The organism is Nocardia sp. NPDC051463 (assembly GCF_040681975.1).
In the GTDB taxonomy this organism is placed as follows: domain Bacteria; phylum Actinomycetota; class Actinomycetes; order Mycobacteriales; family Mycobacteriaceae; genus Nocardia.
Genome location: NZ_JBFBAB010000005.1, coordinates 173,015 through 230,685, shown reverse-complemented (window position 1 = coordinate 230,685; position 57,671 = coordinate 173,015). Strand labels below are relative to the sequence as shown.

At 66.0% G+C, this 57,671-nt stretch carries 43 protein-coding genes (2 of these 43 running past the window's edge); 21 read left to right on the top strand and 22 right to left on the bottom strand.

Features of this window, described 5'->3' with window-relative positions:
• On the bottom strand, positions 1-255 hold the 5' end (the start) of the coding sequence (locus AB0M74_RS10880; protein WP_364904607.1) for a tRNA (adenine-N1)-methyltransferase. Its footprint begins 579 nt before the window's first position; the window shows 255 of its 834 coding nt (coding positions 1-255); the start codon lies at positions 253-255; its stop codon lies off the left edge, out of view.
• A 139-nt stretch (positions 256-394) separates the two neighbouring features.
• Here AB0M74_RS10880 and AB0M74_RS10875 point away from each other — a divergent pair, with 139 nt between their 5' ends.
• Positions 395-1,246 carry a RecB family exonuclease gene (locus tag AB0M74_RS10875; protein ID WP_364904834.1) on the top strand — a complete coding sequence of 284 codons (852 nt, stop codon included), beginning with the start codon at positions 395-397 and terminating at the stop codon, positions 1,244-1,246.
• A gap of 4 nt (positions 1,247-1,250) precedes the next feature.
• Here AB0M74_RS10875 and AB0M74_RS10870 read toward each other — a convergent pair whose 3' ends face one another.
• From AB0M74_RS10870 to AB0M74_RS10825, 10 genes are all read right to left on the bottom strand, one after another.
• On the bottom strand, positions 1,251-1,412 hold the full coding sequence (locus tag AB0M74_RS10870; protein WP_364904605.1) for a hypothetical protein: 162 nt from the start codon (positions 1,410-1,412) through the stop codon (positions 1,251-1,253).
• 157 nt (positions 1,413-1,569) lie between these two features.
• The gene (locus AB0M74_RS10865; protein ID WP_364904602.1) at positions 1,570-2,796 is read right to left on the bottom strand and encodes a putative sulfate exporter family transporter; all 1,227 of its coding nucleotides are present in this window, start codon (positions 2,794-2,796) and stop codon (positions 1,570-1,572) included.
• Entirely contained in the window at positions 2,796-2,930 is a 135-nt protein-coding gene (locus AB0M74_RS10860) for a hypothetical protein (protein WP_364904599.1), read from the bottom strand. The genes AB0M74_RS10865 and AB0M74_RS10860 overlap by 1 nt, the downstream gene beginning before the upstream one ends.
• Before the next feature lie 263 nt (positions 2,931-3,193).
• Positions 3,194-4,045, bottom strand: a complete 852-nt coding sequence (hisG, locus tag AB0M74_RS10855; RefSeq protein ID WP_364904596.1) for an ATP phosphoribosyltransferase — start codon at positions 4,043-4,045, stop codon at positions 3,194-3,196.
• Positions 4,046-4,093: 48 nt separating this feature from the next.
• Positions 4,094-4,357, bottom strand: a complete 264-nt coding sequence (locus tag AB0M74_RS10850; RefSeq protein WP_040735712.1) for a phosphoribosyl-ATP diphosphatase — start codon at positions 4,355-4,357, stop codon at positions 4,094-4,096.
• Positions 4,358-4,576: 219 nt separating this feature from the next.
• Complete coding sequence (locus tag AB0M74_RS10845; RefSeq protein WP_364904594.1) at positions 4,577-6,391, bottom strand: choline/carnitine O-acyltransferase; 1,815 nt, start codon at positions 6,389-6,391, stop codon at positions 4,577-4,579.
• Positions 6,388-7,221: a class I SAM-dependent methyltransferase gene (locus tag AB0M74_RS10840; RefSeq protein WP_364904591.1), complete on the bottom strand. Its 834-nt coding sequence runs from the start codon at positions 7,219-7,221 to the stop codon at positions 6,388-6,390. Before AB0M74_RS10840 ends, AB0M74_RS10845 begins: the two co-directional genes overlap by 4 nt.
• Before the next feature lie 53 nt (positions 7,222-7,274).
• Positions 7,275-8,138, bottom strand: coding sequence for an arpA protein (locus AB0M74_RS10835; protein ID WP_364904589.1), 864 nt, complete (start codon positions 8,136-8,138; stop codon positions 7,275-7,277).
• A 140-nt stretch (positions 8,139-8,278) separates the two neighbouring features.
• Positions 8,279-9,034, bottom strand: a complete 756-nt coding sequence (locus AB0M74_RS10830; RefSeq protein WP_364904586.1) for an HAD family phosphatase — start codon at positions 9,032-9,034, stop codon at positions 8,279-8,281.
• 416 nt (positions 9,035-9,450) lie between these two features.
• Entirely contained in the window at positions 9,451-11,148 is a 1,698-nt protein-coding gene (locus AB0M74_RS10825) for a protein kinase (RefSeq protein WP_364904583.1), read from the bottom strand.
• Between the two features lie 970 nt (positions 11,149-12,118).
• Between AB0M74_RS10825 and AB0M74_RS10820 the strand changes: the two genes are divergently transcribed.
• On the top strand, positions 12,119-13,057 hold the full coding sequence (locus tag AB0M74_RS10820) for a formylglycine-generating enzyme family protein (protein ID WP_364904580.1): 939 nt from the start codon (positions 12,119-12,121) through the stop codon (positions 13,055-13,057).
• Positions 13,058-13,135: 78 nt separating this feature from the next.
• Here AB0M74_RS10820 and AB0M74_RS10815 read toward each other — a convergent pair whose 3' ends face one another.
• Together AB0M74_RS10815 and metH are read right to left on the bottom strand one after the other, a co-directional pair.
• The gene (locus AB0M74_RS10815; protein ID WP_364904577.1) at positions 13,136-15,493 is read right to left on the bottom strand and encodes an arylsulfatase; all 2,358 of its coding nucleotides are present in this window, start codon (positions 15,491-15,493) and stop codon (positions 13,136-13,138) included.
• 272 nt (positions 15,494-15,765) lie between these two features.
• Complete coding sequence (gene metH / locus AB0M74_RS10810; RefSeq protein ID WP_364904575.1) at positions 15,766-19,362, bottom strand: methionine synthase; 3,597 nt, start codon at positions 19,360-19,362, stop codon at positions 15,766-15,768.
• A gap of 157 nt (positions 19,363-19,519) precedes the next feature.
• On the opposite strand from metH, the gene AB0M74_RS10805 reads away from it, so the two are divergent.
• The 6 genes from AB0M74_RS10805 (at position 19,520) to AB0M74_RS10780 (ending at position 32,543) form a co-directional block, all read left to right on the top strand.
• Positions 19,520-20,413, top strand: a complete 894-nt coding sequence (locus AB0M74_RS10805; protein WP_364904572.1) for a PAC2 family protein — start codon at positions 19,520-19,522, stop codon at positions 20,411-20,413.
• Positions 20,414-20,499: 86 nt separating this feature from the next.
• Positions 20,500-23,133, top strand: coding sequence for an AMP-binding protein (locus AB0M74_RS10800; RefSeq protein WP_364904569.1), 2,634 nt, complete (start codon positions 20,500-20,502; stop codon positions 23,131-23,133).
• Positions 23,134-23,621: 488 nt separating this feature from the next.
• The gene (locus AB0M74_RS10795; RefSeq protein WP_364904566.1) at positions 23,622-24,761 is read left to right on the top strand and encodes an XRE family transcriptional regulator; all 1,140 of its coding nucleotides are present in this window, start codon (positions 23,622-23,624) and stop codon (positions 24,759-24,761) included.
• A gap of 568 nt (positions 24,762-25,329) precedes the next feature.
• Positions 25,330-26,886 carry a TIGR02677 family protein gene (locus AB0M74_RS10790; protein ID WP_364904831.1) on the top strand — a complete coding sequence of 519 codons (1,557 nt, stop codon included), beginning with the start codon at positions 25,330-25,332 and terminating at the stop codon, positions 26,884-26,886.
• Complete coding sequence (locus AB0M74_RS10785) at positions 26,886-28,298, top strand: TIGR02678 family protein (protein WP_364904829.1); 1,413 nt, start codon at positions 26,886-26,888, stop codon at positions 28,296-28,298. Before AB0M74_RS10790 ends, AB0M74_RS10785 begins: the two co-directional genes overlap by 1 nt.
• Positions 28,299-28,301: 3 nt before the next feature.
• Positions 28,302-32,543, top strand: coding sequence for a TIGR02680 family protein (locus AB0M74_RS10780; RefSeq protein WP_364904563.1), 4,242 nt, complete (start codon positions 28,302-28,304; stop codon positions 32,541-32,543).
• Positions 32,544-32,611: 68 nt separating this feature from the next.
• Here AB0M74_RS10780 and AB0M74_RS10775 read toward each other — a convergent pair whose 3' ends face one another.
• On the bottom strand, positions 32,612-33,808 hold the full coding sequence (locus tag AB0M74_RS10775) for a serine hydrolase domain-containing protein (protein ID WP_364904560.1): 1,197 nt from the start codon (positions 33,806-33,808) through the stop codon (positions 32,612-32,614).
• Between the two features lie 407 nt (positions 33,809-34,215).
• Here AB0M74_RS10775 and AB0M74_RS10770 point away from each other — a divergent pair, with 407 nt between their 5' ends.
• Positions 34,216-34,680: an NUDIX domain-containing protein gene (locus AB0M74_RS10770; RefSeq protein ID WP_364904557.1), complete on the top strand. Its 465-nt coding sequence runs from the start codon at positions 34,216-34,218 to the stop codon at positions 34,678-34,680.
• A 358-nt stretch (positions 34,681-35,038) separates the two neighbouring features.
• A complete protein-coding gene (locus AB0M74_RS10765; protein WP_364904554.1) occupies positions 35,039-35,572 on the top strand; it encodes a DUF4288 domain-containing protein in 534 nt (177 codons plus the stop codon).
• Positions 35,573-35,580: 8 nt separating this feature from the next.
• Here AB0M74_RS10765 and AB0M74_RS10760 read toward each other — a convergent pair whose 3' ends face one another.
• The 3 genes from AB0M74_RS10760 to AB0M74_RS10750 form a co-directional block, all read right to left on the bottom strand.
• Positions 35,581-36,105 (bottom strand): M15 family metallopeptidase, encoded by a 525-nt coding sequence (locus AB0M74_RS10760; protein ID WP_364904551.1) that lies wholly within the window; start codon positions 36,103-36,105, stop codon positions 35,581-35,583.
• A 634-nt stretch (positions 36,106-36,739) separates the two neighbouring features.
• The gene (locus tag AB0M74_RS10755; protein WP_364904548.1) at positions 36,740-37,108 is read right to left on the bottom strand and encodes a hypothetical protein; all 369 of its coding nucleotides are present in this window, start codon (positions 37,106-37,108) and stop codon (positions 36,740-36,742) included.
• Positions 37,109-37,295: 187 nt separating this feature from the next.
• Positions 37,296-38,972, bottom strand: a complete 1,677-nt coding sequence (locus tag AB0M74_RS10750; RefSeq protein WP_364904545.1) for a fumarate hydratase — start codon at positions 38,970-38,972, stop codon at positions 37,296-37,298.
• 303 nt (positions 38,973-39,275) lie between these two features.
• Here AB0M74_RS10750 and AB0M74_RS10745 point away from each other — a divergent pair, with 303 nt between their 5' ends.
• Positions 39,276-39,746 carry a MarR family winged helix-turn-helix transcriptional regulator gene (locus tag AB0M74_RS10745; protein WP_364904542.1) on the top strand — a complete coding sequence of 157 codons (471 nt, stop codon included), beginning with the start codon at positions 39,276-39,278 and terminating at the stop codon, positions 39,744-39,746.
• A 67-nt stretch (positions 39,747-39,813) separates the two neighbouring features.
• Here the strand turns inward: AB0M74_RS10745 and mftD are convergent, their stop codons facing one another.
• Positions 39,814-41,040, bottom strand: a complete 1,227-nt coding sequence (gene mftD / locus AB0M74_RS10740) for a pre-mycofactocin synthase MftD (RefSeq protein ID WP_364904539.1) — start codon at positions 41,038-41,040, stop codon at positions 39,814-39,816.
• Complete coding sequence (gene mftE / locus AB0M74_RS10735) at positions 41,037-41,753, bottom strand: mycofactocin biosynthesis peptidyl-dipeptidase MftE (protein WP_364904536.1); 717 nt, start codon at positions 41,751-41,753, stop codon at positions 41,037-41,039. The genes mftD and mftE overlap by 4 nt, the downstream gene beginning before the upstream one ends.
• A gap of 40 nt (positions 41,754-41,793) precedes the next feature.
• Here mftE and mftR point away from each other — a divergent pair, with 40 nt between their 5' ends.
• The 6 genes from mftR to AB0M74_RS10705 all read left to right on the top strand — a co-directional run bounded on the left by mftR (position 41,794) and on the right by AB0M74_RS10705 (position 47,234).
• Positions 41,794-42,438, top strand: a complete 645-nt coding sequence (mftR, locus tag AB0M74_RS10730) for a mycofactocin system transcriptional regulator (RefSeq protein WP_364904534.1) — start codon at positions 41,794-41,796, stop codon at positions 42,436-42,438.
• A gap of 67 nt (positions 42,439-42,505) precedes the next feature.
• Positions 42,506-43,411 carry an STAS domain-containing protein gene (locus tag AB0M74_RS10725; protein ID WP_328400289.1) on the top strand — a complete coding sequence of 302 codons (906 nt, stop codon included), beginning with the start codon at positions 42,506-42,508 and terminating at the stop codon, positions 43,409-43,411.
• A 12-nt stretch (positions 43,412-43,423) separates the two neighbouring features.
• Positions 43,424-43,813, top strand: coding sequence for an STAS domain-containing protein (locus AB0M74_RS10720; protein WP_328400287.1), 390 nt, complete (start codon positions 43,424-43,426; stop codon positions 43,811-43,813).
• Positions 43,791-44,216, top strand: a complete 426-nt coding sequence (locus tag AB0M74_RS10715) for an ATP-binding protein (protein WP_328400284.1) — start codon at positions 43,791-43,793, stop codon at positions 44,214-44,216. The genes AB0M74_RS10720 and AB0M74_RS10715 overlap by 23 nt, the downstream gene beginning before the upstream one ends.
• Positions 44,209-44,844 carry a SpoIIE family protein phosphatase gene (locus tag AB0M74_RS10710; protein ID WP_364904528.1) on the top strand — a complete coding sequence of 212 codons (636 nt, stop codon included), beginning with the start codon at positions 44,209-44,211 and terminating at the stop codon, positions 44,842-44,844. The genes AB0M74_RS10715 and AB0M74_RS10710 overlap by 8 nt, the downstream gene beginning before the upstream one ends.
• Positions 44,841-47,234, top strand: coding sequence for a SpoIIE family protein phosphatase (locus AB0M74_RS10705; RefSeq protein WP_364904525.1), 2,394 nt, complete (start codon positions 44,841-44,843; stop codon positions 47,232-47,234). The genes AB0M74_RS10710 and AB0M74_RS10705 overlap by 4 nt, the downstream gene beginning before the upstream one ends.
• Positions 47,235-48,413: 1,179 nt before the next feature.
• Here the strand turns inward: AB0M74_RS10705 and ilvD are convergent.
• Together ilvD and car are read right to left on the bottom strand one after the other, a co-directional pair.
• A complete protein-coding gene (ilvD, locus tag AB0M74_RS10700) occupies positions 48,414-50,129 on the bottom strand; it encodes a dihydroxy-acid dehydratase (protein WP_364904826.1) in 1,716 nt (571 codons plus the stop codon).
• A 125-nt stretch (positions 50,130-50,254) separates the two neighbouring features.
• Positions 50,255-53,749 (bottom strand): carboxylic acid reductase, encoded by a 3,495-nt coding sequence (gene car / locus AB0M74_RS10695; protein WP_364904523.1) that lies wholly within the window; start codon positions 53,747-53,749, stop codon positions 50,255-50,257.
• A gap of 450 nt (positions 53,750-54,199) precedes the next feature.
• On the opposite strand from car, the gene AB0M74_RS10690 reads away from it, so the two are divergent.
• Positions 54,200-54,532 carry an STAS domain-containing protein gene (locus tag AB0M74_RS10690; protein ID WP_364904823.1) on the top strand — a complete coding sequence of 111 codons (333 nt, stop codon included), beginning with the start codon at positions 54,200-54,202 and terminating at the stop codon, positions 54,530-54,532.
• 42 nt (positions 54,533-54,574) lie between these two features.
• Complete coding sequence (locus AB0M74_RS10685; protein WP_364904519.1) at positions 54,575-55,282, top strand: class I SAM-dependent methyltransferase; 708 nt, start codon at positions 54,575-54,577, stop codon at positions 55,280-55,282.
• On the opposite strand, the gene AB0M74_RS10680 is transcribed toward AB0M74_RS10685, so the two are convergent.
• Positions 55,248-56,285, bottom strand: coding sequence for an LLM class F420-dependent oxidoreductase (locus tag AB0M74_RS10680; RefSeq protein ID WP_364904516.1), 1,038 nt, complete (start codon positions 56,283-56,285; stop codon positions 55,248-55,250). The genes AB0M74_RS10685 and AB0M74_RS10680 overlap by 35 nt on opposite strands.
• Before the next feature lie 117 nt (positions 56,286-56,402).
• On the opposite strand from AB0M74_RS10680, the gene AB0M74_RS10675 reads away from it, so the two are divergent.
• Positions 56,403-57,065, top strand: coding sequence for a cyclodeaminase/cyclohydrolase family protein (locus AB0M74_RS10675; RefSeq protein WP_364904513.1), 663 nt, complete (start codon positions 56,403-56,405; stop codon positions 57,063-57,065).
• Positions 57,066-57,510: 445 nt separating this feature from the next.
• Positions 57,511-57,671, top strand: the start of a protein-coding gene (locus tag AB0M74_RS10670; protein WP_364904511.1) for a L,D-transpeptidase. It continues 592 nt past the right edge of the window; the window shows 161 of its 753 coding nt (coding positions 1-161); it begins with the start codon at positions 57,511-57,513; its stop codon lies off the right edge, out of view.

Below are 57,671 nucleotides of genomic sequence, written 5' to 3'. Positions count from 1 at the left end.
GATCACGGCGGCGCCGCGCGGCATCGACAGCACATAATCGACCAGCAATGGGCGCAGCGCCAGATAGGGCGTGCCGTTCGTCGAGTTCACCACCGTGCCCTCGTCGGCGCCGATCAGGCTGTCGTGCTTGATCCCGCCGCGATGCGTGTGGAACTCCTTGCCGGGTTCCAGCACCACTGTGTAGAGGCGCCCTTTGGCATCGGTCAGCTGTACCCGGTCACCGGTGGTGAATGGCCCGGTCCGTCTGGCCGTCATGAATCTCCGTTTCGATCGGTCGATGCGGTCCTACAGTGTTGGCACCGGCGTGTCGGTACCGCCGGATAGCCTGCCAGGTATGCCAGTGCCCGTGACCACGCCCCCCGCCGACGCCGACCCGGCGCCCGTGCCCGGAGCGATGTCGGATCGCTCCCGGCCGGCATTGTCCCCTTCGCGCGCAATGGATTTCAAGCAGTGTCCACTGAAATACCGCTTCCGCGCCATCGATCGGATCCCGGAGCCGCCGTCGCGCACTGCCGTGCGCGGCACGGTGGTGCATGCGGTGCTGGAGGACCTGTACGGGCTTCCGGCCGCCGAGCGCGGGCCCGAGCGCGCCGCGCTGCTCGCCGAACCGGCCTGGGCCCGCGTGCTCGCCGAACAACCCGAAATCGCAGAACTCGTGGCCGACGCGGGTCTTGACGAATTCCTCGGCGAGGTGCGCGCACTGGTCGAAACGTACTACCGGCTCGAAGACCCGACCCGGTTCGACCCGGAATCCTGCGAGTCGAGAGTCGAGGTCGAACTCGACGACGGAGTACTGTTGCGCGGCTTCGTCGACCGCATCGATGTCGCGCCCACCGGTCAGCTCCGCGTGGTCGACTACAAGACCGGTCGCGCGCCGGGAGTGACGCAGGAGGCCAAGGCGCTGTTCCAGCTGAAGTTCTACGCGCTGGTCGTGCTGCGCACCCGCGGCATCCTGCCCACCCAACTACGACTGATCTACCTGGCCGACGAACAGCTGCTCACCTACGCCCCCGACGAGGACGAGTTGCTGCGCTTCGAACGCACCCTCTCCGCGCTGTGGCAGGCGATTCTCGAGGCGGGCCGCACCGGTGACTTCCGCCCGAGCACCAGCTGGCTCTGCGGCTACTGTGCCTACAAAAACCTGTGCCCCGAATTCGGCGGCACACCCCCGCCATACCCCGGTTGGCCGGATGGCGGAACCCGCGAATCAGTGGTCGAGACGCTGGCCGACGCGGTCTCCGAATGAGCGCCTACTTCGTGCGGAACGACAGCAGTGCAACTAGCGCGCCGCCAGGGGATCCGAGCACATAGACTGCCCCACTCAACACCAGCACGCCCACCATGTCTCCCGCGGCGGCCAGCAGATTTCGAATTCTCCACCAGGAGCGGCCCGTTTCGACGCCGACGTCCATCACTGTCCTCCGATATTCACCTGACACCGCAGTGCCCCAGACATCTTCCGATACTGTCGGCATCCAGTGTCGGGAATGAATCATGAACATTTCGTGAGCAATCGACCGCTGGTCACCGCGGCCGCACCCACCGACAAATGGCTGCGGCACGCGCCGGTCACACCGTGAAATTGTGGAACAGCAGCACCGAAAGAACGAGGCCGACAAGAAGATTCACCACAACAGCCGAACCGAAGACCGCAATCGGGCGCCAACCCGCTTCGCGCAGGCCGCGCAGCGAGAACTCCAGGCCGATAGATACGAACGCGAAGATCAGAAACCAGGTGCGCAGGTCGTTGATGATCATGATGTGGGCCGCACCGGTCTTCTTGTCCACCGACTGCAGGTAGAGGGTGCCGATAACGGAGGTGGCCACGAAGCCGATCACGAACTTCGGAAACCGCCCCCAGAACTGCCCGAGCGACGGCCGCGCCGCGCCCGCGCCCCGCTCCACCCGCAGGGTGAAGTAGGCAGTCAGCGCGATCGCGACAACGCCGATCAGTGCGTTCTGGGTGGTCTTCACGATGGTGGCGATCTGTAGCGCCTTCTCCCCCGCGATGGCGCCGGAGGCGGCGACGGCAGCCGTGGTGTCGATATTGCCGCCGATCCATGCTCCTGCCACGGCGTCCGACAGTCCGAAAACATCAGCGAGCCACGGCAATACGAAGATCGAAGGCAGCGCGAAAATGATCACCAGCGACGCGGCATAGGCGATCTGCTCACGTCGGGCCTGCACCGCGCCCGCGGCCGCGATTGCCGCGCTCACGCCGCAGATCGACACCGCGGACGACAGTAGGGCACGCAGTTTGTCGTCGAGCCCGAGCCGACCGCCCAGCCACCAGGTGAAGGCGAACACCGAGGTGATCAGCAGCAGCGCCTGCAGGATCGATGGACCCGCGGCGGTCATCAGAATCTTCAGGTTGATCGATGCGCCGAGCAGCACCACACCGGTCTTGATGAAGAACTCGGTGCGGAAGCCGGCCGAAATCCGTTCGCGCAGGTCGAGTTTGGCGAGTATCCCATTACCGAGCAGGCCGATGGCGATCGCGTAGACCGGGAACTCGATAGACCTGGCAACCCGCTGGAGCGGAGTGTCGAGGGCCCAGCGCGGCACATGGGTGTCGACGTAGCGGGTGAGCGCACCGAGCAGGACGACGACGGCAATGCCTGCCACCACCTCCGTCACCGTCGGGCGGGCGATCGCCTGCAGCGCAGCGGTTTCCGACCGCAGCGGGGCACCGGTGTCCGGCTGCGCAGGGGCGTCGTTTGTCGCCGCAGGCTGCTCGGTGTCGATCGTGGTGTCATCTTCGGCTGCCGCAGGTACATCGGCATCGACCTCCGACATCACGGCACCAGCCAATCCGGGATGACGCCGCGGAGAACCAGCGCAATGAGGGCCAGTCCGACAATTGCCGCCAACCAGTCCTCACTCCACGCGAATGTGCTGCCCGAACGTTCCTCAGGCGGTGTCTGTGACACGGTGTGCTCCTTGCGTTCCTCATCGAAAGGCCGCACGATAGCAACGTTCGAAGAGGCAACACACCGGTTGCGTTCACCGTGAATTAATCACCCGGACAAGACAAAACGACCGCGTGTGTCCGCAAGACACCCGCTCACGGCCCCGAACGCTCGGCAACTCGGACGCACCGAACGGCCGATGCGATGGCGACGAAATCGCGCGCATCGGCCATTCTCGGGCAGCAAACACGACCCAGACCGCACCCACGCCCGATCGAGGCGCCTCAGAAGGCGCGGCAGGACCGGATATCGGTGGCGAGAATCGCCTTGGCACCCAACTCGGCCAGCTGATCCATGACCTCGTTGCCCTGCTTACGCGGCACCAGGGCACGAACAGCGACCCACCCGGGATCGGTCAGCGGCGAGACCGTCGGTGACTCCAGACCCGGCGTGATTTGTACCGCGGCGTCCAGGAGCTCCTTCGGGCAGTCGTAATCCAGCATCAGGTACTGCTGTGCGAACACCACGCCCTGAACGCGCGCGATGAGCTGGTTGCGCGCGCGGTCCTTCTGATCGGAGCCGGTGCGTTCGATCAGCACGCCCTCGGAATCGCACAGCGTCTCACCGAAGGCAACCAGATTGTGCTGACGCAGCGTGCGCCCGGAGCCGACCACATCGGCAATGGCGTCGGCGACGCCGAGCTGGATGGAGATCTCGACCGCGCCGTCGAGGCGGATCACCTCGGCCTCGATGCCGCGGGCACGCAGATCGCTGAGTACCAGGTTCGGGTAGGAGGTAGCGATGCGCTTGTCGTAGAGTTCCTCGACCTTCCATTCGCGACCGGCCGGGGCCGCGTAGCGGAAGGTGGAGCGGCCGAAGCCGAGCGAGAGCCGTTCCTGGACGGTGGCACCGGAATCCAGCGCGAGATCGCGACCGGTGATGCCGAGGTCGAGCTCGCCCGACCCGACGTAGATGGCGATGTCCTTGGGCCGCAGAAAGAAGAACTCCACCTGGTTGGCCGGATCGAGGACGGTCAGGTCGCGGGAGTCGGTGCGCTTGCGGTAACCGGCCTCCGACAGGATCGAGGTGGCGGATTCGGACAGGGCGCCTTTATTGGGGACTGCGACGCGCAGCATGGGGAGGGTGTCCTTTCGGAAGGGAGAAACTACGGAATCCGGCGACCGTCACAGATGTCGGTACACGTCTTCGAGCTTCAATCCGCGGCCGACCATCAGCACCTGGACCCAATAGAGCAGTTGCGAGATCTCCTCCGCGAGCGACTCGTCGCTCTCGTGCTCGGCGGCGAGCCACACTTCACCGGCTTCCTCGAGCACCTTCTTACCCTGGCTATGTACGCCTGCGTCCAGCGCAGCGACAGTCCCCGACCCCTCGGGGCGGGTAACTGCACGGTCCTGGAGCTCGGCGAACAGGGTTTCGAAGTTCTTCACGAGAGGTCATTCTTTCAGACCCGCACGCGGGCCCGTTGCCGTGGTCCGCGCGCACCGCTACGCCACCCGTGATCTCCGCCGACCGCCAGCTGCCCGGCAGGGCACCGGCGGCGACAGCCGACCGGACCCGTCATCCGCGTGTGCGCGTCACCGCACAGGTCACCGATGAGGTCCGGCCGCCGCCACACCACGACGGCCGGAGCATCGGAACCGGCCTGATCACGCGCCCGCGAGCAGCGCCTCCAGATCAGCGACAGCCGTGCGCAGATGGTCGGCGAAGGCATGCATCTCGTTAGCTACCGCGCGCGGCGTCGCGAGGTACAGATTCCACCGGTCCGGCAGCAGCACGTACGCGACGCCGATGCACTTGGGACTGGTGGACCCGAAACCGAAGTAGCGGATGTTGACCGACGGCGCCGAGCTGGTGCTCAGATAGTCGTCGCGCATGATCGTCCAGCCGGGACTGTCGTAGAGCGCGATCGGCGCCTCGACGCCGAGTTCGACGCCGCGGCGGCGTTGAATCCACTGCAGCTCCCAGAGGTGCTGTTCGGGGGCGTCTCCCGCCTGGCACTGTTTGGCCCGCTCGACGTGTGCGGCCGCCGCGGCCCGTGCTGCGGTCACCCGGTCGGCGGCAGCGGTCGCGGGATCCTGCATAGCGTCGACGAAGGCCACCAGCTGCGGGGTCACCACCCGCATCGCCTCGGTGCGGCCGTTGCGGTATTGGCGTGTCGCGATGGATTCGTAGGTGGCGCCGGTGAGACCTTTGCTGCGGCGATGGGCCAGCTGATAGCTCAACTGCGCGAAGGCATCCGGCGAGATGCCGAGCTGCTTGGCCCGCGCGGTGCCGAAGTTCTCGAAAGTGACTGTGGTGGTGGCATTCTCGGCGGCATACCGAGAAAAGGCCGCACCCGCCGCCGCGATATCGCCACGCTGGGCGGCGTCGAGCACGAACTCGATCGGTTCGACCGGGGGCAGCCCCTGTGGCTGTGCGCCGGACCGGTCGGCATGCTCTTGCGCGGGCTTTTCCAGCAGCGTGTCGACGAACGACAGGATGGTGGTGCCGTCCAACCCGCAGTGCTCGATATTGATGCCGGCCTGTCCGTCGCCGAAGACGATGAACGACACGGCCTTGTCGAACCACCTGTTGGCGCTGTCGCCGTGCAGCAGCTGATCGCAGGCCTGCAAGTCGTCGCGCGGGGTGAAGTCCTCCAGACACAGGCAGAACAAAGCGGTCTCGATGGTGTCCAGCGCCGCGATGTTGACCGGGTCGGCGCGCAACCCTTGTCTGCTCGCCGCCCATTCGGCGCGCGCCTTGGTGGTGAGATGCCCGACCGCGGTGTCGGTGCGGGCCGAGCGCGCGCCCGCCTTCAACACCTCGCGCAGACCGTCGGCGAGGTCGTCGAGCGAGTACGGTGCGCCGTCGGGCCCGATCACATCCATCCGGAACATGCTCCCGCGGAAGAACACGACGATGTGCCCGGCCTGCGAGGGCCCCGGCCATTCCGCGCTGTAGGGCACCCGTACGGAATCCTGTTCCGCGCCGGGAATCCGCGTTTCGGAGAACAGGTATTTGTGCTGCCACATCGTCAGCATCTGCCCGCGCTGGGTGGCGGGCGGGACGTCCTCGACGTCCAGCGCCAGCTTGTAGTCGACGGCGGCCGCGACGATCCCCGCCGCACGCTCCACCTGACCGGAAGCGGTCGAGGTGGCCAACGGTGTGTCGTCACGGAAGAGGAAGAAGAAGTTGGCGTTCAAGGCGATTCGATCGCGCCTGCCGAGGTAGCGCGACGGCCAGAACAGGTCCAGCCAGCTCCCGACGCCCGGGGTCGCGTCGTATTCCGCCAGCGCGGCGTGCAGAGTCCGGCCGGGGCCGTCCGCGCGGAGCAGGTCGGCGACAGCCGCCTCGGTCGTGGCGATTTCATCGGCGGTCAGCAGCGGTGCGCACCATGCCAGGAATCGGGCGCAGCTGTCCTCCAGCGTCGGCAGCGGCACCCGGGGCAGGTGTTCGTCGGCGGCGAAGGTGCGTTGACTCAATGCAGTTCCTCGGGGTCGGCGGGTTCGGTTAGTGGGCGGGAGAGGTACAGGTTGGCGTAGAGCCAGCCTTCGGCTTCGTGATCGGTGGTGTCGATGCCATTGTCGGACAGGGTATTCAGCACCTGCGTGCGTTCGGCGTCGGAGGCGAACCTGCGTTGCTCGAAGATGCCGGGCGCCTGCTCGGTGCGGTAGCCGAGCGCAGCAAGCTCCGCGGCCATCGGCTCGAAGCTGAACATGCGCAAGACGAAGTGTGCCATCCACGGCCGCCGGTGTGGGTGCGCGAGCACAACCCGGGACAAAGTCTTTTCGGTGACGTAACCGATACAGCCGGTGGACACGACGATATCCGCGGTCGCCAGGATGGCACGCTGCTGCTCGGTCGGGTCTGCGGCCTCCAGGTCGGCGTGCACGGTGTCATGCAGGAATCCGGCGGCGTCGGCATAGGCCAGGGCGGGCCCCGCGGCGTCCATGCCGATGAAGCGAACCTCGGACAGCCGGTCCTGCGCGGCCAGCCGCGCCCGATCGCTGGCGATGAGGGCGGTCTGGTCGCTTGCGGCCCGCCGGTAGTGCTCGGCGAGTTCGCCGATGGTGGTGTCCAGGCGCAGCAGTGCCGCATTGACGCCGTAGGAGCAACCGATGTCGAGCACCGTCGGGGTGCTGACCCGCACCGAGGCGCAGTACTCTCGAATCTGTTGCTGGAAGAACGGTTTCGCCAGGTCCGGAATCCGATAGTCGAGTTCGGCCATCCGGGCGTAATAGTCGCGGGGATCGGGACGGGTGTAGATATCGTCGAAGGAAGCTTTCCCGGTCGTGTGTAACGGCACTGGCACTAGTTCGTTCCTCTCGGGTCGAGCTCTGCACTGCCCAGGCAGCGTTCTTGTACTCAGTCGAGCAATCGGTCACCTCGCACGGCATCGGCCGCGGCGGCCAGGTGGTCGGGCAACACCCGCCCGAACAGCTGGCGGGTGCGCTCCACAGTGCCGATGACACCGGGACGATTCGTGTAGGCGAAGATCGCCGAATGTCGCTGCGTCCCGCCCTCGACCGGCGACACCCGGTGCAGCGAGAAGCGGCCCTTGAACAACTGCAGATCGCCGGGCCGCAGGTCCAGTCGCCGGATCAGCCGTGCTCCCGCGCCGGTGAGCACCTCACGCACGTCGTCGAGGTTCTCGGCGTCGGTCGCGCGGATATTGGGGCAATACTCGAAAACACCGCCCGCCTCGGCGGGTTGGGTCAGCATGCTGACGGTGAATTCGTTGGTGTCGAAATGCCACGGGTGCGACATTCCGGGCGCGACGACATTCAGACAGAGTCCGGCCAGCGGATCGGCGAATTCGTGCAGTTCGGTCAGCCCGAAACAATCCGCGACGAACCGTTGGAACACCGCGCTGGTGTAGAGGCGATGGATCAGCGCGTCGACCGGGATGCGATCGCGCGGCACGAAAGCATTTCCGCGGGTGAGCACAATCCGGCCCGGATGGTCTTCCGGCAGTTCGGTATCCAGCGGAATGTTGTAGGCATTCACCCGCTCGACCTCGTAATACGCCTCGGGCGCTATGGCCTCCCCCTGCGCACGCAGCGTCTCGATCAGCTCCGGTCGAATGAATTCCCGCAGCACAGTGCAGCCGACCTCGGCCAACTCCGCGCGCGCCCGCGCCACCGCATTCCGCCAGGAAGACCCCCCGGGGTCCACGAGCGAATATCGTGCCGTATCGACGATTTCATCCAGCACTCCCGTCGCTGCCATGGCGTAATCTTGGTGCAGCATTCGCAGACACGCCCGGGATTCGGAAAGATTGCCCGTGACTACGGTCACAACTATTAGCAGCACTCATTTGTGTTGCAGCACAGTAAATCTCACTAAGACTCTCCAGGCAGCGGCGACGCCTACCCGTCGGTCACAATGACGTCGGCCGAATTGTTGTGACGCAGAACAAGATCAACGCGGTCGGAATCTGCCGAACCCGCTGTCGCGTCACGCACGCACAGTGCGTCCTGCAGATCACCGAGAGTCAACCCGATCAGCGAATCACGGAACACGCGGCCCGGCAGCTGCGGCACCGGAATCTCGCACGGGATCACGATCACCGCGCAGCCCGCGGCCTGGGCGGCACGCGCGCCGGTCGGCGAGTCCTCGATGGCGATGCAGTTGCGCGGGTCGACGCCGAGCAGCTCCGCGGCGCGCAGATAGATGTCGGGTTCGGGTTTGCCGTTGGCCACCTCGTCGCCGCAGACCGACGCGTCGAAGAAGTCACGGCCGAGGGTGTCGAGCCCGAATTCGGTGAGCGAGCGTTTGGTGTTGGTGACCAGTGCCGTGGCAAGTCCCGCCGTCCGCACCAGAGCCAGCGCGTCTTTCGCGCCGGGACGCCATGGAATCGGGCCTGTCATCAGCTCGGCCACCCGCCGCTCCAGGAACTCGGCCGCGGCGCGAACAGCAGTGGCTGTGTGCGCGATACCGAGACCATCGAACATGATGCGCAGCGCATCGGGCCCCGAAGCGCCTATCAATGCGTGCCGCAGATCCTGGGTCATCTCATGGCCGTGCTCGCGCGCCAGCTCACGGACACCGACATCCCACAGCTTCTCCGAGTCCAGCAATGTGCCATCCATGTCCCACAGCACAGCCGCCGAGCGAGTGGTCATCAAACTATCCCCTTCCTGACGCCGACCATGAGCCCGAACCCGCGGTCAGCGAGCCGTTTCCGTGTCGAACCATCGGGAACTCGGCTCCATGTTCGGAATCAGGAGGCAATATCTGCTATTACCTGCGGGGAGGCGGAGTCGGGCGACTCCGCGATAGTACAACTCATCCCGATTCTCGAAGCACTCGCTTCGGTCGGACTCCCGTCGGTCTGGGCGTGAGCAATCGCACTTCCGGACAAAACCGCGAATACGGCCGTCATCAGACCGGTCATCACGCGTCGGATCTTCACAGCAATCCCACCCGTTCGAGGCTTGATGCCAAGCCTCCGACATCGTAACCAGAGCCGCCAGTCCAACCGAACCGATACTGCCGCAAGGAAACTCACGTCCGCGACCACCCTCCCCCAGCACCCCACCTAGGTCCCGGACGCGGAGACCAGCATTCGCTGCCCGTCGGGGACAACCTGGATCCATCGGTTCTCGACCCTCGTCTCGCCGGTCGTCATAACGTACGTCAGCGATGCGACCGCTCGGTTCTCACCATTCGGCGTGACCGGACCCACACTCACCGATCGCACCGAACCCCAGAACCTGGTGTAGGCGTCATAACCTCCGGTCTGGGCCTGATAGGCGGGAGACAACTGGGACCAGGCGGCGCCCACATTGCCGGGCAGCATCCCGTAGTAGCCCTGGATGAATTGCGCGATCCGTTCGGGCGTCGGCGGCCCGAACGGCGTAGAGGTGATGGTGGTGGCCTGCGGGCGGGTGGTGGTCGGTTTGACCGATGAGCTCGGCGTGACCGAGGCCGAGGACGGAGCGGTCGTCGGCTGCGATGCAGCGGACGGCTCCTGCTGAGCGGGCCCGATGGCGTTCGTCGACGGGTCCGCGGAGTTTTCCGCAGTGCCAGAGCGGGCGGCACCGGTCGGCGACCCGGCGGTCGGGCCGTCGGTGTCGTCACGGTTGGTCGAGGCCACGATCAGGCCGACCACGATGAGCACTGCGACGACCGCGATAGCCGCGACAGCAAGCAACCGCCCGCGCGACTGACTGTCTGCGGTGCCGCCGGGCAGCGTGCCGCCCGAGCGGCTCGGCAGCGCAGCACCCGACACCACGGCGGGGGCAATCGTCTCGGCGGCGCCGCTGGCATTGCCCGCCCCTGCGACGCCATCGGAGCCAGGGGCGGCCAGCACCGTCGTCACGTCCGCACCCGGAGCCGGCAGCGTCTTCGTCGGTGCCGGTGTCAAGGCCGGGATACGGCCCGCGGCAACGGCTTGCATGGCCTCCTGCGCCTCGCGCATGGTGGGGCGCGCATCAATCGTCGGCGCGAGCAGCCGCAGCAGCACCGGTCCGAGCGCGCCGGCCTGCTTCGGCGGCGGTATCTCCCCGCGCGCCACCGCATGCAGCACCGCCAACGCGTTGTCGCCCTCACCGAACGGCGGCGAACCCTCGACCGCCGCGTACAGCGTGGAACCGAGCGCGAATACATCGGAGGCCGCCTCGGGATTCTCGCCGCGCGCCACCTCCGGCGCCAGGTAGGCCGGTGTGCCCGCCAGGAAACCGGTCGCGGTGACAGTCACATCGCCGACCGCGCGGGAGATGCCGAAGTCGGTGATCTTCACCGTTCCGTCATCGCCCACAAGGAGATTCGCCGGTTTCACGTCCCGGTGCATGATGCCCGCATCGTGCGCGGCGGCCAGCGCACCGGCGGCCTGGGCGCCGATCTTGGCCACTTCCATCGGCGTAAGCGTGCGTTTGCCGGACAGTTTCGCCGCCAGACTCGGGGCGTTCATGTACTCCATCACCAGCCACGGCTGGCCATCCTCTTCGGCGACATCGAAGACAGTGATCGCATTCGGATGATGTAGGCGGGCCGCGATCCGACCCTCCCGCATCGCCCGCAACCTGGCCTCGATGGCGGCAGACTGCGACAGACCCGGCGCGAGCAGCAGTTGCTTCACCGCGACGGTACGGCGCAATCGGACGTCGGTCCCCCGCCACACAACCCCCATCGCACCGGTACCGATCGGATCCGTGATCCGATACCGTCCCGCGATCAACCGATCCGAGGTCATGGTGTTGTGCCCCTCCTGCTTGCCCGCCGAGTCGTCCAGCACTCCGCGCGTAAGCGGAAATCGTCCAAAATCCTACGCGCTGAAGTACATCAGCACCCGAATACAGCAGGACGACGGCATCCGCCGACTGCTTCGGATGCAGTTGCAATGCTCCCGACAATGTCATACCCAACTGACATACATCCACCGTCGTGGGCGTACTCCTACGAATCCGCAGGTCACCGCAGGCCCTGTCAGCAAAACAGTCCGGCGCGCCCCGGCTACGGAATTTCCCGGGACCGGCCAGGACCTGCACCGCGATCGCATATTTCGAGGCAATCACGACAATAGCCGGTCGAACGGCGCTGCGGCCCTATGGGATCCGATGCGTTGAGAATCACACCATCCCCTTCGGTCCGATCACAGAGAACGGCGCTGCACGGCGGCCGGGCCTCGCCCGGCGTGGCTGTCGCCGGACGCCGTGACATAGGGCGTCCGACAGCGGTCGGACGGCGATTCGCCCCTGCCCGCGGACGCGGGTGTACGGGCCGACTCGGCTCGACGACGCCCGCCGGCGAGCACGGGTTCGCGATTCGGGCGGTTGTCGTCGTCATCCTCGGCGTAGCGCACCGGCCGCAGGTCCGCTTCGGCGGCGATGGCCGGCCTCCCAGCGCGCCGACTGCTGCACGCCCGCGCGCTGTCGGCTCGCACCGACACCGATCGATCCGGTGCCTGGGCGGTGGCCGGGCGAATCGCGAGCCGAGTCGACCGACCGCAGACGCCACCCAGGTGCGTAAATTGTTCCCAGCGCTTTCCCGCCTCGGAACGACGCGCGGAACTAGGCATTCTTCGGCGTCGCGACTTCTTGCGTGCATCGCCACACCCACCGCAGCAATGGCTACGACCCGAAAAGTTACTAGCGCGCCCCGACGCAACTTCACCGAACATGCGCTGGTCACGATGGGATGGGACGCCGCCGACTGACCGCGTCGATTCCTCCTGTACTGCAGCCAACTATGAAACGCTGAATTCTATGACTCGTGCGGCTCCGAAGAACATGGAATGGATCCCGGGCGGGACTTTCTGGATGGGCTCCCAAAGCTTCTATCCGGAAGAAAGCCCCATTCATCGGGCCACCGTAGATGGCTTCTGGATGGATACCCATCAGGTAACAGTGGCGGAGTTCCGGCGGTTCATCAAAGACACCGGATACGTCACCACCGCCGAGACACCGCCGGATCCGGCGCAACACCCCGAAGCAGACTCGTCGTTGCTGGTGCCCGGTTCCTTGGTGTTCACCTCCACCCCAGGACCGGTGCCGCTCGACGACTACCGGCGCTGGTGGTCGTTTACGCCGGGTGCGGATTGGCGCCATCCGCAGGGACCCGGCAGCACTCTCGATGGACGGCAACGCCATCCGGTCACCCACGTGTCCTGGTTCGACGCCTCGGCCTACGTCCAGTGGGCCGGTAAGGAACTGCCGACCGAAGCAGAGTGGGAATTCGCCGCCCGGGGTGGCCTCGACCGGCAGCCGTTCGTGTGGGGCGCCACGCACGAACCCGGCGGCAGGCGCGCGGCCAACGTCTGGCAGGGCCGTTTTCCTTGGGAGAACCTCAATGGGGACGGCGTGGCGGGCACGTCGCCAGTGGGTCGGTTCCCGCCGAACGGCTACCGACTCTGCGATATGGCGGGCAATGTGTGGGAGTGGACGGTGGACTACTACACCGCCGACCACTCCGAGGCGGGCAAAACCGTGGCAGCGGCAGCTGCCTGCTGCATTCCCGCCAACCCACGCGAGGCGGTCGCACCCACGCCCGAACCCGGCGAGTCCTACGCGCGTCGTGTGATCAAAGGCGGCTCCTACCTGTGTGCACCGAACTACTGCCTGCGATATCGCCCGGCGGCGCGTCAGGGCCAGACCGAGGAGACCTCCACATGCCACATCGGCTTCCGATGCATCGTCAGACCGTGATAGCCGAAGCCTCTCGACACAAGTTCGGTCGGGGAGAAGACGGCTTCGGCTACCGGTCCTGTCAGGGTCTGGCAGCGGTCACTCGCGGGAGAGCATCGCGACAGCTTCACGTTCCAGGTCGACGTAGGGTTCGCCGCTGACATCCACGGCCACCCGCTTCAAGGTGCCACCGGTGAACGCCCACGGAGCGGATCCGGGGTAGTCGTCAGTGACCGATTCCCCACTGTCACGGCCGGCGTGCAGCCCCTCGCCGGCGATACTGAACTTGCCGGCCTGGGTTTTGATGCGTCCCGCACCGACCTCGCGATCACCGTAGTACAGGCTCACGACGCCGTGCGCGGTGCCGGGCGGATCCTCACCGTCCTTCTCGAACGAGGCCGCCAGGATCAGGTTCTCCCCGGTCGGCAGGTCCTCGGACGCACTGATCTTCTGCTCCTCACTGCCGAGGAAGTTGTAGACGTAGTGCAACCGATTGTTCTTGACATAGAGGGCGTGCCCACCGAACCGGCCGCCATGGGAGAACAGCACCCCGGTCGCGCCGGGTTCTGGGATGTCGACGAGCGCGCCGATCGAGTACGAGCGGTTGCGGATGTTGACCGCGACAGACTCGGGCACCTCGGCTCCACCGGGACGGTAGACGTACCGGTTGCGGGGCGGCGCAAGCTGTGGGCGCGGGGTGGTGACGATCTCGACGGCAGCGCGATCGTCGAGCGGCAACGCCTGGTTCGCACCTGCGTCGTGGAACCACAACCCGACCAACTCGGCGAGCCGCACGGGCTCCTCGGCGGCAAGATCGCGAAGTTCCGATCGGTCCTCCTGGCAGTGGTAGAGCTCCCAGGTGTCCTCCGGGAAGTGGCCCCAGCCGCTGATCGCCGGATGGGTGGTGACGGCCTTCCAGCCGTCGTGCCAGATACCCCGGGTGCCCAACATCGAATAGAACTGGGTGCGCTTTGCGCTGGGGATGGTGGCGGCGTCGAAGCTGTAGCGCATGCTCACACCCTGCAGGGGATGCTGGGTGTATCCCTTCACTGTGTCCGGGAGTTCGATGCCGATGCAGTCCAACAAGGTCGGGACCACGTCGACCGCGTGGTGGTACTGGTCGCGGGTCTCGCCCCGCGCTTCGATCCCTGCGGGCCACGAGAATATGCACGGGTCGGCGGTGCCACCGTTGAACGAGTAGCGTTTCCACATCTTGAACGGGGTATTGAAGGCCATCGCCCACCCGTTCGGATAGTGGTTGTAGGTCTTGGTGCCACCCAACTCGTCCAGTTTGGCGAGATTTTCCGCCAGATCGTCCGCTACACCGTTGGCGAACTTGTTCTCGTTGACCGACCCGGTGGGACCGCCTTCGCCGCTGGCGCCGTTATCGGAGACCACCACGATGATGGTGTTGTCGAGCTGCTCGATGTCCTCGAGATAGTTCAGCAGCCGACCGATCTGGTCGTCGCAGTGCGACACGAATCCCGCATACACCTCGGCCATCCGGGCGAACAGCCGTTTCTCGTCGGCGGAGAGGGTGTCCCACGGTTTGGTGTAGTCCAATGCCGGGAAGGGCTCCCCGTCGGGGCCGCTACGGGTCTCGGGGGTGCCGATCGGGTTCAGCGGCGGCAACTCGGTGTCGGCGGGGACCAGACCCATCTCCTTCTGGCGAGCCAGAATCTGCTCCCGCATTGCCTCGTAGCCGGCGTCGAACCGGCCGCGGTAGCGGTCTGCCCATTCGCGGGGCACCTGGTGCGGGGCGTGGGCGCAGCCCGGCGCGTAGTACAGGAACACCGGCCGGTCCGGGGCGATCGCCTTGACGTCTCCGATGAAGTCGAGGGCCCTGTCGGTGATGTCGACGCTGAAGTGGTAGCCCTGCTCCGGGGTGGCAGGCTGCTCGACGGGATGGTTGTCATGGACCAGGTCGGGATACCACTGGTTCGTCTCGGCGCCGAGGAAGCCGTAGAAGCGCTCGAATCCGCGGCCGATCGGCCAATTCCTTTTGGTGGACGCCAAATTCATCTCGTCCTCGGCACACAGATGCCATTTGCCGACCATCGCGGTGGAAAACCCTTGCTCGACCAGGACCTCGGCGAGGGTGGCGCATTCCGGCGGGATGTGCCCGTTCGCGCCGGGAAAGCCGACTGCTGCCTCGCTGATGCATGCCATGCCGTTGGTGGTGTGGTTGCGGCCGGTCAGCAGGCAGGATCGGGTCGGGGAACACAGCGCCGTGGTGTGCCACTGGCCGTAGCGCAGACCGTTGGCCGCGATCCGGTCGATGTTCGGGGTGTCGATCGGGCCGCCGTAGCAGCCCAGGGCCCCGAACCCCACGTCGTCGAGCACGATGTAGAGCACGTTCGGCGACCCCGGTGGTGCCTTCGGTTGTTCGTACGGACCCCAGTCGGGGATCGAGTCGCGAATGTCGAGATTGACGAGACCTCTGAATGGCTTGGCCATTGCCTGCTCCTCGTACGGGGGATCCCCCTCTTCGTCCACTACACCACCGGCGAACCCACTTGAACAGTGCCGTTAGCGCAGGTAACCATGCGTAGCGGGACCCATCTCGAAGCCTGCTGGAGACAACTCCCGACGATGTGGCACACCGAAAGCTCTGCACAAACGATCACCAGGATCCAGAACCTGATCCAGGTCGAGACCGATCGGTTCGAGCGCGACGTGACCGAATCAGCTACCTATCGATCCGGTGTTGCGGCAGCGGTAGGACCCGATCAGGCGTTGAAGTACTTCGCTTCCGGATGCAGCAGCACAAACGCGTCGGTCGACTGCTCCGGATGCAACTGCAACTCCTCGGAGAGAACCACTCCGATCCGACCGGCTTCCAGCAGGTCCACCAGCTTCGCGCGGTCTTCCAATTCGGGGCAGGCGCCGTAACCGAAGGAGTAGCGGGCGCCGCGGTAGCCGAGTTTGAAGTAGTCCTGCACATCCGCCGGGTCGGATTCGGCGACCGAGTGCCCGTCCAGCACCAACTCTTCGCGGACGCGGCGGTGCCAGTACTCGGCCAGTGCCTCGGTGAGCTGCACACCGATGCCGTGCACCTCGAGGTAGTCGCGGTAGTTGTCGGCGGCGAACAGTTCGTTGGCGAAGTCGGCGATCGGCTGCCCCATGGTGACCAGCTGGAACGGCAGTACATCCACCTGACCGGTCTGGGTCGCTTGTTCGCGGGAGCGAATAAAGTCGGCGATGCAGAGGAAGCGGTCGCGCTGCTGACGCGGGAAGGTGAACCGATACCGTTCCGCCGCATCCGGACTCGGCTCGGTCAGCACGATGACGTCATCACCCTCGGACACTGCGGGGAAATATCCGTACACCACCGCGGCATGCTGCAGCACGCTCTCGGTGCTGAGCCGGTCGAGCCAGTACCGCAGCCGAGGCCTGCCCTCGGTCTCCACCAGCTCCTCATAGCTCGGGCCCTCGCCGCCGCGTTGCCCGCGCAGACCCCACTGGCCGAGGAACAGGGCGCGCTCGTCGAGTAGCCCCGAATATTCCTGCAGCGAGAGACCTTTCACCACGCGGGTACCCCAGAACGGCGGCACCGGCACCGGCAGATCCGCGGCTACATCGGAGCGTGCGGGCACCTCGACCGGCACCTCGACGGCCTTGCGCTGTTCGGCGATGCGCTTGGAACGCTCGTGGCGCGCCTTGCGTTCAGCGGCCCTCTCGCGCTCGGCGATCGCCTCCGGGCTGTCGGGGTCGATGCCGCCGCCGCGCTTGCGGGTCATGATGTCGTCCATCAGCCGCAGGCCTTCGAACGCGTCGCGGGCATAGTGCACGTCGCCCTCGTACACCTCGGTCAGGTCGTTCTCGACATAACCGCGGGTCAGCGCCGCACCGCCCAACAGCACGGGGAACTGCTCGGCAACGCCCTTGGAGTTGAGCTCCTGCAGGTTCTCCTTCATCACCACCGTCGACTTCACCAGCAGCCCGGACATGCCGATCACGTCGGCCTTCTTGTCCACGGCCGCGTCCAGGATGGTCGCGATGGGCTGCTTGATGCCGAGGTTCACCACCTCATAGCCGTTGTTCGACAGGATGATGTCGACCAGGTTCTTGCCGATGTCGTGCACGTCGCCCTTGACGGTGGCCAGCACGATGCGGCCCTTGCCGCTGTCGTCGGTGGCCTCCATATGCGGCTCCAGGTGCGCGACAGCCGCCTTCATCACTTCCGCCGACTGCAGCACGAACGGCAGCTGCATCTGGCCGGAACCGAAGAGCTCACCGACCGTCTTCATGCCCGACAGCAATGTTTCGTTGATGATCTGCAGCGGCGGCACCTCGTGCATCGCCGCGTTCAGATCGTCCTCCATGCCGTTGCGCTCGCCGTCCACGATCCGCCGCGCGAGACGCTCGAACAGCGGCAGCGCGGCCAGTTCCTCGGCACGCGAGGCGCGCGAGGAGGACGTAGACACCCCCTCGAACAGTCCCATCAGCTTCTGCAGCGGGTCGTAATCCTCGGCGCGGCGGTCGTACACCAGATCCAGTGCTGTTTCGCGTTGCTCGTCGGGGATGCGCGCCATCGGCAGGATCTTCGAGGCGTGCACGATCGCGGAATCCAGGCCGGCCTGGACGCATTCGTGCATGAACACCGAGTTCAGCACCTGACGGGCCGCGGGATTCAGGCCGAAGGAAATGTTCGACAGGCCGAGAGTCGTCTGCACTTCGGGGTGCTTGCTCTTGAGCAACCGGATGGCCTCGATGGTTTCGATGCCGTCGCGACGCGACTCCTCCTGACCGGTACCGAGGGTGAAGGTCAGCGTGTCGATGATGATGTCGCTCTCGCGCACGCCCCAGTTACCGGTGATGTCGGCAATGAGCCGCTCGGCGATCGCCACCTTCGTCTCGGCGGTACGGGCCTGCCCCTCCTCGTCGATGGTCAGCGCGACCACGGCGGCGCCGTGCTCGGCGACCAGCTTCATCGTCTGCTGGAAGCGCGAATCCGGACCGTCGCCGTCCTCGTAGTTCACCGAGTTCACCGCGCAGCGGCCACCGAGATGCTCCAAACCGGCCTGCAGCACCGGTGTTTCGGTGGAGTCGAGCATGATCGGCAGAGTCGATGCCGTCGCCAGCCTGCTGGCGAGTGCCTCCATGTCCTTGGTGCCGTCACGGCCGACGTAGTCGACGCAGAGGTCGAGCATGTGGGCGCCGTCGCGAGTCTGATCCTTGGCGATGTCCAGGCACTTCTGCCAGTCCTCTGCGAGCATCGCCTCACGGAAAGCCTTGGAACCGTTGGCATTCGTGCGCTCACCGATCATCAGGATGCTGGCGTCCTGCGCGAACGGCACGGCCGTGTACATGCTCGACACGCTCGGCTCGTGCACAGGCGTGCGGCGGGCGTTGATGGGCGGCAGCGCCGGTTCGACCTCGCGCACCGCCGCGGTGACCTGACGGATGTGCTCGGGTGTGGTGCCACAGCAACCGCCGACCAGCGCGAGCCCGAACTCGGAAACGAAGCCGCGCAAAGCGATTGCCAATTCTTCTGGCGTCAGGGGGTACTCAGCGCCGTGCGCGCCGAGGATCGGCAGCCCCGCGTTCGGCATCACCGACACCGGCACCTCCGCGTGCCGGGACAGATGGCGTAGATGTTCGCTCATCTCCTCGGGTCCGGTCGCGCAGTTCAATCCGATCATGTCGATGCCGAGCGGTTCCAGCGCACTCAGCGCCGCGCCGATCTCGCTGCCGACCAGCATGGTTCCGGTGGTCTCCACGGTGACGTGGGTGATGATCGGAATCCGCCTGCCCAGCTTCGCCATCGCGCGCTGGCTACCGGTCACCGCGGCCTTCACCTGCAGCAGGTCCTGACAGGTCTCGATCAGAATGGCATCGGCGCCGCCGTCGAGCATGCCGAGCGCGGCTTCGCCATAGGCATCGCGCAGCGCGACATACGGAGCGTGACCCAGGGTCGGCAGCTTGGTGCCGGGTCCCATCGACCCCAGCACATACCGCGGCGTGCCGTCGGCGCTCGGCCCCATCTCGTCGGCGACCTCGCGCGCCAGCCGGGTGCCACGCTCGGACAGATCGCGAATGCGGTCCGCGATGTCGTAGTCGGCCAGGTTCGGCAGATTGCAGCCGAAGGTATTGGTCTCGACCGCGTCGGCGCCCGCCTCGAAGTAGGCGCGATGAATATCGCGCAGCACATCTGGGCGGGTGTCGTTGAGGATCTCGTTACACCCCTCGAGCCCACGGAAGTCGTCGAGCGTCAGATCCGCCGCTTGCAACATCGTGCCCATCGCGCCATCACCGATCACCACACGCCGGCTGAGCGTGTCGAGAAGCGTGGTATCGAACTCGGCGGGAGTGGACGCAGACATGGGTTCAAGCCTAGTGGGCAGGTTCGACAACCCGTACCACCGTACCGGTGTCCGGCGCCACACCGACCCAGACGGCACCCGCAGCCGCGGCGAACACGCAGCGTCGCACGCGTGGCAAAGTCAACAGAGCTTCCTCACACACCGTAGGCTGAGCGGGGTGAACTCCAGTGAATCCCCGGTGTCACCCGAGCCGGAACTGCCCACTTTGCGGGATCCGGTGCTCGTCGCCGCCTTCGAGGGCTGGAACGATGCGGGTGACGCGGCCAGTGGCGCCGTCGAGCATCTGGAACTGATCTGGGATGCCGAGCCGCTTGCCGAACTCGATTCCGAGGACTACTACGACTACCAGGTCAACCGGCCGACCGTCCGTCAGGTCGACGGTGTGACCAGGGAAATCCAGTGGCCCTCGACCATGTTGTCGGTGTGCTCGCCGCCGGGCAGCGATCGCGACGTGGTGCTGCTGCGCGGCGTCGAGCCGAATATGCGCTGGCGCAGCTTCTGCTCGGACCTGCTCGAATTCATCGAGCAGCTCGGCGTGCAGACCGTGGTCATCCTCGGTGCGCTGCTCGCGGACACCCCGCACACTCGCCCGGTCCCCGTCACCGGCTCGGCCTATAGCAAGGAAGCGGCCGAGCGGTTCAATCTGGAACAGACCCGCTACGAAGGTCCGACCGGGATCACCGGAGTACTGCAGGATCAGTGCGTGAAGGCGGGAGTACCCGCCGTGTCGTTCTGGGCCGCTGTGCCGCACTACGTCTCACAGCCGCCCAATCCGAAAGCGACCATCGCCCTGCTGCACCGCGTCGAGGACGTCCTCGATATCGAAGTGCCGCTCGGCGAGCTGCCCAAACAGGCCGAGGACTGGGAGGTCGCGGTCAACGAGATGACCGTCGGTGACGACGAGATCAGCGAGTACGTGCGCTCGCTCGAGGAACGTGGCGACGCGGCAGTCGATCTGAACGACGCGATGGCCAAGATCGATGGCGATGCGATCGCAGCCGAGTTCGAAAAGTACCTGCGCAGGCGTGGTCCTGGCAGTTTCGGGCTGTAATTCGCCGTGGCGATAGCACAGTTCACCGGATGTTCGCCGTAGGGCCACGTGTCGGTGGTGAAGGGCTTCCCACATAGACTTTTACGGTGACTATTTCCCCGATCGTCGCGCACCTTCGCAGTTATGACGACCGGATCGCCGTCCTCTGCTCTCGATCTCCTTCGGCGGGTGTCACAGCAGCGGGATCGGTGGCGGATGGTATGCAACGGATCACCTATGCGCAGCTGGCGATACTCGTCGAGGAATACGCGACGCGACTGGGACCGCACCGGCGGCTCGTCGCGATCGCGGCGCGCAACGACATCGATTCGCTTGTCGCGTATCTCGGCGCGCTGAGCACCGGCTCCGTCGTTCTGCTCGCCGCCGAGATCACCGAAGAATTGCTGGATACCTACGATCCGGATGTCGTCGTCGATGCCGGGGTGCCCGTTGCGCGCCGCGCGAAGTCGGCGCACGACCTGCACCCGGATCTCGCACTGCTGCTGAGCACTTCGGGGTCGACCGGTTCTCCCAAGCTGGTGCGATTGTCCACCGCGAACCTGATGTCGAACGCGTCCGCCATCGCCGAGTACCTGTCCATCGGTCCCGACGACCGCGCCGCCACCACGTTGCCGATGTTCTACTGCTACGGGCTCTCGGTCGTGCACAGCTATTTCCTGCGCGGCGCGAGCCTGCTGCTCACCGAGCGATCTGTCCTCGACGACCAGTTCTGGGAGCAGGCGCGCAGTCACCGAGTGACCTCCTTCGCCGCCGTGCCGTACACGATCGATCTGCTCGACCGAGTCGGCTTCGACCGGATGCGGTTGCCCGATCTGCGCTACATCACACAGGCGGGCGGGCGTCTTGCGCCCGAGCGGGTGCGCGCCTACGCACAGCTCGGGGCACGTTCGGGCTGGGAATTCTTCGTTATGTACGGCCAGACCGAGGCAACTGCCCGGATGGCCTACCTCCCACCCGAGCTCGCCGCCGAACATCCCGAGTGCATCGGCATTCCGATCCCCGGCGGACGTTTCACCCTGGAGCAGGTGGACGACGCCTCCGCAGCCGAGCTCGTCTATCACGGCCCCAACGTGATGATGGGGTACGCGCAATCCCCCGGCGATCTCGCGCTCGGCCACACTGTCGAGGCGCTACGAACCGGCGACCTGGCGCGGCGCACCGCCGACGGCCTGTATCAGGTGATCGGCAGACGCAGCAGGTTCGCGAAGATCTTCGGCCTGCGGATTGATCTGCAGCGACTCGAATCACGCTTGGCCGCAGCGGGATTCACGACCGATTGCACCGAGAGCGGGGACCACCTGGTGATCGCGGCGCAACGTGGTGTCGATGTCCGCTCGAGCGCCGAGGTCACCGCCACCGCGGCCCGGCTGTCCGGATTACCGGCCGCCGCCATCCGCACCTGCCCGGTCGACGAGTTGCCCCGCCTGGCCAATGGAAAGCCGGACTATCCGGCGATCCGCAGTCTGCCCGGCGCCGCACCGTCGACCACCCGAGACATCCGCGCGCTCTACGCCGACGCGCTCGGCCTCGACCCCGCATCGATCCGACCCGACAGCAGCTTCGTCGACCTCGGCGGCAATTCGCTCACCTACGTGACGACCTCCGCCCGACTCGAACGCGCGCTCGGCAAGCTCCCGCCCGATTGGCCCGCGCTCACCGTCGCTGAGCTCGAACGAATCCCGAGCGGCAACACCTCGTTCGGACGCTCGCTCGACCCCGCGACATTGCTGCGGGCAGTGGGCATTGTGCTGATCGCGGGGTCGCACATCGGCATCTTCACTTTGTGGGGCGGTGCGCATGTACTGCTCGGCGTGGCGGGGTTCAACTTCGCCCGCTTCGCGGTGACCGCGGCGCCGCGCGCGCAGCGGCTGCACCACGCGCTGCGCACCGCCGCCCTGATCGCGATTCCGACGGCGGTGTGGGTGGCGCTCACCCTACTGTTCTCCGACTACTACGGCTGGCAGAACGTGTTGCTGCTCAACAAGATTCTCGGGCCGCACGACAGCGATACCGCCGGGCACCTGTGGTTCATCGAGGTGCTGGTGCTGTTCATGGTCGCGGCCGCGCTGCTGGTTCGCATCCCGACCTTCGACAGGCTCGAGCGGCGCGACCCGTTCTGGTTCGCCATGGCGCTGGTCGCGTTCACCGTGCTGTTCCGGGTCCAGTCTTTCGGCCTGTACTCCACGCACGACGTGCCCTTCTCGCCGTTGGCCTGCTGGTTCTTCGCGCTGGGCTGGGCGGCCGCGAAAGCGCGCATGATCTGGCAGCGGCTGCTGGTGAGCGCAGTCATGCTGATATCGGTGACAGGTTACTTCGACATTCCCGATATCGATGCCGCCGATCGGGAGCGCCTCGTCATGGCAGGACTGCTGCTGTTGTTCTGGCTGCCCGCAGTCCGGGTCCCCGCGCTCATCGCCGGTGTGGCCGCGGTGCTGGCCGACAGCTCGCTGTTCATCTACCTGCTGCACTGGCAGGTGTATCCGCTCTTCGGACAACACCATATTGCGGCGCTGCTCGCAGCACTCGGGGCGGGTGTCGCCGCTACGCGGGTGGTCGCGGGTCTGCGGCGATGGTCGTTGTCGAGGTTCAGGTCTCGAGAGTCAGGACTTCGGCCGACGCTTCCTGCGCCAGTTTCGCGATCAGCAGGTCTCGCGGAATCGTCTGGCCGGCAAAGTGATCGAGTGACGGCACCACCACGTGGTGCGCATCCGCACGCTTGAGCTCCTGTGTCAGCTCGACCAAGGCCGTGCCATCACCTGAGGTCGATTCATGGAACGTTGCGGCGAAGCAGAGCCCTTCCGCGCGGGCAAGGGTGCGTAGTGCATCCTCGAGCTCTTCGCTGTGGCCGTCGGCCAGATCGTCACGCAAGTATCCATAGATCAACGCTTCCACCCGAACCTCCGTTGGATTGGGGATCGCTGTTCTCTTCTGTGGATCTCCCCATGGTGGGGTACCGCGTTCCTGCAAGAGCAGATGTTCTTGCATTCGGGGCCGGCAAACTCTCCGCGCCCATACCCAGCATGTAGGACGACATACTGCGAATGCAGCTGTCAACCAGTGACATCTAAATGCCCTATCCGGGCCACCGAACGTTAACTGGTGCGATACTACAGATGTGGCCGCTGGAGACGATCGACCCGTCTGGGCTGTCCGGATGCGCTCCGAGCGCGACGCACGGGGGTGGTCACAAGCAGATGCCGTCCGCGCTATGCGCCTCAAGTCATCCCACAACTTGCCGACCGACAGTACACTCCTGCGTAACTGGCGTCGCTGGGAATCGGGCGAGTCGCGTCCCGACGATTTCTATGCCCCTATCATCGCCGCCGCCTTCGATACCGTAACCGCGGCGTTCTTTCCCAAAGCCAGGCCGAACCGGGACGATGAACTGCTCTCGGCCACCGGCATGGACACCCTGGAGTTCATCGGCAGGCTCCGTATGTCCGATGTCTCCACGGCCACCCTCGATGCCATTCGAATCACCGCCGAGCGCCTGTGCTGCGAGTACCCCTATGCCGACCCGCACGATCTGCACATCGAGGGAACCGCGTGGTTGCGGCGCATCACCTCGTTGCTCGACGGCCGTCTGACATTGTTGCAACACCGGGAAATACTGGTGCTCGCTGGTTGGGTCGCGCTGCTGGTCGGCTGCGTGGACTACGACCTCGGCCGACGGACCACCGCGGAGGCGACCCGGCGCGCCGCCTACTCCCTCGGCCAAGAGGCCGAAAATGCCGAAATCATCGGGTGGAGTATGGAAATGGCGGCTTGGTTCGCCCTCACCCAGGGCAATTACCGCGGCGCCATCGAGGCCGTCGATCTGGCCTTGCAGACCAGCAGGAACCTCGGTGTCGGCGTCCAGCTGTCCGCACAGCGTGCGAAGGCGTGGGCCCGCCTCGGCGAGCGCCGCGAGGTCGAGGCGTCGCTCGACCAGGGCCGAGCAATCCTGGCGCGACTCGACCATCCCTCGAATCTGGACAACCATTTCGTCGTCGATCCGAACAAGTTCGATTTCTACGCCATGGATTGTTGCCGCGTGGCAGGCGAGGACTCACGCGCCGAATCCTTTGCCCGAGAAGTCATCCGCAACTCCACCCGCGCAGACGGCACCGTCCGTAACCCGATGCGAGTGTCGGAGGCCCATCTCACCCTCGCCGTAGTCGCCGTGCGCGATCGGGATCTGGAGTTGGCGCTGAACGAAGGCATGCGGGCGTTCACGGGCAAGCGCCGTTCGCTGCCCTCCCTGATGTGGATCGCGGGCGAAACAGCCCGGGAAATTATCGAGCGTTTCCCGGGTGATCCGCGCACGCTGGTGTACCTCGACCAGCTGCGGTCACTGGCAGCCGACTGATCATCAACCCTTCGGCACAAGCTGATTCGCGGTAACGTTCGATTCGCCGCCGCCGGTCATGCTGGATGGATCGAAGGCCGAGTCGCCTTCGCCACCGCGACATCCCGTTGGCGATGCGCCGACGGCCGGACAAGAGGGCAGTCGATGGCAACCGATTCTGGTCTACGTATCTCCCGTCTGCGCAGTCTCATCGATCACCCGCGCACCGGCGACGACGAGCGAGCGGTCGCCCAGCGGATGCTCCGACGGGTCCTCAGCAAGTCGGCCGAAACCGACCTGGGCAGCGATCGTGCTTACAGCAAACGGTACGACCGCGACGGCGGGCGATATCGCCAAGCGATACTTCGGTCGCGTACCTGCCCGGGGCGAAACGTTCGTCTGGTAGCTCAGTGCCTTCGATAGCCCGCGACCTCGTATAACTGCGTGGCGAACGCTCGCAAACCGGACGCAGCCACGCCGAATGGGGGTCGTTCTTGTAGGCGGCGACCACCCCGCTACTACCCTGTTCCCGGTGACCGACTCCGTCGACGGCTTGCCGAGTGCCGCGCCCGCGCTGTGGGATGAGCGGCTGCGGCTGTTTTCTTTCGCTACCGCTGAGAAGCGAGCCGAGTACCTGTGGGTGCTGCGGGCATTCGACAGTGCTCGGGCGGCCTATGTCGTGTTGTTGCACGCCGACGATGTGGCCGAGTGGATCGACCGCAACGGGGGACATCCGCATGCCGAACTGGTCGAGGGTGACCGACAGTGGGAGGTACCGCGACTGACGGGAGCGGAGATCGGGCCGCTGCTCGACCAGTTGCATCAATGGGGGGTACTAGAGCGCAGTTATGACGGCACCCGGGCCGCCACGCTGGCCGAGTATCGCAACCGGCACTACGTCTATCAGCTCACGCAGGCCGGATTTCAGGCCTATCGTGCGGTCGCGGGTGTGCTGGAATCCCGATTGGACGAGGCGTCGTTGTCGCGACTGGTGCTGCCGGAACTCTTGGCCGATCTCCATACACTCGCCGAGGCCAACCGGGCCGGTGACGCGGAGCGCGTCTACCGGACGCTGCGCCGACTCGACGCCACCCTGTCGGATATGGCCGCTCGGGCCGCGCACTTCTATCTTTCGCTCGGCGACATGGTGCGCACCACCGAGATCACCCCGGAGTCGTTTCTCGCCCACAAGGATGCCCTGCTCGCACACATGCGGGACTTCAGCATGGACCTGGCTCGCTTCGCGCCACGGCTGGCCGCTGCGATCGGGGAGATCGAGGAGACCGGCGCAGCGGAACTCGTCGAGCGGGCGGCCGGCTGCGATGAACGGGTTCTGCTGAGTCTCGCCGAACGGCAAGCCGATTGGCGGGCGCGATGGCACGGGTTGCGGACCTGGTTCGTGGCAGCGGCGGCCGAAACCGGCGAGTCATCGTCGACCGAGGCCGATCGGCTGCGCGAGGCGACCATGAGTGCGATCGCCGCGGTCTTGTCGCTGTTACGACGGGTGACCGAGACCCGACGGGGCGGGGTGAGCCGGGAGTCCGCGCTGCGGCACCTGGCAGGCTGGTTCACCGCCGCACCGACAACCGACAGTGCGCATGCGCTGTTCGATGCGGTGTTCGGCTTGGGCAGGCCACGACACGTGGCGCTGGAGCATCCGGACGCGGAACTGATTCCGGCCGCTCGATCCTGGTGGGACGCGCCGCCGCTCGAGATTTCGCGGACCTTGGCCGAGACCGGCCGACCGCCGACCATGGGTGCTCCCGCGCGAATTCAGCGCAATGACGCGGGAATTCGGCGATTGCGCGAAGCGCAGTTGGATGCCCAGCGGGCACGCGCCGAGGCCGCGAAGTCCCTCGCCGCCGCGGACGTGCACGAACGGGTGCTCGACGAGCGAGAGACCGAGGTGTTGTTGCGGTTGCTCGATGCGGCTTCGACGGCGTGGGTGCCGGTCAGCGGGCGGGTGGACGGGACAACGGGATCCGATAGCGGAGTCACGCTCACGGTGTCGGAGCATGCCGGCTCGACCGTGGTGCGCACGGCGCGCGGGCTGCTGCATCTGAACAATCGCAAGCTCGATGTCCGGCAGACGACCCGCACGCGCACCGCCGCCGGAAAATCCGAATCGCGTGGGGGCCGCGCATGATCCACGCACGCCGCATCGACGCGCTGGCCTTGGACAACTACCAGCGCGCTGCCAGGGTGATCCTGGCGAACCACCTGGTGACCCGGACCTATCCGGATCGGATCGCGCTGCCGCTGATCCGCCGCTGGGCCACCGAATTACGCGAAGACCTCGCCGAGTTGTTCGGCTATCGGCTGGAGGTCACTGAAACCACGGCCCGGGTTTTTCCGGTGATCGACCGGCTCGACGCGGGCAAGCCCGCCCGTACCGTCACCGACCGTCTCTTCGATCGCCGTCGCTACGCCTACCTCGCGCTGGCACTGGCCGCGCTCGGCCGCGCAGGCGACCAGATCACTTTGTCGGAGTTGGCCGATCAGGTCGCGGCTTACACCAGCAGGGTAGACGGACTCGAACTCGCCCCGGATCGCGCGGCGGACCGCGACGCCTTCGTCGATGCGGTCGGCTGGCTCGCAGCGCGCGGCGCACTCACTCTCGCCGACGGCGATGCGGGCGGGTGGGCGGCGGACCCGGAAGCGGGCGAAGCTCTCTACGACATCGACCGCCCCGTGGTGTTCGCACTATTCCGACCGCCACGGGCGCTGCAGCACCTACACAGTGTGGAAGGGCTGCTCACCGAGGATGCGATGGCCCATCCGGCCGGGCCCGCGCATGTTTCCGACAGTGCCCGCCGAGTGCGCAGGACCCTCGTCGAGCGACCTGTCGTCTATGCGGAGGACCTCGCCGCCGACGAGCGCCCGCTGCTTGTGCAGGACCGGGTCATCGCGGATGTGGAGCTGTTCACCGGTCTGCGCGCCGAACGCCGGGCCGAGGGCGTCGCGCTCATCGATACCTCCGGGCGACTCTCGGACATCAGGTTTCCCGGCACCGGGACCCTGGCCCAAGTGGCGCTGTTGTTGGTCGGTGAAATCGCCGATCGGGTGCTCGACATCGACAATCCGGTGCCACGCCGTCCGGCCGCGCCGGACCCGGCGACCGCACTGGCAGCGCAACTCGACGACGCCATCCCGGCATCCACGGTATTCGTCCCGCTCGCCGATCTGCCGTCCACGGATTTCGGTGCGGGCGAACCGGATTCGGTGCAGCAGGCATCCGAGGATGCTCCGGAGGAAGTGACCTACCCGTTCATCGAGTCGGCCTGGGTGCGGGAAACGGTCCAGGCGCTGACCGACCGTTACGGCCTCACCTTCGCCGCGCAATGGCAGGCCGACGTTCCTGGTCTCACCACCGAGGTCGTCGCGCTACTGGAACGCCTGCGTCTGCTGCGCGCGGTCTCCGACGGGCTGGTCGTGCTGCCCGCGCTGGCCCGCTATCGCGGCGCGGTCGTCACGGTGCGAACCAAGCGAACCGCGGAACTCTTCGTTACCGCCTCCGACACCATCGGGGCCGACAGCGTTGGTACGGAAGGGATGTAGATCATGTCGCTCATTCATGGCGGAGTGCGGTTCGCCCCGACCCGCGCCGGAATCGTCAACCTGTGGGACTACCGCGATCAGGAATTCTGCTTCGCCGACGGCAGGTTGGTGCTGCGCGGCCCGAACGGTTCCGGCAAGACCAAGGCACTCGAGGTGCTGTTCCCGTTCGTGCTGGACGGCAGGATCGAGCCACGCAGGCTCAATCCGTTCGCCGGTGAAGAGCGCACGATGAAGTCGAACCTGTTGTACCGCAAGCAGGAATCCGCGTACTCCTATGTGTGGATGGAGTTCGCGCGTGGTAGCTGGGACGACCCCGAGGTAGTGACTGTCGGCATCGGAATGCGGGCAACGCGCTCCTCCGACAAGGTCACCCGCTGGTATTTCGTCGCCGACGGCCGTGCGGGCGTCGACTTTTCGCTCATTGGCCCCGACGACAGGCCGCTGACGCGCAAACAGCTCGCCGAGCAGATCGGCACCGACGCCATCGTCGATCGTCCGGTCGAATATCGCGCTGCCATCGACGCACGCATGTTCGGTCTCGGCACTCAGCGCTACGACCAGTTGATCAACCTGATCCTCACACTGCGCCGCCCGCAGCTGGCCAAGAACCTGGACCCGCGCGGCCTTTCGCAGGCGCTGACCGACGGTCTGCGCCCGCTCGACGAGCAGCTGATCCTCGACGCCGCACGGTCCTTCAGCGATATGGAAGAGGTCGGTCGCACCCTGGAGGGTCTGGTCCATGCCGACACAGCGACCAGGGCTTTCGTCGGCGTGTACCGGAAATACCTCGCGGTGCAGGCGAAGACGGATGTCGATCAAGTGCGCGCCCGCCTCGACGCGGTGACCCACGCCGGCACCGCCCTGTTCGCCGCGACCGCGCTGCGCGAGCGGCGCGAGAGCGAACGCACCGCCGCCGAGGCGCGCGCCGACGATGCCGACCGCTCCTACGAGCAGGCTCTCTCCGATCGGGAAACGCTGCAACGCTCCAGTGCCTACGAGGGCAAGCAGCAGCTCGACGATCTCGCCGACGCGGTGCGCAGGTTGGAGACCTCGGCAGGCGTGCACGGCGACAAGGCGCTGAAGGCGCGCCAGACTCTCGATCAACGCGGACAGGAGGCCGAACGCGCCAAGGCTGCGGTGCGCACTGCGGCGGCCGCACTGGCCCGCGGCGAGGACGAGCTACGCGCCGCCGCCGAGGAAGCGGGCATCAACTGGACCGCGCTGCCCGAACAGACCCGCGCCGACCAGCTGACGGCGGCGGTGCGCGGTCAGGCCGAGGAACGCGACGCCGATGTGCGCGCGGTCCGCAAGGCACTCGGTGTGATGGATTCCGCGGCCGCCGAACGGACCAGGGCGGAGCGGTTGGCCGAGCGGGCAAGGGAACTTCGTGAGTTCGCCGCGGCGGAGGTCGCACACGCAGAGGCGGCGGTGGTGCTGGCGCGCACTGCCGCGGCGGGCGCGCTGCGGTCCTGGTGGGACACGCACCGAGAGGTCTACTCCCCCATCGCGAAAGGCCTGTTCGCGGCACTCGACGCTGCGCTGGCACACGCGGGAACCGATGAGGCCGCGGGGATGTCCGAGGTGCTCTCCGAACACGCCGAACCGCTGCTGGAAGAGATCCGTAACCGCCGTCAAGAGGCACGAGCCACCGCGGCAGCGGCAGGCGAACGGATCACCGAACTCACCTCCGAGCGCGATCGGGTGGCTACCCAACGCGATGAGGCGCCGCCGGCTTTCGCCGCCCGCACCGGTGTCAGGGAGGGCAGGCCCGGCGCACCGCTGTGGCGGCTGGTCCGCTTCGCCGACGACGTCCCTGCGGCGACAGCAGCGGGCATCGAGGCGGCGCTGCATGCCGCGGACCTGCTCGACAGTTGGGTCTGCGCGGAATCCGCGCTCCGCTCCGACTACGACTCCGATCAGTTCCTGGTTCCCCTGCCCGCAACGGCACGACCGACGGGGCGCACACTCGCCGATGTCCTTGTCGTCGAGGATGATTCCGACGAACTCACCGTGCCGACGATGATGGTCGCCGACGTGCTTGCCTCGATCGCGTTGCACGACGGCGACGCCGATCTCGGTACGGCAGTGGCGGTCAGCACAACCGGTGGTTTCCGCCACGGCGTTCAGGTCGGCCGCCATCACAAACCCGACGCGGAGTTCATCGGCGCGACCGCACGTGCCAAGCGCCGCGACATCCGCATGACCGAACTCGGGGCGGCGATCGCGGCCGCCGAGGATGTGCGGCAGCAGGCGCAGGACCAGGAGGCCGCGGCCACCGCCGAGCTCGCCCGCATCTCGACGGCCACGAAAGCACTCCCACGCCCGACCGCGGTGGCGGCGGCGCTGCGTGCGGTCTCGGAGACCGCGGGCATGATGCGTTCCCGCTCCGAGGCGGTTCAACAGGCCGAGCGCGATCTCGACCAAGCTGTCGCGGACGCCTCGGCGGTCGAGAAGAAGCTGCGTGCCGTCGCAGTCCAGCACCGTACGCCGCGCGATGCCCGCGATATCGACGCACTCGCCGCCGCCATCCGGCATTTCGAGAACACCGGAACGGGCCTGCTGCGCTTACGCACCGACCACGAGCGGGAGCGGGAACGCGAACGCGAAGGCATCGACCGTTTCGACGAGGCCCGTGATCTCGCCGAGGCCTTCGCCGAGGAGGCCGAAGCCGCGCAGGCCGGCTACCAGGAACAGTTGCGGAAGCTGGAGACCCTGCGCGAGGCGCTCGGTGCCGGCGCCGCCGACATCGATCGGGAACTCGAGCAGGCGCGAGAAAAGATCGAGGCGACCAGAGCCGAGCAGAAGGCCGCCCGCAAGGCCGCCAACGAGGCGATCGAGGCGGTCGGCGATGCCGAGGCCGCCTACCGCACTGCACACGAATCGCTCGGGACCGCGCTCACCGAGGTACTCGCCGAGGTGAAAAGCCTCGCCCCGTACGCACAACCCGACCTCCTCACACTGCTGGGTGCGCCCGCTGACGGTCGCTGGCCCAGCAGTGCGGCCGCGTGGTCGACTCCCGAACAGTTGCTGTACCGGATCGCCGCTGCGGGACCCGAGGCCGAACCGCAGGTGCTGCCGGATGAAGTCGCCGAATTGTTCGAAAACCTTTCCACGGCAACGGCTTCGGTGCGCGCGGGTGAGGCCGCCCGCAAGTCCACCCGCAGCGCGGTCACCGCAGCGCTGCAGGAGTTCGATGCCGCACTCGCCGGGTGTGGCCGCGACTATCGGCTGCAATGGGATGCCGCCGACGGACTCACCGTCGTCCAGGTCCAAGACGACCACGGACTGTCCGCACTCGCGGATTTCGCGACGCGCATCGACCAGGCTCGCCACGATCAAGAGCTGCTGCTCACCGACGCCGAACGCCGCATTCTGGAAGACGCACTGCTGACCGGACTCGCCCAGCAGATCTACGAACGCACCAGCGACGCCCGCGATCTCATCGCTCGTATGGGCGCGGAAATGAAGCAGCGCCGGATGTCCTCGGGCAACACCATCGGCGTGCACTGGGTACTGGCCGACACGCTGTCGGATCCGGCGCGCGCGATGTGCAAGCTGTTGGACCGCGACTCTTCGTCTTTGGTCGCCGAGGATCTCGCCGCCATCCGCGCCCATTTCGCCTCCGAAATCCGCACCGCGCGCGCCGCCCACCCCGAACGCTCCTACCCCGAAATCCTGGCCGCAACACTGGACTACCGGACCTGGCGAGTGTTCTCTTTCACCCTGATCTCCGCCGACGGCAGCGAAGACAAACTCACCGTCGCCCGTCACAGCGCATTGTCCGGCGGCGAGCAGTCGGTGTCGCTGCACCTGCCTCTGTTCGCCGCGGCCCATGTCATGCTCGACTCCGCCGACCCCCAGGCCCCCCGTCTGCTGGCACTCGACGAAGCCTTCGCGGGCGTCGACGACAACGGCCGCAGCGAACTACTCGGCCTCAGTGTCCAATTCGACCTCGACCTGTTCATGACCGGGTACGACCTCTGGATCACCTACCCCCACGTCCCCGGCTGCGCGCACTACGATCTCGCCCACTCTGCCGCCGAAAACACCGTCAGCGCAACCCTTTTGGTGTGGGACAGCGGCGACTTACTCGCCGAACACGACGGCACCGACCTCACTACAGCCCTCGGCTCCCCCAACCGCCGCCGGGTACCGAACACGATCGAGGGGGGACTCACCTTGCCGGATATGCCAGGAAACGAAGCCGATACACCGAGCAGGGCCGAAACCGTCCAGGTCAGTTGAACATGTCCGACTCTGTGGTCCGGGCAGACGCTTCCGGGCGACCGAACCAGATCATGGCCGGTGGAAGATCATGAGACATGCGGCGGGCGGTCCGGCACGACGACAGCACCGATCGCAGTGCCGATGGGGACGGCGTTGTTGAGGTTGGCGTCGGCCCTCGGCCCGAGGGTGCCGTAGACGACGATGGTCGTCTTGGATTCCGTGTCATACAGCGCGACGCCGTTGTATCCGCCGAATGCTGGGTTCATGAAGAGCCACTCGTCGAAATGAACGACACCGAACGCGAAGTACTTCTGCGCGGTCAGTGGGCCGAGCCCGGCTGTCGACGCCGCCATCATCTCCTTGAACTGTGTGTCGGAGAGCAGCTTGCCCACGCCGAGCGCACGCACCCACAGGGCGACATCGGCGACGGTGGAGTTCATGTTGCCACTGTGCAGAAAGGCCGTGGGATTCCAGAATGTGGAGTCCTCGAATACATGGCGTTCATTCGTGTAACCGTGCAAGATCGGCGCGGCTATCTGCGGAGTGAGCACCACCTCGCTGTGGTGCATGCCCAGCGGGTCCAAGACGTGCTGCTCGAGCAGGTCGCCGAGAGCTCGACCGGTCGCTTTCTCCAGCACGACACCGAGCAGGGTGAGGTCACTGTGGGCATACGCCCAGCTGGTGCCGGGCTCGAACAGCGGCGGACGTGAGTTGGCCAGCTCGAAGATCTCCTGGGCGGTCCACCCTGCGATCGGGTTCGCGTAGAAGCGCCGCATGAACTCTGGATCGGTGACGTAGTCCGCGATACCCGTGGTGCCGTTGGCGAGCATTCGCGGGGTGATCTTGTCGGCGCGAGGGAAGTCGGGGACCCACTTGGCAATGGGCTCGTCCAGCCGCACCACCCCTGTCTTGTCGAGCAGCAACAGCACCGTCGAAAGCATCGGCTCCATCGGCTGCCCCACCCGCAGCCGCATATCCGCTGTCGCCGAAATGCCGAGCGGGGATTCCCCCAGCGCACCGCGGACAATCTCGTCGTCGTCTCGCCACACGCCGAACACGGCAGCGCTGAGATTGAGCTCGGTTATTTTGTCGCGGACGACATCGACGATCCTCGCGGCCTCGGAGTTGTCGACGTGCGAGGTCTTGGTCTCTGGCGCAGTCGTGTGTTCCCCGGCGTCACCGTTGCGGTCCGACCCACAAGCTCCGGCCGCGAATGCGATGACAACCGCGAGCGCAGCGCATGCGGTGCGACGGCGCATCCAGCAGCGATTCATCACGCTCATGACGGCGATCCCTTCGCCTGAGAAACAGCCCGAGCATAATTCCCTGAATGTACGCCGGTCCCCGGCAGCACGAAAGAAGACACAGACGGTTGCGCAGTTGCGCTACCGATCGCATGGCCGCGCGCCACCACAATCGGGCCTGATCGGGGCGGTTTCAGCGGCCCGGATTCGTCGAACGTCGACACGCGGATGGGGCGCAACTCATCGGTGCGAGACATTAGCAGTCAGGTTGCTGATGCCAGTTTCACCATCCGCGACGACACGCCTGCGAACGCACCTCGAGCGCCGCGCCACTTGTACGTCCGGCGTATAGCCCCACCCATTGCCAACCGATTAGGCTCGGTTCTCTCCCCCGCTGTTTCATGGAAATTACTGGTCAACGGCGCTGAGGGGAAAGGAACGCAGGCATGAGCGTGAAGACTGAATCCAGCCCGGTGGCGCAACCCCAGCGGCACACAGTGACCGGTGACGTCCACCTACTCCTGCGCCGGGGCAACCAGCTGCTGCTCGGTCGGCGCCACAACACCGGCTTCGAGGACGGCGCATGGCACCTTCCCGCCGGTCATCTCGACGCGGGTGAATCCGTCGTCGACGCCCTGATCCGCGAGGCAGCCGAAGAAATCGGCGTGACCATCAAGCCGGAGGATGTGCGGTTCAGCCACATCATGCACAACTCGTCCTCGGGTGGCCGGATGGCATTCTTCTTCACCGTACGCACCTGGCAGGGTGAACCCAGCAACCTGGAGCCGGACAAGTGCGACGCCCTGGGGTGGTTTACTGCGGACACCTTGCCCGACCACATGATCGACTACTGCCGCGTAGCCATCGGTCGCATTGCGGCCAGCACGCCGTTCTCGATCTACGGTTGGTAGTCCGGTGGCGACACACGATGACACTCCGGCTGTCTTCGTCGGCTATCTCGCCCCGGCCCAATGCCGGGCGTGCCGCTGTTCCCGGCTGCCGATCACAGCAGCGACATTCACCGAAAAGTCCATCGCTGCGGACGGTCCGAGACCGCCTCGTGGGCGTCCAGGCCGGCAGGGGTGTCTGCGGACACGTCGTTGTGGATCCCTTCGATCGGCAAGAAATGGCTGACACCAACGGCATTCTCGATTCGACCGAACTCGTCGCTCCGAATCACAATTCTGGGACCGTTTGGTACAGATCGCAGAGGCTGCCGTGAGTGCTCTGCGACGCAATGGCGAAACTACACCGACGAAGGAATCTGACATGCGGATGACCTACGACCCGGCCGCCGATGCCGCGTACTACTACATCACCGATCGCATCGACGCAGGTCCGGCCGCACAACGGGTCGTCACCGCGATCGAAAGGGGAACCGTGGCGCTCGACATGAGCGCATCGGGCACGCTGCTCGGCCTCGAGGTTCTCGGCGCACAGCAGGTGCTGCCGCCCGAAGCACTGGAGCGCACCCGGAATAGTCCGTACGTGGCGGTGGCGGTGTACAAATCGACCTCCGACGCACCTGACTACCGGCCGCTCTACCAAGAGTGCTTCCTTCTCGTGTTCGCCGATTCGGTGGAAACCGCACGGGCGGCGGCGCAGACCAAAGCCGAAGGCCAGGAAGCGCGGTATCGCAACGAGCGCGGCGACACCGTCACCTGGTCGCTCGAGCATCTTGTCGACGTAGCCCCCGCCGTCGACGACAACGTCGAGGCAGGCGGAACGTTCTACTCCCGCCACTTCCGCGACTACGACGCTTACCGCCGCATGGAACCACTACTGGACGGCGAACCGCTATAGCCGGCTATCTATTGCACGCTGGCATCCGCGCGCAGCGGCGGGCACGCCAGGCCGGGCAGGGTGGCGAGCTCGAAGTGCCACCACTCGTTCTCGTAGATCCGGCACAAACCCCACCGGTTACCGTTCGCTTCCAGCCATTGCGCACCACCGCGGGGCCCCACATCGATCGCCTGACCCGACACATGCGTCGACTCCGAGGACGGCAGCACCCAGCGCCGCGCCTCGTCCGGACTGCCGTAGGTCTGCAGCCCGTTGAGCCACAGCTCCTCCTGCTGCTCGGGCGTGCGATAACCCGAGGTGATCGACAGCCCCACTCCCTCCGCCTCGGCCTGGTCATGAGCCAGCGAATAGGCCAGTGCAAGCTTCGGCTCGAGCCCCTCGGTGCCGGTCGCCGACCCGGCCACCACCCGTTCGTCGACGGGCGTGGCGGACGCAGTCGGCGCGGCGGGTGCGATGGCGACCAGCGCGGGCAACACCACGGCAGGCAGGCCGAGCAGGATCCGATTCCTGTGTACTCCGCGCTTGAGCAACATGGGGCGATACTAACGGCTTCCTGCGGCCTGGTGCCTCAGGCCCGCTCCGGCGACGGAACGCCACGCAATGCTCGACAGGCTCGCATACGCTCGAACTGCCAGACGAGTGGCCCGACGAATTCAGCGACACACCGGCGAACGGGATGACAGCACCCCGTCCTGGCGATGCCACTGTCCGGAATCCACATCTGGCGTAACGAGTTACCGTCGAGCAACGCCGAATCGGCGTGTCCCGCAGCGTGTTGTCCACAGGAATGACCCCTGTCCACAATCTATTCCAGTGTTGTGGATCACTGTGATGCTTGAGCCGCTATCAACGAATTCGGAATCGAGGACGCCTTCACCAGTTTCACGACAGCATCCGCGTCCGAACCGACCGCACCCGATCCCCATCCACCTTGGACCGTCGGCCTCGATCAGCGCGTCCCGCACCATGAGCCCGTCGCACGACTCGATCGCCACGACACCGAACCCGCCGTCACGATCGGGTATCCATCGCCCGACGATAGCGACACCCCCACGAACCCTCTTGTACAACAACCGTTCCCACACGAGGAACATGGGTGGCCGCACCCACGACGAGGACACCGATGCACGCCGTATCAGTGACCTCGAGTTCCCCTCGACCACCTGTTCACACGGGTCGACTACCCACACCCTGTGACGGTGAGCTCGCCCGGATTCCCCGCTGGAGCTCCTCTGCCGCTTCACGATTCCGGACAATTCGCTCAACGATCTCGCTGCCGTGATCACGCGCCCAAGCGACGGCGAGCTCGATCTTGCGGGAATGCAGATCCGATTGCTGGCTCAATACCGCGATCCAGCGTTCGACCGGACCGTCGAGTTCCTCCAGTCGTGCAACAACTTCCCACCCGTCGAGTCCGGCCGCGATGGCCGCACGGCGGTCGGTGATGGGGCCGCGGAAAACGACGCCGGGGCGGTCGAGCTGATCGAACTCATCGGGATCAGGCGGCTGAGCAATGCGATCGAGCCGGTTCCTCACGTGCGGCGCGTTCGGCCGACCGGCTGAACCCGAGATACGAAACGGCGTACTCATCGTCCTTCATGGCACAACTGTGCGGCGACGTCCCCGACTGAGACTGCCCGCTGCGACGGCCGACACCACCCCGGCGATCGGGGTGACATTCGGATATCCGCGCAGTTGCCCGCGATGCGGTCGAACGCTCGGATCAGACGCGTTCTTTGGAGCGCGTACGGACCCGGAGCGCAATAGGCTTCTGCGTTTCGGCAAAGAAATCGTTGCCCTTGTCGTCGACCACGATGAAGGCGGGAAAATCTTCGACCTCGATCTTCCAGACCGCTTCCATGCCCAGTTCTTCGTACTCGAGCACCTCGACGGACTTGATGCAGTCCAGCGCGAGTCGCGCGGCAGGCCCACCAATGGAACCGAGATAAAACCCGCCGTGTTCGTTGCAAGCCTTGGTCACCTGGGCCGACCGATTGCCCTTGGCGAGCATGACGAACGAGCCGCCCGCAGCCTGGAACTGGTCGACATAGGAGTCCATCCGGCCTGCCGTGGTCGGACCGAAGGAACCCGACGCGTAGCCCTCTGGGGTCTTCGCCGGGCCCGCGTAGTAGACGGCCATATCGCGCAGGTACTGCGGCATCGGCTCGCCCGCGTCGAGGCGTTCCTTGATCTTGGCGTGCGCGATATCGCGCGCGACCACCAGCGGACCGGTGAGCGAAAGCCGGGTCTTCACTGGATATTTCGACAGTTCCGCGCGGATCTCCGACATCGGCCGGTTCAGATCGACCTTCACCACGTCGCCGCCGAGGATGGAGTCGGTCTGCTCGGGCAGGTAGTGCGCGGGCTCGCGCTCGAGCTGTTCCAGGAACACACCTTCCGGGGTGATCTTGGCGAGGGCCTGCCGGTCAGCTGAGCAAGAGACCGCGATCGCCACCGGGCAGCTGGCGCCGTGCCGCGGCAGCCGCACCACACGCACGTCGTGGCAGAAGTACTTGCCGCCGAATTGCGCACCGATGCCGAAAGATTGGGTGAGTTTGAAAACCTCTTCCTCGAGCTCGAGGTCACGGAAAGCGTGCGCCGCGAGTGAACCCTCGGTCGGCAGGTTGTCCAGGTAGTGCGCCGAGGCGTATTTCGCCGTCTTCAAGGCAAATTCGGCGCTGGTCCCCCCGATGACCACCGCGAGGTGATACGGCGGGCAGGCCGCGGTGCCGAGCGAGCGGATCTTCTCGTCGAGAAACTCCAGCATGCGCTCGGGGTTCAGGACCGCTTTGGTCTCCTGATAGAGGAACGACTTGTTCGCCGAGCCGCCGCCCTTGGCCATGAACAGGAACTTGTAGGACGGATGCGCGGGATCGCCCTGGGTGGAGTACAACTCGATCTGCGCGGGCAGGTTGGTCCCGGTGTTCTTCTCATCCCACATGGTGATCGGCGCGAGCTGGGAGTAGCGAAGGTTCAGCTTGGTATAGGCATCGAACACGCCCCTACTGATCCATTCGGCGTCGTCGACGCCGGTCAGCACGCCCTCGGACTTCTTGCCCATGACGATCGCGGTGCCGGTGTCCTGGCACATCGGCAGGATTCCGCCTGCCGAGATGTTGACGTTCTTGAGCAGGTCGAGCGCGACGAAGCGGTCGTTGCCGCTGGACTCCGGGTCATCGATGATCTTGCGCAGCTGAGCCAGATGCGCGGGTCGCAGATAGTGGCTGATGTCGTGCATCGCCTCGGCGGTGAGCAGCCGCAACGCCTCGGGCTCGACCTGCAGGAACGTCCGGCCGTTGACTTCGAAGGTGCTGACGCCTTCGGTGGTGATCAACCGGTAGGGGGTGTCGTCGGCCCCGATCGGCAGCAGATCTGAATAGCGGAAATCCGGCGCGGTCACGGGACGCACTCCTTCGGGCTGGCCTGCGGCTGAGTGCAGCCGCGGCTGGTCATGAGCACAGGAAGCGTATCCACCACCCAGGAGGCGACCGATGCTTAGGCAAGCCTAATAAGCGTCGACGGACGAGGTCCGTCCGCCGCCCACGTCGGGCCGACCGAAGGCGAGTCGGCCACCTTCCTGTCAACATTGCCAATAAGGTTGCACGTTCAACCCAGGGGTGCTAACTCTCAGTTCTGACAAGTTGTCAGCGGGTCGACTGGCACGCGACAATTTATATGACATGTCAGAGTTTGGAGCGCTATCGTGACCGATCCCCATTGGCTCGATGACATCGAAATGCGTGCGTGGCTCGGCTTCGTACGCACTCGCGATCTCATCGCCGCGGCGGTCGGGCGCGACTCGTCCCGCGAGTCGAACCTCACCTACGTCGAATACTCGGTCCTTGCCTATCTCGCCGACTCCCTCGACCATCGACTCACCTTCGCCGACCTCGCCGCGAAGCTGGAGTGGTCGCAGAGCAGGCTCTCCCACCAGATCACCAGGATGGAGAAACGCGGCTTGGTCTTACGGGAGCCGATCCCCGACGACGCCCGCCGCACGGCGGCACGGTTGACACCGCGCGGCGCCGACGTCCTCGCGACCGCCGCGCCGGCCCATGTCGACAGCGTGCGCCGTCACATGGTCGACATCCTCGACCGTCAGCAATTAGCCGCGCTCGCGGATATCTACGACACCCTGCTCGCCCACCATCGCAAGGCAGCGGCTCCGGACTGACCGAACACGGCAGGCTCGCGCCGCAGGCCACAGCCCTGCGACGCAGATCCCGTGCTCGGCCGACCGCTTATCCGGCGACGACCGACTCCGAGGCCGAGCGCTCAGGAACGTCGACCGGGCGTGCGGGGATCCCGAGCGCACGCTCGAACCCCTCCGGCACGATCAGGTCCGACCGATCCAGGTCCTGCACCGACGTCTTACGCAGCCCGAGCAGCGCCGAGTCGATGCCGCCGCGCAGGATGTCGAGGACATTCTCGACGCCGGCTTGGCCGTTGGCGGCCAGACCCCACAGGTAGGCGCGTCCGATCATCACCGCGCGCGCACCGAGCGCGACCGCCTTCACCACGTCGCTACCGCGACGGATGCCGCCATCGAGGACCACATCGATCTGTGAGCCGACGGCATCGGCAACGACGGGCAGCGCTCGAATCGCGGCCGGGGTTCCGTCGAGATTGTTGCCACCGTGATTCGAGACAGAGATCGCGGCCACGCCCGAATCGACCGCGCGCAGTGCGTCATCCACGCGCATCACACCCTTGAGCATGACCGGGCCTGCCCACTGTTCGCAGATCCACTGCACGTCGGCCCAGTCGGGAGCGGGGGTGCCCATCCATTCACCGTAGGCGCCGAAGAACCCTGGTGCGGGTCCGTCGCCGACGGCCATATTCGGCGCGGTGAGGTCGGGAATGTGGCCCGACTTCAAGTAGGTGCTCAGCCACCGCGGTTTGATCAGGGTCTGTGGCGCGAAGCGCAGCATGGCACGCAGATCGAGCTTCTCCGGAATCACCGGACTACCCCAGTCGCGGCCGTGCGAGAACGACCAGTCGAGGGTCAGGATCAGCCCGACGGCGCCCGCTGCCTTCGCCCGCTGCATCCGCTGCAGGATCTCGTCTTTGCTGCCGCACCAGTAGAGCTGGAAAAAGGTCGACGGATTGGCCGCGATCACCTCTTCGATGGGCTTGCTGGCGAAGGAGCTGAGTCCCATCGCAATCCCGCGGGCCGCCGCGGCGCGGGCGACGGCCACTTCACCATCCGGGTGCACGGCCTGCACACCGGTAGGCGAGATCAGCACCGGCATCGAAAGCTGCTGCCCCAGTACGGTTGTCGACTGATCTCGGTCACCGATCGGACCAGCGACGTGCGGCGCGAAGCCGAGCTCGGTGAAGGCGAGCTGGTTCTCCTCGATGGTCTGGCCACGCTCGGATCCGGCGATCAGCGCGCCGTATACGGACTTCGGCAGACGTTTCTTCGCGCGCCGCTGCGCCTCGGCGACTGTTTCGAACCACGGGTTCATGTTCCGGTCCTTTCCCGGGAAGCTGCCGGCCACCACAGCCGGATCTGGTCGTTCAGATCGGTGGTCAGATGCGCGAGCAGTGCCATGCCTTCATCCGCGGTCGCGCCCACCGGGTCGCCGAGCACGCCATTGGCGCTCACCGCACGCACTCCCCCCGCCCGCATCAGCGGCAGGATCTCGGTCAACGGCCTGGCATCACCGGCCACCGCGCGCTCTGCGCGGACCCGGCCCGGCGTCAGCGCCAGCTGCATCGAGGTCTCCGAGCGCCCCGCGTGCGGATCGCCCCGGTATCGGGGCAGATACATGTGCACGTCACGGGATTCGCCGCGCAACAGCGCGCACGCCTTGCGCAGCGGCTCCAGATTGCCGCCGTGCCCGCTGACCAGCAGGACGCGGTCGAACGTTTCGGTGGCCGAACGGCACAGCTCGATGATCAACAGCTCCAACGCGGCCTGCCCGATCGACAGGGTGCCGGGGAAGCCGGCGTGTTCACCGCTCGAGCCATAGGGCACGGCAGGCGCAACACACACATCCGGTCGCACGGCGGCCAGCCGCGTGCACAGGGCCACCGCGACGTCGGTGTCCGTGGACAGCGGCAGATGCGGACCGTGCTGTTCGGTGGCGCCCACCGGCACGGCCAGGATCACCCCCGCAGCGGCACGCTCGCCCACCTCGGGCCACGTGAGATCCGCCACCTGGACATTTTCGAACACGCCGCGAGATTATCGTCAGTCACTGACATAATCAATAGCCGTGACACCTCCGACGCGCGGCCGCCCCAGGGGAACCACCAAGCGCGAACTCGAGCTGATCGCCATGCGCCTGTTCACCGAGCAGGGCTTCGACGAAACGACCGTCGAGCAGATCGCCGCGGCCGCGGGCATCAGCGGACGCACCTTTTTCCGCTACTTCCCCACCAAGGCGGAAGTGCTCTGGTACCAGTTCGACGACGAGGTCGCCGCGCTGCGCGAAGCCTTCGCCACCGTGCCCGACGAGGTACCGATGATGACCGCCGTACGCCGAGTTGTGGTGAACGCCAACCGATATCGCGCCGAAGACGTTGCCGAGCTACGCACCCGCATGCAGCTCGTCGGCGCGATCCCCGCACTCGCCGCCACCGCGGGCGCGCACTACGACGCCTGGGAGCGCGCGGTCAGCGCCTTCGCCGCGAAACGGCTCGGTGAGCCCGAGGACGCATTGCTACCCCTCGCTGTCGGGCGCACCACCCTCGCCGCCGCGCGTGCGGCCTTCGATGCCTGGCTCGCCAGGGCCGACGCGGACCTGACGGTCTACCTCGACGTGGCGCTGGCCAGTCTGGCTCGCGGATTCGCGCCGTCATCGCGAAACCCGGCGGACGACCGGCAGGTTTCGCCAGCAACTCCGGTGGGGTATGACTAGGCTCGGTAGCGGCTCGCAGCCGAACGTACGCATCCCGACCCACCCGTCGAAAGGGGCTGGAGTTTCCATGTCCGAGGTGTCCATGAGCCTTTCGGCGGATTCCCTGACCGCAGGACCGGTCGACAACCTGCTTCCACAGTTGGTCGAACACCTGCGGCAGAACCGCACCGCACTGCGCGAGGAATGGGCTCGGCGTATCACCGATGCCCAGCTGCTGACCGCGATGACCCCCGAGGAAATCTTCTCCGAGGCGACCTCCGTCTACGACAACTACGTCGAGGTGCTCGAAACCGGTAGCGTCGAAGCGCTGCAGGCCTACGCACGCGACCTCTCCGAACGCATCATTCCGAGAGGAGTCGAGACCGACGAGGTCCTCGGCATCGTGCTGTTGCTGCGCGACGTGCTCGCCCGTTCGCTGTTCGAGAAGTACCAAGCCGACTTCGAGCTACTCAATGCCGTGCTCGACGCCTATGAACCGGCCGCCAACCGCATCGCGAGCACCGTGGCCATCTCCTTTGTGCAGGAGCGCGAACGAGTTATCCGGCAGCAGCAGGAAGCCATTCGCGAGCTGTCGACCCCGGTGCTGCAGGTTCGTGAGCAGCTGCTCATCCTGCCGATCATCGGTGTGCTCGACAGTCAGCGTGCGCGCCAGCTCACCGAGCAGCTGCTGCGCGCGATCCGCGCCAACCGCGCCAAGGTCGTCGTCATCGACATCACCGGTGTGCCCGCGATCGACTCCACGGTGGCCAACCACCTGGTGCAGACCGTCGACGCCTCGGGCCTGATGGGCGCGAACGTCATCATCACCGGCCTGTCCTCGGAGATCGCGCTGACACTGGTGACTATCGGACTCGATCTGTCCAAGATGAATGCGGTCGGCGACCTGCAAGGAGGCATCGAGGAAGCCGAACGTTTGCTGGGCTACGAAGTGACCCGGGTGACGGATCGGCCCATCGAACGCGACGGACGCTGATCAGGCGAACTGATGCCCGTCCCGATACTCAAGCAAGGCACATTCCTCATCGCGTCGGTACAGTCCGCACTGACCGACGCCGACACCGAGCGCCTGCAAGACGACCTGATGAAGCAGGTCAGCAAATATCGGGCGCACGGAATTATCGTCGACGTCACGGCGATCGATGTGATGGATTCCTTCGCAGCGAGATCGCTGCGTACCATCGCGCACATGACGCAACTCCGCGGCGCCGAAACGGTCATCGTCGGATTGCAGCCCGAAGTCGCGTTCGCCATGGTTCAGCTCGGGCTCACGTTCGAAGACATGCACACAGCCCTCGACCTCGAAGAGGGTCTCGCCTGGCTGAACCGCAAAACTCCGGCCCGTCGCCAGCGAGATGGTCGTGACAGTGGCCGCTGAGAACTTGGTGATCGCGGTCAGGGTGTCCGGAGACATTGTGATCGCACGACAGGCCGGACGTGAACTGGCAGCCAAGCTCGGATTCTCTCTGACCGATCGAACAATGATCTCGACAGCTATCTCCGAGATTGCTCGCAACATCACCAGCTACGCAGGCAGCGGTGAGATCCGGCTGCTGGTCGACGACCGGGAGGGTCGTCAAGCACTGGTGGTTCAGGCCGAGGACCAAGGTCCCGGCATCATCGACATCGCCCGCGCGCTGGATGATGGCTACTCCACCGGACGCGGCCTCGGTCTCGGCCTGCCCGGCGCCCGACGATTGATGGACCGCCTGATCATCGATTCGGCGCCTGGGCGCGGCACGTTGATCGAGATGTGGAAGTGGGTACCCAACGGTGCATGAGGACGGGTTCATCGGCCGAATCGAGTGGGCGGTGGCCGGTCGTGCGCTACCGGGCCAGCAGGTTTCCGGTGATCGCTGCGTGGTCCTCGACGCGGGCAACGGTACCGTGCTTTTCGCCGTGCTCGACGGCCTCGGTCATGGCGCCGCCGCCGCCGACGCCTCTGATCGAGCTGCACAGATACTCGCGGAAAACCGCGCCGAACCATTGGACGTCCTGATGGTGCTGTGTCATCGAGCTATGGCCGAAACCCGCGGCGCGGCAGTGTCTTTAGTACTGTTCGACGATGCGGACACGGTGCGCTGGCTCGGCGTCGGGAACGTCGACTCCCAGGTGCTCACCCGTGGCCCCGTCGGGCTGACGATACGCGCGACGGTGCTGCTGACCGGCGGCATCGTCGGCTACCGGCTACCGCAGAACCTCCAACCTCAGACGGTGGCGGTGCGTCAGGGCGACCTGCTCTTGATGTCGACCGACGGTATCGTCATCGACTCGACCGACACCATTGATTTGTCGAAGTCCACAGCCGACATCACCGCCGATATCCTCGCCAAGCACGCCAAGGACACCGACGACGCCTTGGTACTCGCCGCACGTCATCGGGGCGGCCCACCGGATGTGACGACATGACCGCCGCGCTCGCCGCATTTCGGGACGCCTACGCGGATGCGCTGCAGCGGCACTTGGACGCACCGACGCAGGCCGGCCTCGCCGAAGGCTACGACCTCGGCCGACGTGCCCTCGTCGAAGGCATCAGCCTGCTCGACCTCACCGAAAACCACTTCCGCGTCGTGCAAACCGCCCAGCGCCCCGCCGACAACCAGGACGTCAAGCTCGCCGAGACGGCGCTGGAATTCCTTCTGCAGACCCTGGCCGCGTTGGACATCGCCACCAGAGGGTTCCTCGACGGCAACCGCCGCTACGAGCAACAGCGTTCCCGCGCAGACGATCTCGCGGGCCGCGATGCCTTCCGCACCGCCCTGGTCGAATCACTGCAGGACGGCTTCTTCGTTGCCGACTCACACGGCACCATCGTCGAGGTCAACACCGCCTTCGGCGCGCTGACCGGGTACGGCGCCGCCGACATCCCCTACCCGCTGCCGCATCCGTGGTCGATGCCGGAGGGCCGGCGCTATCCCGATCTCGGCACCGAGGCACAGCGCTTCGTCATTCCGATCCAGCACCGCGACGGCCGCACGGTCTGGCTCGCGGTGAGCACGAGTGCCCTCATCAAGCCGGACGACAATGAGCAAATCTTCGTCGGCACCATTCGCGATGTGACGGCCGAACACGACGCCCAGGCCCGCGATCAGGCCGCCTCCCGGCTGGCCACCGCCGTCGGCGCGGCCACCAGTGTGGTCGAGGTGCTCGCCGTCGGGCTGGACGAGCTGCGGCGCACGGTCGGCGCCGAGACCGCGGTGGTTTCGGTGTGGCCGAGCCGTAACACCGGTCCCGAGGTCTATGTCTCCGGTGGCCCGCAGGTCTCCGACCGCCCCACGAACACCGGCCAGATCCAGCAGGCAGGCAATGCGACCAGACAACCGTCGCCTGCAGGCAACGCACTCGACGCACGGGCTCGTGCGCTGCTCGATCGGGCACGACGCAGGCCGGGCCGCAGCCTGATCGCGATCCCGGAGGGCACCGAAAGCTCCGAGGGTATCGTCGCTCCACTCGGCGAGACCGGTGACGCTGCATTGTGGTTGCGCTTCGCCGCGCCACGCGCCATCAGTGCCGCGGATTGGACATTGTTCTCCCTTCTCATCGGCCACCTGAGCCTCGCGGTGCAACGGGCGCGCAACTTCGATCAGGCGCGCTCCACCTCGCTGACATTGCAGCGTGCCATGCTCGGCCCGATCGAGCTGCCGCCGCGGTTCTCCGTGCACTACGAGCCTGCGCTGCCGCCCTTGGAAATCGGCGGCGACTGGTACGACGTGGTGCCGCTGCGGGACGGAACGATCGGCATCGTGGTAGGCGACTGCGTCGGACGAGGGCTGTCCGCCGCCGTGGTGATGGGCCAATTACGCACGGCTGCACAGACTTTGCTGCTCGGCGGCGCGGGGCCCGCCCAGTTGCTCGCCGAGCTCGACACCGTCGCGGCCCGCATTCCCGGTGCCATGTGCACCACCGTGTGCGCGGCGGTGCTCGATCCGGTGCGCGGGCTGGTCCGCTACAGCAGCGCCGGTCATATGCCGCCGATCCTCGCCGACGTGGGCGATCCGGGCAGGCTGCTCGAGGGTGGCCGATCGGTGCCGCTGGCTACCTTCGACGTGCCTCGGCGCCCGGAGGCGACCACGGCGCTCGCACCCGGCTCGACGCTCGTGCTGTTCACCGACGGTTTGGTCGAACACCGCGGTGTCGACATCGATGACAGCTTCGCGAAGATCTGCGCGGTGCTCGCAGACACCCCCGGCCGACTGCCACGGGAAGTAGCCGACGCGGTGCTGTCGCGGCTGCGCCCGGCCGCCGGCTACGACGACGACGTCGCCATGGTTGTCTATCGCCAGCCGCCCGCGCCATTACGGCTGGACGTGCCCGCCAACCCAGGTCAACTCTCGGCGATGCGTCGGGACCTCAAGGCCTGGCTGGCCGCCGCCGCGGTCCCACACGATCTCGCCTCGGACCTGATCGCCGCCGCGAACGAAGCATGCAGCAACAGCATCGAACACGCCTACCGAGACGGCGCGCTGCCCGCGAGCCGACCCGTACAATCCACCGACGCGTCGATGGGCCGCGCCACCGGTGCCACCGACGCGCCGGACGCAGGCCGTGTCCAGCTCACGGCCGAATGCGACACCCAGACGGTGGTCATCGTGGTCACCGACGCCGGGACATGGAAACCACGCTCGGCCGACCCCGGCTATCGCGGCCGCGGCATCGACATGATGCGAGCGCTGACCGAGGAGCTGGAGATCGACCACACCGGCCCCGGCACCACCGTCCGCATGTCGGTCACCCTGCCCGCGATCAAATCCCCGGTGGCGAACCCGCTGCGCGGCACACAGCGCCGCATTTCCAGCTGACGCATCTGTACCGGCGTACCGGAGGTTCCGATCGCACCGCCGCCCGGTAGGCGGGCCGGAGCGGTTTCCCGATCGCGTCCGCACAACGCCCGGAACCCGCGTCGGGCGCACGCCGATCCTTTCCCGTGCAACGGGCTCGGTGAAGTTTGTCGAGACTGTTAGGCGCGCAATAACAGTCGAGGCAGGCTATTTACCGCGACCGGATGCCCTCCCGGGTTGTGACAGATCACCGGTTGCATCGCTCGGAGCGGCCATCACACGACGCCACCAAGCGTCCAACGGGCTCGGGTCGGGCCAGATCACCGGCACCTGCTCGAAATCGTCGTCGTGTTCGGTTCCGATTCCCTGGACCATCATCGTCTCCTCGGCAGGCAGATTCTCCGTGCCGGGTACCCCAACTCTGCGGCACCCGGCCGAATGCATTACCCGGACCCCGCCAGCCGAATCAATCTTCAGATCGTGGGGCGCAACGAGGGCGCCAGGTCGGACCGCGTGGGTCCTACATGCCCCCATTTTAGATCAGAATTCGTCGGCAATTAAGGGTTACGGCGCACGCGGACAACAGAATCCGACATTCTGCAGGTCAACAAGTTTCGATGTACTTACACTGTCGCGCATTTCACCAACCAACCGACCGTCCGGCTCGCAGCCGAGGTGGTCGTGACCGGAACACTCGGGTGACACTACCTACCTCGGACGGGCCGAAATCAGATCGTTTGGCTCAGTTGCACATTCACCCAGCACGGTGCGGAGCAGTCGAAAACGGGGCGCTGCGGTTCGAGCTCGGATTCCATGATCACCGCAGGGATCATCAAGCCTTCGGAGAGACCAGCCGCGTAGATGTCCATGCGCTGGCAATGCCCTGGTTGCAGGACAGCATCGGTAGCAATTGTGGGACGTCATGTTCACCGGCGGCGACAGTGGCGCTTCCGCGATGTGGCCCGCCACATAAAAACAGAGGCATACCCTACATTTGGGTACTGCGATGTTTTCTCACGCTTGATAGCAAGAAGTAAGCCGTGGCACACATTTGTGAGAATGTCCGGCTTGCGATTCCGCCTTAGATCGAAGTCTCATGGCACACAGTCGGTCTCGCGGACCGGCGATCGTGTCGAGTGCGGACGCCGAGCTATCGTGCGCCGCAGCCGCCTCGGCGTACGATCTCGAGTCGACGAGGTGTCAGTCGCACACGGCGCCGTAGGACGCCGACCCCACCAGCTTCGAGTACTTGGCGAGCACACCACGGGTGTAGCGGGGCGGCAACGGTTCCCAGCCCTCGCGGCGGCGGTCGAGTTCCTGGGCTTCGACCAGGAGGTCGAGAGTGCCCGCACCGACATCGAGGCGGATCTGGTCGCCGTCACGTACGAAGGCGATCGGCCCGCCGTCCACCGCTTCCGGGGCGACGTGGCCGACACACAGTCCGGTGGTGCCACCGGAGAAACGTCCGTCGGTGAGCAGCAGGACATCCTTGCCCAAGCCCGCACCCTTGATGGCCGCGGTGATCGCGAGCATCTCGCGCATCCCAGGACCGCCCTTGGGCCCCTCGTATCGGATCACCACCACATCACCGGCCGCGATCGTGCCATCCTCGAGTGCGTCCATCGCCGAGCGCTCGCGGTCGAAAACCCTTGCGGTGCCGGTGAATACGTCGGAATCGAAGCCCGCAGACTTCACCACCGCCCCGCCGGGTGCGAGCGATCCTTCGAGGATGGTGATGCCGCCGGTCGGATGAATCGGAGACTTCATGGCACGGACCACTTTGCCGTCGGGGTCCGGCGGGGCGATCTCGGCCAAATTCTCCGCCACGGTCCGCCCTGTCACCGTCAAACAGTCGCCGTGCAGCAGTCCGGCGTCCAACAGCGCCTTCATCATGACCGGGACACCGCCGATGCGGTCCACATCGGTCATCACATGCTTGCCGAACGGTTTCACGTCGGCGAGGTGCGGTACTCGGCGGCCGACGCGGGCGAAATCCTCCAGCGTCAGTTCGACATTCGCATCGTGCGCGATCGCCAACAGGTGCAGCACGGCGTTGGTGGAGCCGCCGAATGCCATCACCACGGCGATCGCGTTCTCGAAGGCCTCTTTGGTGAGAATGTCGGCCGTGGTGATCCCGCGCCGAAGCAACTCGACGACGGCCTCGCCGCTGCGCCGGGCGTAGCCGTCACGGCGGCGGTCGGTCGCTGGCGGCGCCGCGCTGCCCGGCAGCGACATGCCCATGGCCTCGGCCGCGCTGGCCATCGTGTTCGCGGTGTACATCCCACCGCAAGCGCCCTCACCGGGACAGATTGCACGCTCGATGGCGTCGACATCTTCGCGGCTCATCAGCCCGCGCGAACACGCGCCGACCGCCTCGAACGCATCGATGATCGTCACCTCACGCGCACTGCCGTCGGACATTTTCGCGATCCCCGGCAGGATCGAGCCCGCATAGAGGAACACGCTGGCCAGGTTCAGCCGGGCCGCCGCCATCAGCATGCCGGGCAAGGATTTGTCACACCCGGCCAGCAGCACCGAGCCGTCGAGGCGCTCGGCCTGCATGACCGTCTCGACGCTGTCGGCGATCACCTCACGTGACACCAGCGAGAAGTGCATGCCCTCGTGCCCCATGGAGATGCCGTCGGAGACCGAGATCGTTCCGAACTCCATCGGATAGCCACCCCCGGCGAACACACCTTCCTTGCTGGCCTTCGCGAGTCGATCCAACGACAGATTGCACGGGGTGATCTCATTCCACGAGGAGGCCACCCCGATCTGCGACTTCCCCCAGTCGCCATCGCCCATCCCGACCGCTCGCAACATCCCCCGAGCAGCGGTCTTCTCCAGCCCGTCGGTGACATCGCGGCTGCGTGGCTTGATATCGGGACCATTCGGATCATTGGACACGATCTTCATCATCCTCCCACTACATCGCCCGCGGCCGCCGACCACGCCGGTGGATGCCGAGATCGACAGGACACCGCTGCGTCGACACCCGGACAACGCCGCAGTGATGTCCCGTTCGTAGCGCTCGTACCGGGCTAGACCAACAGCGCGCGGTGCCGGAGGTCGGTGACGTACTTGGTGATGAGCTGCGGTGCGAGATGGGGGATGTCGTTGTCCGGGCCGATTCGCGCGGTGTGGACGGCGGTCCGAAACGTCTTGGCCGGGATGACCGAGCCGCGGATCGGGTGCTCCGGACGAGCGTAGGCGTGCAGTAGCGGCAGTACCGAGGCCTGGCGCTGTTTCTCGGGCAGTGCGCGCAGTGCGGTCTCGAAACGCTCCAACCAGTCGTGGTAGTCGGCGATGCGCTGGATAGGGTGGTCGGAGTCGATCAGCCAGTCCACGACGTTGTCCAGGGATATGCCGTCGTCGTGCGGGTTCACCACATCGAAGGTGTGGAAGCCGGCCGTGCCCAGGCTGCCGAGCGTAGTGATCGCCTCGGCGGTGAAGTCGGCGGGCAGCCCGTCGTAGTGGGCGCGCCGCCGCGTGCCGTCGGAGTGGGTCTCGTAGAAGGAGGACGGCGCGATGCCGGTCGCGACCAGACTCAGCACTAGGCGGGTGAACATGTCCGGCACGTTGAGCTGCCCGCGGTAGCGGCTGTGCGCGAGGATCATGTCCGAGCGGAAGACCGTAACCGGCAGACCGCACAGGTCGTTGGCTTCACGCAGCAGCACCTCCCCCGCCCACTTGCTGTTGCCGTAGCCGTTGGCATAACTCTCATCGATGACACGCATCGAGCTGAAATCACGGATGTCACCGTCCTCGTCGAACGACCCCGGCTCGACCTGCGCGGCGACGCCCACCGTCGAGAGATAGGTAACGGGCTTGAGCCGCCTGCTGATCGCGAGGCGAATCACCTCGGCGGTGCCGACCACGTTCGGCCCGAACAGTTGGCTGTAAGGAAGCACATGGTTGACAAGGGCAGCCGGGTGAACGATCAGATCGACGCTGTCGGCCAACCGATTCCAGGTCTCGTCGTCCAGGCCGAGATTCGCCTCGCCGATATCACCCGACAGGACTTCGAGGTGGCGGGCGGCCAGCTCCTGGAAATGCTGGACCAACTCCGGGTCGCCACTGTCGAATGCCTCGTCGAGCCGCCGCCTTGCTGCCACGGCGTCGCTGCCGCGCACCACGCAGATCAACGTGCCGCCCGACTCATCCAGCCGCTGTAGCCATTCCAGGCACAGGAAGCGCCCCAGGTAGCCGTTCGCGCCGGTCAGCAGCACCGTCCGGGTGGTGCCGTCCGGCGCTGGCAATGCCTCGGCGGCGGCCAGGGTGCTGGCATCGATGAACTTGTCGAGGGTCAGGTCACCGGCGTAGATCGCCGATCCGTCGCGGCCGTGGACTGCGGTGAGGGCGGGCCGACGCACACCCGAATTCCGTTCCCTTTCTATGTAATCGGCAAGATCACGGAGCCCGTTCGCGGGGCTGATGACCACGCCGACCGGCACGTCCACCGCGAAAATGTCCTGGAGCAGATTCGAGAACGACAGCGCCGAAAGAGAATCGCCGCCCAGCTCCGTGAACTGGGCATCCGGACCGATATCTGTTGTCGCGCAACCGAGGAGTGCGCGGGCGGCCCGGCTGATCGTTTCCAGCACCGGCAGCTCGGCAGCGGTATGCCGCAGAGCGAGCAATTCATTGTCCTGCTGTTCCGCCAAGTCGCTGTACAACTGCTCGAGTCGGGCCCCGTAATGTGCTGCGAGTTTGGGCCGCAACAGTTTACCGATGCCGGAGAGTAGACCGTTCTCGATCGTGAACGGCTCGGTCTCGATCAGGAAGTCGCGCGGGATCTCGTAAGAGTTCAGATCGGCCTCGTTCGCAATCTGCTGCAACGACGCGGCGATCGCGCCCTTCAGCGCGTCGGGGTCGAGAGCCGCCTCAGTGGGCACGACCACCGCGAGCAGGTAGGCGCGTTCACTGCTGCCGTAGACGAATATCTGTCGGACCAAAGGGCTGCCCGTGTAGACCGCCTCCAACTGCGAGACGGCGACGAATTCGCCCTGCGACAGCTTCAGCACATTGTTGCTACGGTCCACGTAGACGAGTTGATCCGGACCGATCTCGGCCATGATGTCGCCGGTCTTGTAGAAACCGTCCGCATCGAAGATCTGTGCGGTGACCTCGGGTCGCTTGTAGTACCCGGAAATCATGGTGCGCGTCTTCAGCAGCAGTTCGCCACGAGGATGCGGCTGGTCGGTCCGGAAATATCCCAGCTCGGGGACGTCGACGAGCTTGTAGTCGAGCACCGGCGGCCGGCGCAGCTGGTTGTCGACCAGCACCCCGCCCGCCTCGGTGGAGCCGTAGCCATCGCGCAACTCCACGTCCAACACGGACTCCATGAAGGTCTTCAGCTCCGCTGCCAGCGGCGCCGAGCCCACCGAGGCGGACACCACACGCCCGCCGAGGAAGTCTCGGCGCAATTCGCTTTGCACCTGCTGCTCCGTGGCGCGGCGCCGGGCGAGCTGACGCTGGTAATGCTGGAAAACCATGTCGCACACACGTGGAACGAACAGTACCTCCGTCGGGCGCACCAGACCGATGTCCTCGAACAGCGTCGACATATCGCTTCTCGCCGTGAAGTAGGCAGTGCCGCCACGGGCGAGAATCCCCGACAGAGTGAGACGGCCCGCGAGGTGGCTCAGGGGCAGATAGTTCAGGCCGATCGCGGGGACAGTGGTCGAGTCGAACCAGGCGGTCGTCTCCACCCAGATGCCGGCAGCAAGCCGATCGGTGTACATGGCGCCCTTGGGCGTGCCCGTACTTCCCGAGGTGTAGATGAGCACGGCGAGCGGGTCGTTGTCGGCATCGGGGATGAACAGCGGCGCGGGCGGCGCTGCACGGCCGCGGATGAGCACCGCATCGAGTGTTTCGACAACAATCGCGCTGCCGGCGTCCGCCAGCCGCTGAAGTGCCGAGTCGACCGCTGCACGCTGTGCGTCGTCCTCAGGGTGGTAGTCGAAGACGACAAGATGTTCGGTGGGCCCCTCGGCGAGCACACAGTCGATGGCGGCATCGAGCAAGTCCGGCGTCGCGGCGAGAACGCGAGGGCCGGTCTCGGCAACGATCGCACGCAGTTGGGCGACCGCGGCTCCCGCCTGCAGCGGCACCGCCACCGCGCCCAGCTCTGCACAGGCCAGATCAAGCGTGACGTAGTCGCAACTCGTGAAGCCGAGTATGGCGACGAAATCGCCTGCGCGCACGGGATGTTCGACGTCGTGATGCCACGCGGCGGCCACCGCGCCAACCCGCTCGCCCAGTTCCCGGTACGTGATGGTCTCGAATCCGGGCAGCAGACGAAGCGTGCGCCGACCTGCCATATCGGTAGTGAACTCGAACGCCCGCTGCCCGAGCGCGGGACGATCGGCATAACCCTCGAGAACCGTCGCGACTACCTGCGCGTACCGCAGTCCGGGTCGACACAGCGCTGCGCCGATCTCTTCGGATGGCTCGGCGTCACGAACCTGCTGATCACTGGCATACAACTCGGCGATTCGCCGTTCGCGCCGCCCAGTTGGAGTGTCGATCGACATGATCAAGCCTCCCTTGGTTGTCTATCGCACACACACAAGAGACCGACGCCGGATGAAGCGGCTGACGTCGGCGAGGGAGGCAACCACAGGACTTCCCTCTTTCGATCTGTAGTTAGTTCAGATAACTACTCCCTCCGGTATACACCCATAGCATCCAGCTTCCGATGTGACTCACATCTCATTAGTCTCGGTCCGCCCGCGCTTCGCGCGCGGCGACCCGACCTGGGCGATACGGCACGCCGGGTGCGTTGCCACGCGCTCGCTCCGAAGGACTTGGCCCCAAGGACAACCCCGAGCGGTAAGGTGTGATGGCAAGAAAACTCGCACGGCACGCGAAATATGTCGGGTTTGCTGCATGTTTTGTGTCAGTACAGCGAGATCGGGCGGTTCATGGCAGATTGTGAAGACGTGACCAATACTTCCGGAGACGCGTATCCCCTCGCGGACACGATGACCACCACGATAACGACGCCCGAGGGCGCGACCGTGCTGACGGTGTCCGGCGAGGTCGACCTGGCGACAGCGCCCGCGCTCGAAGCCGCGATCGAGGGCATACTCGCCGGCAAACCCGCGGCCCTGATCGTCGACCTGTCCGCGGTCAGCTTCCTCGCCTCGGCGGGGATGGCCGCACTGGTCGGGGCGCATCAGCGGGCGGGCGCGTCGACCTCGATCGCCGTTGTCGCCGACGGCCCGGCAACCAGTCGCCAGCTGAAGATGACCAGCCTGGATCAGGTATTCGCGCTGCATTCGACTCTCGACCAGGCCCTGGCGTCGTTCCGCTGATCCTGGAGTCCCACCGCCCTACTCGTTGCGGTGGACCGTGGAATGCTGGAGCCCGTGGGAGATCACGGCACACATGACACTGTCCGCCGCAGCTACGACACCGTCGCCGAGAGTTACGCCACCGATCTCCGTGATGAGCTCGGCGGCAAGCCGCTCGACCGGGCACTGCTGAGCAGTCTCATCGAGCAGACCGAATCGGGAACACCGATCGCCGACCTCGGTTGCGGCCCTGGACATACTGCCGCCTGGCTCGCCGATCACGGTGCGACGACTGTCGGCATCGACCTATCCGCCGCCATGGTCGCAGTGGGACGCAAGCACTATTCAGCTGTCGAGTTCCGCGAGGGCGATCTGCTCGAATTGCCCGCCGCCGACGGTGAATTCGGCGCCGCGGTCGCGTTGTACTCGATCATCCATCTCGCGCCCGGTGAACTGCGCAGCGCGTTCGAACAGGTGCATCGCGTGCTGCGCCCGTCCGGCCTGTTCCTTGTGTCGTTCCACATCGGCTCGGAGATCCGGCATTTCGATACCTGGTGGGGACACGAGGTGGATGTCGACTTCCGCTTCTTCGAACCGGACCAGATCATCACCGATCTGGTGGCGGCGGGGTTCGAGATGCGGATGCGCATGGAACGCCCGAACTATCCGCACGAGGTCGATACTCGCCGCGCCTACCTGTTGGCTCGCCGGACCGACCCGGCGAGCCGCCAGGGGCTCAGCAGAGTTCGCGCAGCTGCTCGATCAGTTTGATCCGCTCGGCCGGGGTCGCGGCCATCGGAACGACGTTGAGCACGGTCACACCCGCCTCACGGAAGGCGGCGACCCGCTCCTTCACGTAGCCGGCGGGGCCGACGAGGGAGATGTCGCGCACCAGATCGTCCGGAACGACCTTGGCGGCCTCTTCCTTCTTGCCGGCCAGGTACAGCTCCTGAATACGGTCGGCCTCCGCGCCGTAGCCGTACTTCGTGGCGAGGGTGTGATAGAAGTTCTTGCCCTTCGCACCCATGCCGCCGATATACAGCGCGAGGTGCGGCTTCACGAATTCCAGTAGCGGCGTGACATTTTCACCGATCGCGAGCGCAGGTCCGGCATACACGTCGAGTTCGCCGAGGATCGGATCGCGGTTGGCCAGACCGGCATCCAGCGATTCACCCCAGATTTGCTTGGCCTTCTCGGGCACGAAGAAGATCGGCTGCCAGCCCTCGGCGATCTCGGCGGCCAGCTGCACATTCTTCGGGCCGAGCGCGGCGAGCAGCACTGGAATACGTTCGCGCACGGGGTGATTGATCAACTTGAGCGGCTTGCCGAGACCGGTGCCCTCGCCAGCGGGCAGCGGGATCTTGTAGTACTTGCCGTCGTATTCGAGCCGCTCGCGCCGCCACACCTTGCGGCAGATCTCCACCAGTTCCCTGGTGCGGCCGATCGGCGAGTCGTAGGCGACGCCGTGGAACCCCTCGATCACCTGCGGGCCCGACGCGCCGAGGCCGAGCACATAGCGGCCGTCGGAGACGAAGTCCAGACCCGCCGCGGTCATCGCGGTCAGGCTGGGGGTGCGGGTGTAGAGCTGCAGGATGCCCGAGGCCAGCTGCAGACGAGTGGTCTTGGCGGCCAGGTAGCCCAGCGCGCTGACGGCGTCGAAGGAGTACGCCTCGGGGACGAACACGATGTCGAGCCCGGCTTGCTCGAGGTCGGCCACTTCCGCCGCCGCCTCTTTGAAACCGCCCGAGTAATTGATGCCCAATCCGATCCGCATAACACTCAACATAACCGCAGCTACGGACCGGGCGCGCACCGGCCACCCACGCGCGGGCGGTAGCGTAATCGGCGAGACTTCCCCGTGATCGCCGAAGAAAACGAAAGGCCACCCGCCGTGTCGCAGCCCACCACGTCGTCCCAGGAAACTGCACCCTCCTCCTTCGGCAGGGCCACGCTCGCGCAGTACCTGACCGACCTGGCCGCAAAGGTGCCCGCTCCCGGTGGCGGCGCGGTCGCGGCACTGCACGCCGCCCAGGGCGCCGCACTGGTTGCGATGGTCGCCCGCTACACCACCCGCGCCAAAGACGCCGAGCACCGCCCGATCATCGACCGCATCATCGAGGCCGCCGACGCCGCGCGGGACCGTGCCCTCGCCCTCGCCGACGCCGACGCCGCCGCCTTCACCGCCGTTGGTGCTGCCTACAAACTGCCGAAGTCCACCCCGGAAGACATCGCCCAGCGCACCGAGGCCATCACCGCCGCATTGATCGAGGCCGCCCGGGTGCCCGCCGCCGTCGTCGATGAGGCCGACGAAATCCTGTCGCTTGCCGCGGAACTGCTTCCGATCGGAAACCCGAACGTTGTCACCGATATCGGCGCGGCCGCCGATGCCGCTCGCGCGGCCGCCACCAGTTCGCAGCTCAATATCGAGATCAACGTCGCCTCCCTCAGCGCCGCGGAAGGCGACCGATTCGCACCCGTGCTGATGCGCGTGGAGGAAATCACCGCACGTGCCGACGCCCTCCACGCCGACGTGCTGCACGCCGTGCGCAGCTGATCGCGGGCCCGGAAACCGGGGGTTTCCGCACCACCGTGCCGGGTACGCCCGATATATAGACCGACAACGAGGTCCGAGTGCTAGATGACCTCGGCGCACGAAGCAGAACGCGCCCGTACCTGCTCGCTCACCGGCGCTCGCGAACACCAGGCTTATCACCGCTGCCGCGCCGATACTCGCGGGCGTGGCACCTATATGGCGCGGCCCCGACGAGGACACCGCCGCACAGCCGGTGCTCGGCACCGCGAGCTGGGCACCGGCCGGCAGGCCAGACCGACCTGCCGAACCCCGGCCAGATCACGGCCGGGTGCGCTACGGTCGGAGAGGAGGACGTGCCGGCACCGTTCGCCTACCGCCGGGGGGCGTTACGGATTCGGTATGTCGAGTTGATCATGAAGTCCTAGAATGGATTTCTGCCACCACACCATCTAGAAGGGGTGGAGCCATGAGGAGCGCACTCAGATATCCGTTCCTCGCGGCCATGGTCATGGCCTTGGCCGCGTTCGGGTCCGGAACAGCATTCGCGACCTCGATCGGAACACCGTCGGCCGCCTCGGTAGCGACCGTCACACCATCGGCAGGCCAGGAAGTCGGTATCGCTCATCC

What these genes read in the sequence shown, in the direction of transcription:
- AB0M74_RS10875 (WP_364904834.1), top strand. Translation starts at nt 395, where the DNA reads ATGTCGGATCGCTCCCGGCCGGCATTGTCCCCTTCGCGCGCAATGGAT.
- AB0M74_RS10870 (WP_364904605.1), bottom strand. Translation starts at nt 1,412, where the DNA reads ATGGACGTCGGCGTCGAAACGGGCCGCTCCTGGTGGAGAATTCGAAAT.
- AB0M74_RS10865 (WP_364904602.1), bottom strand. Translation starts at nt 2,796, where the DNA reads ATGTCGGAGGTCGATGCCGATGTACCTGCGGCAGCCGAAGATGACACC.
- hisG (WP_364904596.1), bottom strand. Translation starts at nt 4,045, where the DNA reads ATGCTGCGCGTCGCAGTCCCCAATAAAGGCGCCCTGTCCGAATCCGCC.
- AB0M74_RS10835 (WP_364904589.1), bottom strand. Translation starts at nt 8,138, where the DNA reads ATGGCAGCGACGGGAGTGCTGGATGAAATCGTCGATACGGCACGATAT.
- AB0M74_RS10830 (WP_364904586.1), bottom strand. Translation starts at nt 9,034, where the DNA reads ATGACCACTCGCTCGGCGGCTGTGCTGTGGGACATGGATGGCACATTG.
- AB0M74_RS10820 (WP_364904580.1), top strand. Translation starts at nt 12,119, where the DNA reads ATGACTCGTGCGGCTCCGAAGAACATGGAATGGATCCCGGGCGGGACT.
- AB0M74_RS10815 (WP_364904577.1), bottom strand. Translation starts at nt 15,493, where the DNA reads ATGGCCAAGCCATTCAGAGGTCTCGTCAATCTCGACATTCGCGACTCG.
- metH (WP_364904575.1), bottom strand. Translation starts at nt 19,362, where the DNA reads ATGTCTGCGTCCACTCCCGCCGAGTTCGATACCACGCTTCTCGACACG.
- AB0M74_RS10795 (WP_364904566.1), top strand. Translation starts at nt 23,622, where the DNA reads ATGCGCCTCAAGTCATCCCACAACTTGCCGACCGACAGTACACTCCTG.
- AB0M74_RS10780 (WP_364904563.1), top strand. Translation starts at nt 28,302, where the DNA reads ATGTCGCTCATTCATGGCGGAGTGCGGTTCGCCCCGACCCGCGCCGGA.
- AB0M74_RS10775 (WP_364904560.1), bottom strand. Translation starts at nt 33,808, where the DNA reads ATGAGCGTGATGAATCGCTGCTGGATGCGCCGTCGCACCGCATGCGCT.
- AB0M74_RS10770 (WP_364904557.1), top strand. Translation starts at nt 34,216, where the DNA reads ATGAGCGTGAAGACTGAATCCAGCCCGGTGGCGCAACCCCAGCGGCAC.
- AB0M74_RS10765 (WP_364904554.1), top strand. Translation starts at nt 35,039, where the DNA reads ATGCGGATGACCTACGACCCGGCCGCCGATGCCGCGTACTACTACATC.
- AB0M74_RS10760 (WP_364904551.1), bottom strand. Translation starts at nt 36,105, where the DNA reads ATGTTGCTCAAGCGCGGAGTACACAGGAATCGGATCCTGCTCGGCCTG.
- mftD (WP_364904539.1), bottom strand. Translation starts at nt 41,040, where the DNA reads ATGAACCCGTGGTTCGAAACAGTCGCCGAGGCGCAGCGGCGCGCGAAG.
- AB0M74_RS10725 (WP_328400289.1), top strand. Translation starts at nt 42,506, where the DNA reads ATGTCCGAGGTGTCCATGAGCCTTTCGGCGGATTCCCTGACCGCAGGA.
- AB0M74_RS10720 (WP_328400287.1), top strand. Translation starts at nt 43,424, where the DNA reads ATGCCCGTCCCGATACTCAAGCAAGGCACATTCCTCATCGCGTCGGTA.
- AB0M74_RS10715 (WP_328400284.1), top strand. Translation starts at nt 43,791, where the DNA reads ATGGTCGTGACAGTGGCCGCTGAGAACTTGGTGATCGCGGTCAGGGTG.
- AB0M74_RS10705 (WP_364904525.1), top strand. Translation starts at nt 44,841, where the DNA reads ATGACCGCCGCGCTCGCCGCATTTCGGGACGCCTACGCGGATGCGCTG.
- ilvD (WP_364904826.1), bottom strand. Translation starts at nt 50,129, where the DNA reads ATGAAGATCGTGTCCAATGATCCGAATGGTCCCGATATCAAGCCACGC.
- car (WP_364904523.1), bottom strand. Translation starts at nt 53,749, where the DNA reads ATGTCGATCGACACTCCAACTGGGCGGCGCGAACGGCGAATCGCCGAG.
- AB0M74_RS10690 (WP_364904823.1), top strand. Translation starts at nt 54,200, where the DNA reads ATGACCACCACGATAACGACGCCCGAGGGCGCGACCGTGCTGACGGTG.
- AB0M74_RS10685 (WP_364904519.1), top strand. Translation starts at nt 54,575, where the DNA reads ATGCTGGAGCCCGTGGGAGATCACGGCACACATGACACTGTCCGCCGC.
- AB0M74_RS10680 (WP_364904516.1), bottom strand. Translation starts at nt 56,285, where the DNA reads ATGCGGATCGGATTGGGCATCAATTACTCGGGCGGTTTCAAAGAGGCG.